64 protein-coding genes and 2 tRNA genes (1 of these 66 running past the window's edge) are annotated in these 54,957 nt (G+C 69.4%); 62 read left to right on the top strand and 4 right to left on the bottom strand.

The window, feature by feature from the left end; all coding sequences use genetic code 11:
• The 6 genes from ACTIGN_RS12210 to ACTIGN_RS12185 all read left to right on the top strand — a co-directional run.
• Positions 1-1,565 carry the 3' portion of a hypothetical protein gene (locus ACTIGN_RS12210; RefSeq protein WP_439624164.1) on the top strand. It extends 520 nt beyond the left edge of the window, so the window shows 1,565 of its 2,085 coding nt (coding positions 521-2,085); its start codon lies beyond the left edge, outside the window; it ends in the stop codon at positions 1,563-1,565.
• Positions 1,566-1,622: 57 nt separating this feature from the next.
• Positions 1,623-2,939, top strand: coding sequence for a leucine-rich repeat domain-containing protein (locus ACTIGN_RS12205; protein WP_439624162.1), 1,317 nt, complete (start codon positions 1,623-1,625; stop codon positions 2,937-2,939).
• 41 nt (positions 2,940-2,980) lie between these two features.
• Positions 2,981-4,474: a hypothetical protein gene (locus ACTIGN_RS12200; RefSeq protein WP_439624160.1), complete on the top strand. Its 1,494-nt coding sequence runs from the start codon at positions 2,981-2,983 to the stop codon at positions 4,472-4,474.
• Between the two features lie 134 nt (positions 4,475-4,608).
• Positions 4,609-4,681, top strand: a tRNA-Ala gene (locus ACTIGN_RS12195).
• A 147-nt stretch (positions 4,682-4,828) separates the two neighbouring features.
• Complete coding sequence (locus tag ACTIGN_RS12190) at positions 4,829-6,145, top strand: tyrosine-type recombinase/integrase (RefSeq protein WP_439624158.1); 1,317 nt, start codon at positions 4,829-4,831, stop codon at positions 6,143-6,145.
• Between the two features lie 148 nt (positions 6,146-6,293).
• On the top strand, positions 6,294-6,734 hold the full coding sequence (locus tag ACTIGN_RS12185; protein ID WP_439624156.1) for a hypothetical protein: 441 nt from the start codon (positions 6,294-6,296) through the stop codon (positions 6,732-6,734).
• 3 nt (positions 6,735-6,737) lie between these two features.
• Here ACTIGN_RS12185 and ACTIGN_RS12180 read toward each other — a convergent pair whose 3' ends face one another.
• Positions 6,738-7,022, bottom strand: coding sequence for a hypothetical protein (locus ACTIGN_RS12180; protein WP_439624154.1), 285 nt, complete (start codon positions 7,020-7,022; stop codon positions 6,738-6,740).
• Between the two features lie 116 nt (positions 7,023-7,138).
• A complete protein-coding gene (locus ACTIGN_RS12175; protein ID WP_439624152.1) occupies positions 7,139-7,336 on the bottom strand; it encodes a hypothetical protein in 198 nt (65 codons plus the stop codon).
• Between the two features lie 282 nt (positions 7,337-7,618).
• Between ACTIGN_RS12175 and ACTIGN_RS12170 the strand changes: the two genes are divergently transcribed.
• The 41 genes from ACTIGN_RS12170 (at position 7,619) to ACTIGN_RS11970 (ending at position 41,416) form a co-directional block, all read left to right on the top strand.
• Positions 7,619-7,978, top strand: a complete 360-nt coding sequence (locus tag ACTIGN_RS12170; RefSeq protein ID WP_439624150.1) for a helix-turn-helix domain-containing protein — start codon at positions 7,619-7,621, stop codon at positions 7,976-7,978.
• A 49-nt stretch (positions 7,979-8,027) separates the two neighbouring features.
• The gene (locus ACTIGN_RS12165; RefSeq protein WP_439624148.1) at positions 8,028-8,300 is read left to right on the top strand and encodes a hypothetical protein; all 273 of its coding nucleotides are present in this window, start codon (positions 8,028-8,030) and stop codon (positions 8,298-8,300) included.
• A gap of 64 nt (positions 8,301-8,364) precedes the next feature.
• Positions 8,365-9,291: a hypothetical protein gene (locus tag ACTIGN_RS12160; protein ID WP_439624146.1), complete on the top strand. Its 927-nt coding sequence runs from the start codon at positions 8,365-8,367 to the stop codon at positions 9,289-9,291.
• A 184-nt stretch (positions 9,292-9,475) separates the two neighbouring features.
• Entirely contained in the window at positions 9,476-10,051 is a 576-nt protein-coding gene (locus ACTIGN_RS12155) for a hypothetical protein (protein WP_439624144.1), read from the top strand.
• A gap of 216 nt (positions 10,052-10,267) precedes the next feature.
• Positions 10,268-11,332: a hypothetical protein gene (locus ACTIGN_RS12150; RefSeq protein ID WP_439624142.1), complete on the top strand. Its 1,065-nt coding sequence runs from the start codon at positions 10,268-10,270 to the stop codon at positions 11,330-11,332.
• 250 nt (positions 11,333-11,582) lie between these two features.
• Positions 11,583-11,855, top strand: a complete 273-nt coding sequence (locus ACTIGN_RS12145; protein ID WP_439624140.1) for a hypothetical protein — start codon at positions 11,583-11,585, stop codon at positions 11,853-11,855.
• Positions 11,856-12,523: 668 nt separating this feature from the next.
• Entirely contained in the window at positions 12,524-13,177 is a 654-nt protein-coding gene (locus tag ACTIGN_RS12140; RefSeq protein ID WP_439624138.1) for a hypothetical protein, read from the top strand.
• A 69-nt stretch (positions 13,178-13,246) separates the two neighbouring features.
• Positions 13,247-16,783: an AAA family ATPase gene (locus ACTIGN_RS12135; protein ID WP_439624136.1), complete on the top strand. Its 3,537-nt coding sequence runs from the start codon at positions 13,247-13,249 to the stop codon at positions 16,781-16,783.
• Complete coding sequence (locus ACTIGN_RS12130; protein WP_439624134.1) at positions 16,783-17,019, top strand: hypothetical protein; 237 nt, start codon at positions 16,783-16,785, stop codon at positions 17,017-17,019. The genes ACTIGN_RS12135 and ACTIGN_RS12130 overlap by 1 nt, the downstream gene beginning before the upstream one ends.
• Before the next feature lie 21 nt (positions 17,020-17,040).
• Positions 17,041-17,403 carry a hypothetical protein gene (locus ACTIGN_RS12125; protein WP_439624132.1) on the top strand — a complete coding sequence of 121 codons (363 nt, stop codon included), beginning with the start codon at positions 17,041-17,043 and terminating at the stop codon, positions 17,401-17,403.
• Between the two features lie 62 nt (positions 17,404-17,465).
• Positions 17,466-17,888, top strand: a complete 423-nt coding sequence (locus ACTIGN_RS12120) for a hypothetical protein (protein ID WP_439624130.1) — start codon at positions 17,466-17,468, stop codon at positions 17,886-17,888.
• Entirely contained in the window at positions 17,882-18,646 is a 765-nt protein-coding gene (locus ACTIGN_RS12115) for a hypothetical protein (protein ID WP_439624128.1), read from the top strand. The genes ACTIGN_RS12120 and ACTIGN_RS12115 overlap by 7 nt, the downstream gene beginning before the upstream one ends.
• Positions 18,647-18,761: 115 nt before the next feature.
• A complete protein-coding gene (locus tag ACTIGN_RS12110) occupies positions 18,762-19,076 on the top strand; it encodes a hypothetical protein (RefSeq protein WP_439624127.1) in 315 nt (104 codons plus the stop codon).
• A gap of 50 nt (positions 19,077-19,126) precedes the next feature.
• Positions 19,127-19,711, top strand: coding sequence for an ERCC4 domain-containing protein (locus tag ACTIGN_RS12105; RefSeq protein WP_439624125.1), 585 nt, complete (start codon positions 19,127-19,129; stop codon positions 19,709-19,711).
• On the top strand, positions 19,711-19,959 hold the full coding sequence (locus ACTIGN_RS12100) for a hypothetical protein (RefSeq protein ID WP_439624123.1): 249 nt from the start codon (positions 19,711-19,713) through the stop codon (positions 19,957-19,959). Before ACTIGN_RS12105 ends, ACTIGN_RS12100 begins: the two co-directional genes overlap by 1 nt.
• On the top strand, positions 19,959-20,795 hold the full coding sequence (locus ACTIGN_RS12095; RefSeq protein ID WP_439624121.1) for a hypothetical protein: 837 nt from the start codon (positions 19,959-19,961) through the stop codon (positions 20,793-20,795). The genes ACTIGN_RS12100 and ACTIGN_RS12095 overlap by 1 nt, the downstream gene beginning before the upstream one ends.
• Entirely contained in the window at positions 20,795-20,980 is a 186-nt protein-coding gene (locus tag ACTIGN_RS12090; protein WP_439624120.1) for a hypothetical protein, read from the top strand. The genes ACTIGN_RS12095 and ACTIGN_RS12090 overlap by 1 nt, the downstream gene beginning before the upstream one ends.
• 7 nt (positions 20,981-20,987) lie before the next feature.
• Positions 20,988-22,694, top strand: coding sequence for a DNA cytosine methyltransferase (locus ACTIGN_RS12085; protein ID WP_439624118.1), 1,707 nt, complete (start codon positions 20,988-20,990; stop codon positions 22,692-22,694).
• A complete protein-coding gene (locus tag ACTIGN_RS12080) occupies positions 22,691-23,203 on the top strand; it encodes an ASCH domain-containing protein (protein WP_439624116.1) in 513 nt (170 codons plus the stop codon). Before ACTIGN_RS12085 ends, ACTIGN_RS12080 begins: the two co-directional genes overlap by 4 nt.
• A complete protein-coding gene (locus ACTIGN_RS12075) occupies positions 23,200-24,036 on the top strand; it encodes a hypothetical protein (RefSeq protein WP_439624114.1) in 837 nt (278 codons plus the stop codon). Before ACTIGN_RS12080 ends, ACTIGN_RS12075 begins: the two co-directional genes overlap by 4 nt.
• Before the next feature lie 59 nt (positions 24,037-24,095).
• A complete protein-coding gene (locus tag ACTIGN_RS12070) occupies positions 24,096-24,632 on the top strand; it encodes an HNH endonuclease (protein WP_439624113.1) in 537 nt (178 codons plus the stop codon).
• Positions 24,632-24,817 carry a hypothetical protein gene (locus ACTIGN_RS12065; protein ID WP_439624111.1) on the top strand — a complete coding sequence of 62 codons (186 nt, stop codon included), beginning with the start codon at positions 24,632-24,634 and terminating at the stop codon, positions 24,815-24,817. Before ACTIGN_RS12070 ends, ACTIGN_RS12065 begins: the two co-directional genes overlap by 1 nt.
• Before the next feature lie 32 nt (positions 24,818-24,849).
• On the top strand, positions 24,850-25,092 hold the full coding sequence (locus tag ACTIGN_RS12060) for a hypothetical protein (RefSeq protein ID WP_439624110.1): 243 nt from the start codon (positions 24,850-24,852) through the stop codon (positions 25,090-25,092).
• Entirely contained in the window at positions 25,089-25,442 is a 354-nt protein-coding gene (locus ACTIGN_RS12055; protein ID WP_439624108.1) for a DUF4326 domain-containing protein, read from the top strand. Before ACTIGN_RS12060 ends, ACTIGN_RS12055 begins: the two co-directional genes overlap by 4 nt.
• Complete coding sequence (locus tag ACTIGN_RS12050; RefSeq protein WP_439624106.1) at positions 25,439-25,756, top strand: hypothetical protein; 318 nt, start codon at positions 25,439-25,441, stop codon at positions 25,754-25,756. Before ACTIGN_RS12055 ends, ACTIGN_RS12050 begins: the two co-directional genes overlap by 4 nt.
• Positions 25,753-26,127, top strand: coding sequence for a TIGR02996 domain-containing protein (locus ACTIGN_RS12045; RefSeq protein ID WP_439624104.1), 375 nt, complete (start codon positions 25,753-25,755; stop codon positions 26,125-26,127). The genes ACTIGN_RS12050 and ACTIGN_RS12045 overlap by 4 nt, the downstream gene beginning before the upstream one ends.
• Complete coding sequence (locus tag ACTIGN_RS12040; RefSeq protein WP_439624102.1) at positions 26,124-26,414, top strand: hypothetical protein; 291 nt, start codon at positions 26,124-26,126, stop codon at positions 26,412-26,414. Before ACTIGN_RS12045 ends, ACTIGN_RS12040 begins: the two co-directional genes overlap by 4 nt.
• Positions 26,402-27,115: a TIGR02996 domain-containing protein gene (locus ACTIGN_RS12035; RefSeq protein ID WP_439624100.1), complete on the top strand. Its 714-nt coding sequence runs from the start codon at positions 26,402-26,404 to the stop codon at positions 27,113-27,115. Before ACTIGN_RS12040 ends, ACTIGN_RS12035 begins: the two co-directional genes overlap by 13 nt.
• Positions 27,112-28,005 (top strand): hypothetical protein, encoded by an 894-nt coding sequence (locus tag ACTIGN_RS12030; RefSeq protein ID WP_439624098.1) that lies wholly within the window; start codon positions 27,112-27,114, stop codon positions 28,003-28,005. Before ACTIGN_RS12035 ends, ACTIGN_RS12030 begins: the two co-directional genes overlap by 4 nt.
• Positions 28,006-28,060: 55 nt before the next feature.
• Positions 28,061-29,923: a DNA primase family protein gene (locus tag ACTIGN_RS12025; protein WP_439624223.1), complete on the top strand. Its 1,863-nt coding sequence runs from the start codon at positions 28,061-28,063 to the stop codon at positions 29,921-29,923.
• A gap of 745 nt (positions 29,924-30,668) precedes the next feature.
• The gene (locus ACTIGN_RS12020; protein ID WP_439624097.1) at positions 30,669-30,962 is read left to right on the top strand and encodes an HNH endonuclease; all 294 of its coding nucleotides are present in this window, start codon (positions 30,669-30,671) and stop codon (positions 30,960-30,962) included.
• 159 nt (positions 30,963-31,121) lie between these two features.
• A complete protein-coding gene (locus tag ACTIGN_RS12015) occupies positions 31,122-33,269 on the top strand; it encodes a hypothetical protein (RefSeq protein WP_439624095.1) in 2,148 nt (715 codons plus the stop codon).
• A gap of 286 nt (positions 33,270-33,555) precedes the next feature.
• Positions 33,556-33,774 (top strand): hypothetical protein, encoded by a 219-nt coding sequence (locus ACTIGN_RS12010; protein ID WP_439624093.1) that lies wholly within the window; start codon positions 33,556-33,558, stop codon positions 33,772-33,774.
• A 1-nt stretch (position 33,775) separates the two neighbouring features.
• Complete coding sequence (locus ACTIGN_RS12005) at positions 33,776-35,359, top strand: phage portal protein (protein ID WP_439624091.1); 1,584 nt, start codon at positions 33,776-33,778, stop codon at positions 35,357-35,359.
• Positions 35,352-36,191, top strand: a complete 840-nt coding sequence (locus ACTIGN_RS12000; RefSeq protein WP_439624089.1) for a S49 family peptidase — start codon at positions 35,352-35,354, stop codon at positions 36,189-36,191. Before ACTIGN_RS12005 ends, ACTIGN_RS12000 begins: the two co-directional genes overlap by 8 nt.
• A gap of 11 nt (positions 36,192-36,202) precedes the next feature.
• Complete coding sequence (locus ACTIGN_RS11995) at positions 36,203-37,744, top strand: phage major capsid protein (RefSeq protein WP_439624087.1); 1,542 nt, start codon at positions 36,203-36,205, stop codon at positions 37,742-37,744.
• Between the two features lie 77 nt (positions 37,745-37,821).
• Positions 37,822-38,112, top strand: coding sequence for a hypothetical protein (locus tag ACTIGN_RS11990; RefSeq protein WP_439624085.1), 291 nt, complete (start codon positions 37,822-37,824; stop codon positions 38,110-38,112).
• Positions 38,113-38,159: 47 nt separating this feature from the next.
• A tRNA-Met gene (locus tag ACTIGN_RS11985) sits at positions 38,160-38,233 on the top strand.
• Between the two features lie 51 nt (positions 38,234-38,284).
• A complete protein-coding gene (locus tag ACTIGN_RS11980) occupies positions 38,285-39,220 on the top strand; it encodes a capsid cement protein (RefSeq protein ID WP_439624083.1) in 936 nt (311 codons plus the stop codon).
• Between the two features lie 74 nt (positions 39,221-39,294).
• On the top strand, positions 39,295-39,579 hold the full coding sequence (locus tag ACTIGN_RS11975) for a spike base protein, RCAP_Rcc01079 family (protein ID WP_439624081.1): 285 nt from the start codon (positions 39,295-39,297) through the stop codon (positions 39,577-39,579).
• Between the two features lie 154 nt (positions 39,580-39,733).
• A complete protein-coding gene (locus tag ACTIGN_RS11970) occupies positions 39,734-41,416 on the top strand; it encodes a hypothetical protein (RefSeq protein ID WP_439624079.1) in 1,683 nt (560 codons plus the stop codon).
• Here ACTIGN_RS11970 and ACTIGN_RS11965 read toward each other — a convergent pair.
• Positions 41,404-42,138 (bottom strand): acyltransferase family protein, encoded by a 735-nt coding sequence (locus ACTIGN_RS11965; protein WP_439624077.1) that lies wholly within the window; start codon positions 42,136-42,138, stop codon positions 41,404-41,406. The genes ACTIGN_RS11970 and ACTIGN_RS11965 overlap by 13 nt on opposite strands.
• 58 nt (positions 42,139-42,196) lie before the next feature.
• Here ACTIGN_RS11965 and ACTIGN_RS11960 point away from each other — a divergent pair, with 58 nt between their 5' ends.
• From ACTIGN_RS11960 to ACTIGN_RS11910, 11 genes are all read left to right on the top strand, one after another.
• The gene (locus ACTIGN_RS11960; RefSeq protein WP_439624076.1) at positions 42,197-42,391 is read left to right on the top strand and encodes a hypothetical protein; all 195 of its coding nucleotides are present in this window, start codon (positions 42,197-42,199) and stop codon (positions 42,389-42,391) included.
• Between the two features lie 78 nt (positions 42,392-42,469).
• Complete coding sequence (locus tag ACTIGN_RS11955) at positions 42,470-43,087, top strand: hypothetical protein (protein WP_439624074.1); 618 nt, start codon at positions 42,470-42,472, stop codon at positions 43,085-43,087.
• On the top strand, positions 43,084-43,491 hold the full coding sequence (locus tag ACTIGN_RS11950) for a hypothetical protein (protein ID WP_439624072.1): 408 nt from the start codon (positions 43,084-43,086) through the stop codon (positions 43,489-43,491). The genes ACTIGN_RS11955 and ACTIGN_RS11950 overlap by 4 nt, the downstream gene beginning before the upstream one ends.
• A complete protein-coding gene (locus ACTIGN_RS11945; RefSeq protein WP_439624070.1) occupies positions 43,481-43,942 on the top strand; it encodes a hypothetical protein in 462 nt (153 codons plus the stop codon). The genes ACTIGN_RS11950 and ACTIGN_RS11945 overlap by 11 nt, the downstream gene beginning before the upstream one ends.
• A 37-nt stretch (positions 43,943-43,979) precedes the next feature.
• Positions 43,980-44,498: a hypothetical protein gene (locus ACTIGN_RS11940; RefSeq protein ID WP_439624068.1), complete on the top strand. Its 519-nt coding sequence runs from the start codon at positions 43,980-43,982 to the stop codon at positions 44,496-44,498.
• 3 nt (positions 44,499-44,501) lie between these two features.
• Positions 44,502-44,948, top strand: a complete 447-nt coding sequence (locus tag ACTIGN_RS11935) for a hypothetical protein (protein ID WP_439624067.1) — start codon at positions 44,502-44,504, stop codon at positions 44,946-44,948.
• A 40-nt stretch (positions 44,949-44,988) separates the two neighbouring features.
• Positions 44,989-45,450: a hypothetical protein gene (locus ACTIGN_RS11930; RefSeq protein WP_439624065.1), complete on the top strand. Its 462-nt coding sequence runs from the start codon at positions 44,989-44,991 to the stop codon at positions 45,448-45,450.
• A 2-nt stretch (positions 45,451-45,452) separates the two neighbouring features.
• Entirely contained in the window at positions 45,453-45,818 is a 366-nt protein-coding gene (locus tag ACTIGN_RS11925) for a hypothetical protein (protein WP_439624063.1), read from the top strand.
• Between the two features lie 24 nt (positions 45,819-45,842).
• The gene (locus tag ACTIGN_RS11920; protein ID WP_439624062.1) at positions 45,843-48,032 is read left to right on the top strand and encodes a phage tail tape measure protein; all 2,190 of its coding nucleotides are present in this window, start codon (positions 45,843-45,845) and stop codon (positions 48,030-48,032) included.
• Between the two features lie 9 nt (positions 48,033-48,041).
• Entirely contained in the window at positions 48,042-48,920 is an 879-nt protein-coding gene (locus ACTIGN_RS11915; RefSeq protein ID WP_439624060.1) for a hypothetical protein, read from the top strand.
• A gap of 3 nt (positions 48,921-48,923) precedes the next feature.
• Positions 48,924-51,737, top strand: coding sequence for a PKD domain-containing protein (locus tag ACTIGN_RS11910; protein ID WP_439624058.1), 2,814 nt, complete (start codon positions 48,924-48,926; stop codon positions 51,735-51,737).
• Between the two features lie 9 nt (positions 51,738-51,746).
• On the opposite strand, the gene ACTIGN_RS11905 is transcribed toward ACTIGN_RS11910, so the two are convergent.
• Complete coding sequence (locus ACTIGN_RS11905) at positions 51,747-52,061, bottom strand: hypothetical protein (RefSeq protein ID WP_439624056.1); 315 nt, start codon at positions 52,059-52,061, stop codon at positions 51,747-51,749.
• Positions 52,062-52,121: 60 nt separating this feature from the next.
• Here ACTIGN_RS11905 and ACTIGN_RS11900 point away from each other — a divergent pair, with 60 nt between their 5' ends.
• Genes ACTIGN_RS11900 through ACTIGN_RS11885 form a run of 4 tightly spaced genes read left to right on the top strand, consistent with a single transcriptional unit; the run spans position 52,122 to position 54,901 of the window.
• Positions 52,122-52,499, top strand: coding sequence for a hypothetical protein (locus ACTIGN_RS11900; RefSeq protein ID WP_439624054.1), 378 nt, complete (start codon positions 52,122-52,124; stop codon positions 52,497-52,499).
• A gap of 29 nt (positions 52,500-52,528) precedes the next feature.
• Positions 52,529-52,795: a hypothetical protein gene (locus ACTIGN_RS11895; protein WP_439624052.1), complete on the top strand. Its 267-nt coding sequence runs from the start codon at positions 52,529-52,531 to the stop codon at positions 52,793-52,795.
• 2 nt (positions 52,796-52,797) lie between these two features.
• On the top strand, positions 52,798-54,525 hold the full coding sequence (locus ACTIGN_RS11890; RefSeq protein WP_439624051.1) for a hypothetical protein: 1,728 nt from the start codon (positions 52,798-52,800) through the stop codon (positions 54,523-54,525).
• A 40-nt stretch (positions 54,526-54,565) separates the two neighbouring features.
• Positions 54,566-54,901, top strand: coding sequence for a hypothetical protein (locus tag ACTIGN_RS11885; RefSeq protein ID WP_439624049.1), 336 nt, complete (start codon positions 54,566-54,568; stop codon positions 54,899-54,901).
• The last annotated feature ends 56 nt before the right edge of the window (positions 54,902-54,957 follow it).

Genomic DNA, 54,957 nt, shown 5'->3' with positions numbered 1-54,957 from the left:
CCGGCCTGCGGGCCCTCGCCGCCTCGAAGAGCCTCGTCTCCCTCTCGGTGGCGGGCACGGGGGTGACGGACGCAGGGCTCAAGGAGCTGGCCGCGGTCCCGAACCTGACGGCCCTCGTCGTCGACAGGGTCACCGACGCGGGGCTCAAGGAGCTGGCCGCGGTCAAAGGCCTGACCGCGCTCTCGGTCGGCGGCGCCTTCTCGAACGCGGGCGTGAAGGAGCTCGCGGGGCTGAAGAACCTTACGTCACTCACGGTCGCCACCTCGCTCGCCCCCGGCGTGATGAACGACGCGGGCGTGAAAGAGCTGGCCGCTCTGAAGAACCTCACGCACCTGGGGCTGCGCGTGGCCCCGGTCACGACCGCGAGCCTCCAGGACCTCGCGCCGCTCCAGAAGCTGGAGGTCCTGGAGCTGAACATGGCCACCGTCGCCGGCGCGGGCCTCACCGCGCTGGAGCCGCTGAAGCGCCTCAAGACCCTGTACCTGGTTCCCGGCAGCGTGACGGACGACGCCGTCGGCGCGCTGCGGCGCGCGGGGGTACTCCACACGCTCCCGATCGCCCGCGGCGCGGGCGGGCCGGCGGACGCGGACGCGGACATCGTCGCGCTCGACCTGAGCGCCACCGCCGTGACCGGTGCCGGGCTCCGGCACCTGCGGGGCCTCGACAACCTCGACACGCTCAGCCTCGCGAACCTGAAGAACGTCACGCCGGCGGATTTGCGGGAGCTGGCCCCGCTGGCCAGGCTCGCCGAACTGGACCTGTCCAACACCTGCACGCTGGGCGACGAGGGCGTGCGGGCACTGGCCGCGCTGGACTCGCTCGAGGTCCTGAATCTGTCGCGGGTGGGGGTCAACGCCAACGGCCTCGACGACCTCGCCGGCCTCAACAACCTCCGGTCCGTCAGCCTGGCGTCCGGGGCCGCCGACGTCAAGGTTCTCCGGGCGCTGGCGACCCACGTCCCGAAGTTGCGGCACCTGAACCTGCGAGGGAACACGATCCACGACGACGGCGCCTGGGACGTCGCCGCCTTCAAGCACCTTGAGCACCTCGACCTGTCGAGCAATCGGATCACGGACGCGGCGATGAAGGACATCGCGACGATGACCGGCCTCCGCTCGCTGGACGTCGCCGACAACGACGGGATCACCGACGCCGGGGTGAAGCACCTGGTCACCCTCCAGCGCCTCACGTCGGCGCGGTTCGCCAACAACCGCAAGATTTCGGCCGAGGGTCTGAAGGCTCTGGCCCGTCTGAAGAATCTTGAGACCCTGGACCTCGCCTCGACCCTCGCGGTGGACGACGGGGTGAGGGAACTCGCCGCGCTCACCAAGCTGAGGTCCCTCAACCTGGCGAACTGTCCGGTGTCCTCGAAGGGGTGGGGAGCGCTCGCCACGCTGGAGCACCTGGCCACACTCAAGCTCACAAACGTGTCGAACGCGGACCTGACGCCGCTGCGGGCGTTCAAGGCCCTGAGGCGACTCGACCTGCTCGGACAGAACATCGCCGACCCGGCCAGCTACGACGCGATCCGCAGTACCCTGCCGGACTGCGAGGTCCGCAGGTAGCCGGGGCGGCCGGCGGCCGCGTGACCCGATCCCAACCCTTGCAACCGGAGACCACCCATGTCCCGCCGATGGCCGCTGCTGCTCCTGACCCTGGTGTGCGTCGCGTGCTCCAGGCGGCCCGACGCGCTCCCCGCCGACCCGGCGGCCGTGTCGAAGCCGATCGACCCGGACGTCGTCAAGGTCTGGACAAACCAGGGCTGGATGTCGCACGGGTGGGTTGAGGCCGAGGCGACCCCCACGACGCGGTACAACTTCAACCACAACCCGAAGCAACTCGCGAACCCGATCCCTGGGTTCCAATCCGGGGCCGCGCCGAAGATGGAGAACCTCCCCGTCGTCCCCGTTCCGTTCGGCCTGGACCTGTCGGAGCACCCGGTCGCCGAGGGGCAACTGGCCCCGCTGCGCACCCAGACGAACCTCGTCAGCCTGCACCTGCTCGGGGTCGGGTTGACCGACGCCGGGGTGGGGCACCTCACGCCGCTCGAGAACCTCACCGCCGTCAGCGTGGGCGGGGCGGTGACCGACGCGGGGCTGAAGGAACTCGTCACCCTCAGGAAACTCACCTCGCTGGCGCTGTACGCCAGCGGCACGACCGACGCCGGGGTCAAGACCCTCGCCTCGTTGCAGAACCTCAAGTCACTCGCGCTCGGCGGCACGAACCTCACCGATGCCTGCGTCAAGGAGTTGGCCGCGCTCCCCGCCCTCACCAAGCTGAACCTGGCGGTCGCCCTGCGGCCGGGCGGCGAGGGGCTGAAGGATCTGGGGGCCATCAAGGGGCTCACGGCCCTCGACCTGTCCAGCACCAAAGTGACGGACGCCGCGCTGAAGCACGTCGCGGCCGTGAAGACTCTGACCAGCCTGAAGCTGCGCCAGGGGGACCTGACCGACGCGGGGGTCAAGGAGCTTCGCAACCTGCCTAACCTCACGACCCTGGACCTGACGGAGACCAAGGTGACCGACGCGGGGGTCAAGGAACTCGCCGCCATCAAGACGCTGACCGCCCTTCGACTCGGCTCCACCCGCGTGACGAACGCCGGCCTGCGGGACCTGGCCACGCTCCCCAAACTCGCCACGCTCGACCTGAGGGGCACGCGGGTGACGAGCGCCGGGCTGAAGGACCTGGCCCCGCTCGGCACGCTCACCAACCTCGACCTGGAATCAACTGCGGTCACCGACGCCGGGATGGCGGACCTGGCGAAGCTGACTGGCCTGACCTCGCTCAACCTGCGTGTGACGAAGGTGACGGGCGACGGCCTGAAGCAGTTGGCCCCGTTGACGAACCTCACCCACCTGATCGTCAGCCAGGAGTCCGTCCTGATCGGCACGGACGCGATCAACGCGGTCTTGCCGAAGTGCGAGATCTCGATCTGGTAGCCGGCCCGCCGCGGCCGCACGCACCCACCCGAGGGCTTCCCATGTCCACGCCCACGCCGCTCGCTGGTTACACGTCGTACAAGGGGCTCCCGCAACTCGCCGGGCTGTGTACGGTCGAGGAGGCCGCACGGCCCGGCCTCGGCGTCGAGGAGTGCGTGCGGCGGCTGAAGCGGTTCCATTACTGCTTCAAGCGGCTCCACCAGATCCTGACGGCCCGCATCACGTCCGAGCCGATCTACGAACTGAAGACCGCCTTCGCGCACCACGCCTACCTGTGTGCGGAGCACGTCGCCGCACTGCGCTCGCGCATCGGCGAGATGCGCGAGCCGCCGCTGGGGCTGGAAGACGTGCCGCACCCGGCGCTGGAAGCGTTCTTCGACGAGATTCTGACCGCGCCGACGACGGAACTGTTGGTCTCTGGGCTCTACCAGTTCGCGCTGCCGGCACTGGAAGACGCCTGCCACCGTTACGCGAAAGATACCAACCCGCTGACCGATGCACCCAGTCGCCGTGTGTTACGGTTCGCTCGGCTCGAACTCACCGACATGATCACCTGGGGCCGGCAAGCCGACGCCTGCTTGCTTCCTGAAGGTCCGCTGGCACTCGTGGACTGGATAGACACGCTGCACGCTCTTTTGAACCTGGCCGGTTGGCTCGATGGCACCGCAACTACCCCGGCGAACCCTGAGCGCCAGCGAGGGGGTGAGCGTCACTCCCTCGCTGGCGCTCAGGGTTCGCCAGAGCCCCTGCCGCGCCGCTATTCCGCGAAGCCCTACGTCTACGACCCGGTTCCGAAGCGCGACGCCAGGTTCACCGACCCGTGGAACCAGGGGGTCAACGCCGAGAGCTTCCTGTACAACCCGGCGTTCCCGGCGCGGCCCAAGGCGCTCATGATGCTCTACAAGCGGCTCCGCGAGATCGACGTGCCCGAGATGATGGCCAGCATCATCACCCAGACCCCCGGCAAGCCGTGGGGCTACTACCGCGACATGAGCCGCCAGCTCTGGGACGAGGCCCGGCACGCGATGATGGGCGAGGTCGGGTTCGTCGCGCTCGGCGTCGACTGGACCAAGGCCAAGATCACGTTCAACTGGTCGCACCGGCTCAACACCGAGTGCACCCCGATGGAGCGGCACGGCGTGCTGTACTTCATCGAGCAGGGGCTGATGCCGAAGACCGGCAAGCGCTACGAGTTCGAGACCGGCCAGGCGACCGGCCTGCCGCTCATCGCCAACATCCAGGACTTCGACTGGGCCGACGAGGTATTGCACTCGCAGATCGGCCGCTTGTGGTATGTCCCCGAGTTCGGCAGCCTGAAAGAGGCACTCGCGTACGGCGACGCGGCCTGGTCGAAGGTGCTGAGCAACTGGGTCACGGTGAAGGAGCAGGGGCTAACCAACCACGCGAACTGGTGGCCGGACGTGTACGCGATGGCGTGCAAGGCCGAGGGCGTCGCGCCCGACCCCGCGGTGCTGGCGTTCGACGAGACCTACGAGGGGAAGCGCGCCGACCTTCAGCGCATCGCCGCGGAGTGACGAGAAGCCGAACTGCGCCGCACGATTCCCGGCCGATCGGACGCGATCCCGCTCGCGACCCGGCGCGAAAATGTGCCCCGCCGAACACGACGGGTTGACACCCCGCCGGGCGGTCGATAGGTTACTTTTGCCGAGGGGGTGTAGCTCAGTTGGTAGAGCGCTTGAATGGCATTCAAGAGGTCAGGAGTTCAACTCTCCTCACCTCCACCTCGCGAGCCCCAGGGATTCCCTGGGGCTCTTTCATTTTCAGCCCGTCACCTCCCGAACGCCTCAACCGGGTACGATACCCGGTCATGAGATGAGCCCGGACAACGCCCCTTCGCGCCGGCGCGAACCTGTGGCACACTGTGTGCCATGCCGAACCCGCCCAAGCTCTACACCCACGCCGGTGAGTCGCTGACCCTCAAGCAGTGGTCGCAGCGGACCGGGCTGCACGTCGAGACGATCCGCAGCCGGATCGAGCACCAGGGGTACACGCTCGCCGAGGCGCTGACCGCGCCCCTCGCGAAGAAGTTCCGCCCGAAGCGGAAGGGGGCCACCGGTCCCAAGCCGTGCCCGGCGTACAAGCAGCACGCGGGCGGCCAGGCGTTCGCGCGGTGGTGGGCCAACGGGAGGGAGCACGCCCGGTACTTCGGCCCGTGGCAGAGCCCGGAGTCCCGGGATGCGTACAAGCGGTTCGCGATCGAGTGGGCCAGCGGGGCGGATCTGGCCCCGGCGCCGGCCGGCGGGCTCAACGTCGGCGAGTTGGTGGTCCGGTACATGCGGCACGCCGAGCGGTACTACGTCAAGGAGGGGAAGCAGACGTCGGAGGTGGCCGGCCAGCGAGCCGCGCTCAACTTGCTCAACGAGCACTACGGCGACGTGCCCGTGGGCGAGGTGAAGGGGCGGCACCTGAAGGCGCTGCAGCAGGCGATGATCGACGCCCCTCTCGCGCGCGACACGATCAACAAGTACACGTGGCGGGTGTGCCGCTGCTTCCGGTGGGGGGTCGGCGAGGACCTCGTTCCCCCCGACGTCGCCGCGGTCCTGGAGTCGGTGCCGAACCTGCAACCGGGCCGGACCGCCGCCGAGGACGCGGACCCGGTCATGTCCGTCCCCCTGGCCGACATCGAGGCCACGCTCCCGCACCTCCACGAACTCCCCGAGCGGCGCGCGGTCCTGGCCCAGATGGTGCGGGCCATGCTCCTGATCGGGTGCCGCCCCGGCGAGCTCTGCGCGATGACGTGGGAGAAGGTCGACCGCACGAACCCGAAGGTGTGGTGCTACCGCATCGGGTCGGACAAGAACCTGCACCGCAAGGCCCGGCGGAAGCCGAAGCTCGTGTGGATCGGGCCGCGCGGCCAGGAGGTGCTGCGGCCGTTCCTGCCGGCCGGCCCTGACCCCCGCGGTCGCGTGTGGGTGTTCCCGCCGCGGGGCGAGAAGGGGACCAAGCGGACCGCCGTCAGCCGCGAGTCGTTCGGCGAGTACGTGCGGCTCGCCTGCGAGCGGGCCGGGGTGGAGCCCTGGACGCCCCACCAGTTGCGCCACAACCGCGCCACCGAGGTGCAGCGGCTGTACGAGGACAACGCGGCCGCAGCGGCGATCATCGGCGACACGCCCCAGGTCGCGGCCGAGGTGTACGCGGACCCGAACGAGGCCGTCGCGCGGCGAATCGCAATCGCGACCGGCTGAGTGTCAGACACGCCGGTACAACCCGCACTCCACCTCACCCGCCAAATCCGAATTCTTGGAACCGACATCGCGCCCGGCGCGTCAGGAAAGGTAGCGTATACTTGTAATGTCAATTTGTACACTATCTCCCAGCCGACGGACCCCTGTCATGTCCACGCCCGCCCACGTTCTGATTGACGCCGCACGCCACTACGCCCGCCGGACCGCGGGGCAGGGGGTGCGGTCGGTGAACCTGCAACTCATGGACGGGACGAAGCTGAAGATCGAGGTGCCGCCCGCGCCGAGCGAGGACTGGCCGCCGGCGGCCGGGTGGCACGCCCGCGGCGAGCACGGCGCGTACAACGGGACCACGTTCAAGCTGCCGGGGAAGCTCGCGGCGCTGTTCCGCGAGCTCGTCGAGGCGGGCGAGGCCGGGCTCACCGCGGGCGACATGAAGGTGAAGGTGTGGGACCGGCACACCGAGGACCGCACCGTGCAGAACGCGGTGTCGCGGCTGCGGGCCGTGGTGCGGGACGCCCTCGGCCTGGCCGACGAGACCGACCCGGTGGAGTCGAGTGAGGACCGGTACCGGCTCGTGGCGGTGGGGTGAGCGCTACTGCGGGATGAACGGCTTCGCGGCGATCTTGTACTGCGACTTTGAGACGAGGGCGTTGTTGATGAACGTGGCCCCGACTGAGGAGCCGTCGGGGTTGCTCCAGGTGAAACTCGCTTTCGATCGTCCCGCCGCCTCGTACCGCTCCTTCTCCTCACCTTCTCGGCCGATGATGTCGGCCACCTCGTCGTAACTCATCCCTTCGCGGATGGCGTCAAAGGTCTTGAGGGTGACCGGGGCGGTCCCGTTCCGCTTCGGCCCCTCGGCCCGTGGGTGCGGTGTCACCTCGTGAGCGTCGCGAGCGGTCGACTGTCTCGTGCGGTCGCAACCCGCCAGCAGCGAAAGTGAGACCGCGACGAGCAGAGGGGCTCGGAACGGGGCCGCGTGTCGCGTGTGAAGAGTCACCGTAATGTTTCCTCGGGTTGGGGCGGCGGCCACAGCCCCTCGCGCTGGAGCAGTTCCCGGCACGCCCGGTTGACCAGTTCCGCGACCTCCGACTCGTCCCGCTCGGCCAGCTTCTGCATCTGCGCGTGCGTGATCGGGCGCAGCAAGACGCGGCGGTTGTTCTTCTCGGCCCCTGCCTCGTCACTCTTCGCCATACCCGAGCATTGTGGTGGCGGCTGGGCAAGATGCAACACATTTGCCCGGCGTAGCGGCACCGCCCCTTCAACAAACGGGAACCAAGTGGACTCAAGGTTCCACTGAGTGGAACCGATCATGTATTCTAGTTCTTGTCCGGCTCGCCTGCCTTGTCCGACGCCCTCCGACGCACCGGCTCCGCGTGCGTGAGACGTGCGTGCGTGATTACGGTAAGGGTGTACAGTATCGACACGGGAACGACGACGAACGCGGGCCGCGGACAGGACCGAGAAGGAGTTGAAATGGACGCCACCAAGACCCCGCCACCGGCCGCGCCGCAGCAGAAGACGCTGACCCCGGAGTGCGTCGCTGCGGAACTCGATGTGACGCCGGAAGCGGTCCGCGACTGGCTCACCTACGGGGTGCTCGTGACGACGCCGAAGGGGGAGCGGAAGCGGGTCGCGCTGAAGGGCCGGAAGGTCGGCGGCCGGTGGCGGATCGAGCGGGCCGACCTCGACACGTTCACCAAGGTCACGACCGAGGCGTCGGTGTCGCCGGACGCGGTCGGGGCCGAGGACCGGGCCGAGACCGCCGCGCAGGCCCGGCGGCGGGCGAAGGGCGACCAGGAGTACGCGAGGGCGTACCTGCGCGGCGAGAAGTAGTGACCCCCGGCCAGCAAACACACGCGACCAACACCACGGAACCGGCACCATGTCAGCGGACCGACTCTTGACCCGGAAGCGGCAGCGGCCGTCCCCCGAAGTGGACGCCGAGCGGAAGCGGATCACGGCGTGCCTCGACTGGCTGGTGGACGAGTGGATGGACCGCCACGACGAGGCGCAGACGGCGGACGTGAAGCGCGCGTGCGGCGCGACCGCCTCGCACCTGGCCTACCTCGCGGAGGCCGTGCGCGAGGGCCACGACGTCGAGCAGTTGAAGGAGCGGGTCGCGACCGGCGCGACGACGCGAACGGCATCGAACTGATCGGGTGCGGCACCGGGCCGCGGCCGCGAACACGAACCACACACAGCGCATCGAGACACCGACCATGTCCGTCATCGAAATGACCGCCCTGGCACCCGCCCGCCGGACGCACCGCGTTCCGCCGCCGGTGACCGCCGGGGAACTGGAACTGATCGTCCGCATGGCCGACGTGATGTTCAAGGGCGGGCTCACCCCGGTGAGCGTGAAGCGGTCCGAGGGGATCGCCGCGCTCATCCTCGTGGGCCGCGACGTGGGGCTGAGCCCGACGCAGTCCGTCGCGAACATCATGATCGTGAACGGCAAGTCCACCATCTGGGGCGACGCGGTCCCGGGGCTGGCGATCGCCAGCGGCCTGCTGGAGGAGCGGAAGGAGTGGTACGAGGGGACCGAGGGGGAGGACGACTACACGGCGTGCTGCTCGCTGAAGCGGTTCGGGGAGGAACCGCGGGTGACGCGGTTCAGCATCGCGGACGCCAAGGCCGCGAACCTGTGGGGCAAGAAGGGGCCGTGGCAGGAATACTACCCGCGCCAGATGATGTGGCGGGCACGGTCCTGGTGCTACCGCGACACGTTCCCGGACGTGCTGTGCGGGCTGATCTTCGCCGAGGAGGCGATGGACATCCCGGAGCCGAGCGGGCGGGTGACGGTGTCGCAGGTGCAGCCGGAGCCGGCCGCGATCGAGACGTCGGCCAAGGAGAAGGTGACGAGTATCGAGCGGCCGACTGAGTACCGCGACGACAAGGAACACGTCCTCGGCCCGACCGACGCGCAGCGCGAGCGGCTCATGGACCTCCGTGGGTCGCTGTTCGTCGAGAAGCACGCGACCACGGAGGAGGAGCAGGACGCGGCGTGGCTGGAGGCGCTCGCGCCGTACAAGGTGACCAGCGCCAAGCAGATGACCCGGACCCAGATCGACGAGTTGATCGAGACGCTCGGGAAGCGCAACGACCCTTTCACGCACCCGCCGGCCCCCACTACGCCGGCGACCTGACCGATCCCACACTCTGGCCGGCCGAACTGCGGCGGGCGGTCAGGGACCACGGCCCCGCAGTTGTGTACGCGGTCGGACTGGCCGCGCTGGGGTACCCACCGACGTGGGAGCCCCGGCCGAGTGAGTCCGCCCGGGTGAGAGCGGCACTGTCCCTGTTACCGACACCCCGCAGAGGAGCGACCCCATGAGCGACGAGTTCGAGCAGTTCGAGAAGTACGACCCCAAGGCGGCCGAGGAGCGGATGAAGCACGGCGGGCTGATCCCGCCCGGCAAGTACCGCGCGACGCTGCTCGGGGCGAAGCGGACCGAGAGCAAGGCGAAGCAGACGCCGGGCTGGGAGATGACGTTCAAGCTCACCGAGGGCGGGTTCGCGGGCTCGGAGGTGACGGACACGATCTACATCACGGACAACGTGAAGTCGAAGGACCGGCTCGTGATCTTCGGGCACCGGCTCGGACTGCTGCTCAAGAAGCCGGACGGGACCGGGTACGTGAAGGCCGAGGGCAAGACCGACTTCATGGACTGCCTGGACACGCCGTGCATCATCGAGGTGATCCACGAGCCGGACCAGAAGGACGAGAACAAGAAGTGGGTGCGGCTGGCATTCGGCGGGGTGTACCTGCCCAACGACCCGGACGCGGTGAAGACGCTGGGGAAGGCCAAGGAGCCCGAGAAGAAGGGGGCGACCGCGGCGGCCGACGCGAAGAAGGGCGATGAGGCGAAGCCCGAGAAGAAGAAGGTCGGGCGCGGGGAACTCTGACCCGCGAGCGCGACCGGGCAACACGCGACACCTGCGGCGGCCGGGGAGAGTCCCGGCGAAGTGGTGCGACAGCCGGAGAGGACGGCAACGGGTCGCGCAGCAGAAGGCGAGCAAGCCGGACGGTACACCCGGTTCCCGAAAGGGATATTGCTGGTTCGAGTCCAGCCGGCCCCACTGGTTCTGAGTTCCGATTCACGACACTCACGAGGCTACGCGATGACCTGCAAGACGGAGCGGGGCGCTACCGGTGCGCGCCCAAAGGTGCCGGCCCCGATCGCAGTGGGCGACGTCATCACCCTGGCCAACGACGCCCACGCCACCCCGCTCACGGTCCTGGCGATCGTTCCCGGGTCGGGCGGCGCGACCATCACCCGTTGGTTCGCCCGCGGGTACGACATCGCGGGCCAGGTGGTCGAGCGCATCGTTTCCAGCCTGGAGATCGCAACGGCGAAGCGTCTCATGCCCCTGGCGGTCACCGGACCGGACGGGAAACCGGTGGAGGTGGAGAAGCCGCTCGGCCTGAGCGAAATCCTGGCCGACCTGGTAGCCCACGCCTCGAAGAGCCACTTCCTGACGTTCCCGCAAGACCCGGCGTGCCCCAAGCGGGAGAAGACGGCCGAGCAGCCGAAGCCCGCGGGCAAGCTCGTGTGGCTCCCGCCCGACTCCCGCGGCGAGACGTCCACGCACTGCAAGCGGTTCGCGGTGGTGAAGACGGCCGAGGGGATGTTCCGGGGCGTCGATCAGCGGTCGGCCAGGCACCAGTTCAGTGTGCGGTTCACGTTCCCGGATTCCGCGCGGGCGTGGTGCGAGGACCAGTTCGACATCGCGGGGGACGGTCCCAGTGGCCCGCCGGTCGTCGCACCGGCTCCGGTGGCAAACGTCCCCGGGCTGGAGTGGATCACCAACGGCGCGGACAAGCAGGGGCGGCCGACCGCGTGGGCCAGCAAGTGCGGCCGGTTCTGCATCTGGCCCACGGTCGAGAAGGACGGCACCTACGAGGGCGTGTGGTACTGCGTCGATCTGGCCGTGAACACCTCGGGCTGCGGGTCTGGCGGGAGCGTCGGCCAGGCGTACGAATTGTGCCGGTTCTCGCCGAACGCCTGCCTCGACGACGTGAAGCGGTGGGCCACGGAGCGGAGCCTGTACACGCTGGGTAAGGACGCGCAGGGCAAGCCGTGCCTGCTGCTGACGAAGCCCTCTTGGCCCAACGGGGCGACGAAGGCGGACGAGCCGGTGCTGCCGGTCGAAGTTCAGGATTGGACCGACCACGGCGGCATGTAACGCGACCCGGCCGGCGGCGCGAGCTCCCGGCCACACGATCCCGGGGTGGGTACGGCGACCCGCAAGCTGCTCCAAGCAACCCGCGCGGTGGAGATCGGGGCGGCAGGCCACAACCAAACGAGTTCACAGACCGGGGCGACCCGGCGGGACTCAAGTTTTTAGGCCAGAAGTCCTCCCCGACGAACGCGGCAAGTGGGTTCGACTCCCACCGGGATCACTGGCGACATCCAACCACGAACGAGGACCGAACATGAACGCAGAGATGGCCCGCGAGCGAACCAACGCGGCGAAGACCGGCGGCACGGACAAGGTCGAGTTCGCGCTCGGGCTGTGGCGCACGGCGATCCACAAGGCGACCGACGCGGGCAAGAGCGAGGTGAGCGAGGCCGACCTTCCCGCGGCGGCGTGGGCCACGGTGCCGCTCGCCGCTCGGAACGAGGCGGTCCCGCACCTCCAGGACGACGGGTTCAAGGTCGTCTCCAAGAAGGTAGGGGGCTTGAAGACCACGATCGTGATGTGGTGACTATGGTGACGCAATCGTGCACTTGAGAGGCCGACCGATGGGAGCCAAAAAACCACCAAGGAATGAATTGCAGTGTGATGTGTGTGAGGAATTTTTCGTACCTCGCGACGGACGCCAAAAACGGTGTTCAAAAGCGTGCCAAATGAAGGGCTTTGCAATCTGGCTGAACACCAAAGGCGAGGATTACGTTTCGAAGAGGAAGCAGCAGTTGAAGACAATCTGTATGTCGAAAAGGAAAGTTCCATTCGTCTCAATATGCGACATGTGTGGAGGCAAGTTCGCGACCACAAACAGTCAGAAGAAACGCTGCGGAGAAGCATGTTTCAAGAAGGCTGCGAATTTAAAGAGTGCAGCAAAAAGAGCACGGCAATCTCTCGATGAAGAGTACATGGAGAAGCAGCGGAAGATTGCGAATTATCGCTACCGGTACGATTCGCGATATCGAGATCGGATTCGTCGATACTATAAAGAACGGTGGAAAAACGACCCGGAGTATCGGCGGTTACGGATTGAGCGGAACAACGAATATATTAAGGAGCGATCAGCAAACGATATAGAGTTTCGCAGACGAGTGTTAATGCATAACCGTGAATATATGAGGCGAAGACGTGTAAAGCAACAACTGTTCGAAGCCTTGATTTTCTTCTCTCAACTGATGGAGAAACGCGATGCAACTGGCTCCTGACAGAGCAACCGTCGATCCGGCCGCGATCGAAGCCTTGCTCCCGCAGCAGGGACAGATCGAGCAGATGACGACCGAGGACTTGCGCCAAGCCCTCGACGTGTCCCGCCGCCTTTCGGCCAAGATCCTGACCGTCGCGGCGATGGTGTGGCGGGAACTCGAACGGCGCGGCGAAGACATGACGCCGTACCTGGAGGACATCGCATACCGCCGGGTCCGAGACATCGCGGGCGGCAAACTAGCGCCGGAAGCCGTGATGAAGTTCGGCACCCGCACGCGGCTCCTGGACCGCATCGCGAACCTGCCCCCCGCCGAGCAGAAGAAATTAGCGGAAGGCGAGCGGGTAACGGTTGTTGAGCGAGACCCCGAAACGAAGAAGCTGGACGAACGCAAACTCCCGGTCGAGAGCCTGGAGAAGTCCCAACTGAACCTCTTGTTCGCACCGTCCGGCGAGATGCGAACGCCCGACCAGCAGCGGGCCGTGTTGACCGCGACGCCACTCAAGCACCCGGAAGCCGATAAGCCGCGGGGTCGTGTGTTCATCGCTCGCGGCAAGCTTCGCACGGACGGCGAGGTTGAGGTGCAGGCAGTCATTGCCGCGCTTCGCGAGAAGGGATTCTTGCCGCCGCTCGGGAAGTGACTGTTGGCCAGGGCGGGCTGCGAGCAACAGCAGGTACGTGTCGGCATGTCAGGACATCGGAGCGGCATCATGGCGAGCGTCTACATCCCGAAGGACCGCACCCGCCGCGAGCACGTCGGCATGCTCGACAAGGTGCTGTGGGCGGACGACGACGCGCCGAAGGTGATCCTGCGGCTGACGGACGGGGCGAGCGTGATCGGCCCGGCCCCGACCGACCAGTTCGTCCGCGGGCAACTGTACCGCTTCTACGGCACCTGGAAGGACGGCCGGCGTGGGTGCGACTTCCACTTTCTCACGGTGATCCGCGACACGCCGATGACGCGCGGGGCCGTGGTCCACTACCTCGCCTCGACGTGCCGCAACGTCGGCAAGGTGACCGCGGAGCGGCTGTTCGACAAGTTCGGGTCGGACGCCGTCGCGACGCTCCGCAGGGAGCCCCGGACCGTGGCAGACACCGGGCTGATGGCCCTCGACGCGGCCGAGGAGGCGGCCCGCGACCTCGAGGTGTACGCGGGCGCCGAGCGGACCCGGGTGGAACTCCACGGCATGTTCGCCGGCCGCGGGTTCCCGGGGCACCTGATCGACGCGTGCATCGGCTCGTGGGGCGTCCGCGCCCCGGAACTGATCCGCCGGAACCCGTTCGCGCTGCTCGTGCGGCGGATGCCGGGGTGCAGCTTCAAGCGGGTCGACAAGCTGTACCTCGAAACGGGCGGGCGGCCCGGCGCGCTGAAGCGGCAGGCGATGTGCGCGGTGAACATCATCAAGCGGGACCACTCGGGCTCGACGTGGCTCGACGCCGACGCCGTGGCGGCGGACGTGACGCGGGCGGTCCCCGGCGCGGACCCGTGGCGCGCACTCATCCTGCTGCGTCGGGGGCAGTGGGTCCGGGTCCGCCGGTTGGACGGGAAGCGGTTCGTCGCGCTCCGGGAGCGGGCCGACGCGGAGATGCGGATTGCGGACAACGTGCGGCGGCTGTCGCGGTTCCCGGCGGCCTGGCCCACCGAGATCCCGGCGAGTGCCGCCGAGGGGGACGGGCTGCCGACCGCGCACCAGGTCGCGGAACTGAAGAAGGCCACGGCCGGGGCGGTCGGGTGCTTCGTGGGCGGCCCCGGGACGGGGAAGACCTACGCCCTGTCGTTCCTGCTCAAGGCGTTCATCGCGGAGCACGGGCCGGACGCGGTCGCGGTGGCGGCCCCGACCGGGAAGGCGGCGGTGCGGGCCGGCGAGTCGCTGCGGGCCAGGGGGCTGGAGGTGGTCGCGCGGACCCAGCACCAGTTGTTGGAGATCGGGCGGAACGGCCACGACGGGGACGGGTGGGGGTTCGAGCGGAACCGGGACAACCCGCTCGACGTGACGGCGCTCGTGATCGACGAGAGCAGCATGGATGATGCGTCGCTCCTGGCCGACACGCTCGACGCGGTCCCGGACGGCGGGTGCGTGCTGTTTGTGGGCGATGAATGGCAACTCCCGCCGGTCGGCCACGGTGCGCCGCTCCGGGACCTGCTAGCCGGCGGGGTGCCGCAGGGGAAGTTGACGGAGATCCACCGGAACGCGGGCTCCATCGTCGAGGCGTGTGCGGCGATCAAGGCCGGCACGCCGGTGCGGTTCGACGAGCGGTTCGACCTGGCGGCCCCGTGCCCGCGGAACCTGCGGATCATCGACTGCCCGGCGGCCGAGGCCCTCGACGTGCTGGCCGACGTGGTGGGGCAGATGTCGCGGTTCGACCCGATCTGGGAGACGCAGATCATCACCCCGCTGAACGGGGGCGAGAAGAGCGCGTCGGCGGTGTCGCGGGCCAGGGTGAACGGGCGGTTCGGGCCGGTGTTCAACCCGGACGGCAAGGGCGCGCCGGGGAACCCGTTCCGGGTCGGGGACAAGGTGATCTGCACGACGAACACCCGGCTGAAGTGCGTGGTGCCGCTCGCGGACCGGTACGGGCACCCGGACATGGCGCTCGACGCGGCGAACTACCAGACCGTGGCCGGGGACCGCCGCGGGAACGAGGCCGAGTGGTACGTCGCGAACGGCGAGGTCGGGCGGGTGGTCGCGGTGTCGAGGGACGCGACGGTCGCGCGGTTCGGCGGGGTGAACGTGCCGCTCGTGCGGTTCTCGCACACCCGGGTGCGGGAGAGCGACGACGAGGACAAGAAGGCCGCGGCGGCGGGCGCGGGAGGGGACTTTGACCACGCCTGGGGGATCACCGCTCACCGGTGCGTTCACCCCGACACGCTCGTCGAGACCGAGGACGGGTTGCTCCCGATCAAGCTCGTGGCCGGTGACGGGTTCATTGCCACGCCCGACGGCGGGAAGGTGTACACGAACAAGGTCGTCAATCCCGTTGGGCCGGCGCTACGGGTCACGACGAAGCACGGGTACACGGTCACCGTCACCCCGGACCACCGCGTCGAACGCTGGACCGGCGACGACTACTCGATGTGCTTCGCGGGGCAACTTCGCCAGGGCGACTGGCTCCGGGTGCGGCTCGGGACGACGGTCGAACCGACGCGGCCGGCCATGCTGCCGGTCCTGCAAGAGTGCGACCCGCGGGCCACACGGTTCCGAACGCCACAGTCGGTGGACGCTGACGTTGCGGAGTTCTTCGGGCTGATGGTCGCGGACGGAACGGTGTTCGACCACGGGTTCCGGCTGCTGAAGCGGCACCGCGACGTTGCGGAACGGTTCGGGGAACTGTGCCGGACGCTGTTCGGGTGCAGCACCCACCCGGTGAAGCTCAACGGAGCGACGGGGTTCGAAGTGCGGTCCACCTACCTGGCCGACTGGCTCCGTTTGGTCGGCGGGATGAGCCCGAACGCCAAGGCGGTCCCTGAGAGTGTTCTGCGTTCTGATTCGGTGATGCACGCGGCGTTCCTGCGCGGGCTGTTCGAGGACGGCACGGTCAACATCGATTCGGACGGTCTCTGCGACCACATCGAGTGGGGGACGGTTCACCCGGCCCTTCTCGACACGGTGCAGGTGATGCTCCTCCGGCTCGGCGTCATCAGCACCGCGAATCGGACGGGCACCACCAAGCGGTACAAGCCGCTGTACATCTACGGCCGGTCCGCGGCCCAGTTCGGCCGGGCGGTCGGGTTCGTCAGCGAGTTCAAACGGCGGCGGCTGGTTGCGTGCCGAGAAACCGAAACGAAGTTCACGCTCCCGGTGTCGCGGGTGCAGGCCGACGGATTGAGGGCGGCGTGCTCGCAGCGAACGGTTCAGAACGCCCGGACACGTGGGACGGTGAGCCGTGAGACCGCACGGGCTGCCGGGTGGCACGAACGGCTCGACTGGTTCGAAGACCCGATCGTGTCCATCGAACCGGTCCAATGCGAGTCGATGTGCGTCGAGGTTCCGGACGGGCACCGGTTCCTTCAGAACGGGTTCCCGTGGTGGAACTCGCAGGGCAGTGAGTGGCCATGTGTCATTTGCATGGTGGACCCGGAGGCGAGTTCGATCTGCGACATGAACTACTGGTACACGGCGATCTCGCGGGCGCGGTCGGCGTGCCTGTTGATCGGGCCGAAGGGGGCGTTCGAGAAGCAGGTGAAGCGGGTCGCGTTGACCCGGCGGCGGACGTTCCTGGGTGAACTACTTCGTGAGGGACTGTGATGGACCGGCTCAAGGAGATGTTGCAGTCGTTCGCGACCCGCGGCCCGGAGCGACTGGCGATCTACAAGGACGACGACGAGGACGATGAGACGTCCTACTGGGTGGGTTCGCGGCAACTCTACCACGGGATGCGGAGCGAGGTGCGACTCGCGGCCGGCATGCGGAAGGACGTGGCGGAACTCGTGCTCGGTGCGTTGTTGAAGGAGCGGGACGGCGGGTGTGGATCGAACCATTAACCACTGTGAGGAACCGGACCCATGAGCGAGCGACGAACGAGACCGAAGGCCCACCAGCGCACACTCACGCTGGCGACCGTGGGCCAACTCGCCGGCGGCCAGGCCGAGGCGATCATCAACGCGGCGCTGCGGGCCGCGCTCCGCGACACCGAGGACCGGGGCGCGGACAAGAAGCCGCGGAAGGTGACCATCGAACTCGAGCTCCGCAAGCTCGGCGACTCGGTGAGCGCGACGGCCAAGGCGAAGACGAGCCTACCGCCGTACCTGACCGACCCGACCATCGGCGAGTTGACGATGAACGACCGGGGCCAGCCCGAGATGCAGTTCAGCCCGGTGGCACCGGAGAACCCGGACCAGCCGGCACTCAGCGGCATCGAGGAGTGACGCGGCGCGAGCAGTAACCCCGGGCCGGGGACACTCTCCCTGGCCCACGTTGAGGAATCGAGATGGACGCCCACGAGTACCGCCGCCAGATCGCGATCGCGAGACTCGACGTCGCAATCGACGTGATGATTGCGTGGCGCGGCCGGTACGAAGATGACGAGCGGCCGGTGACGAAGGCGTGGGTCATCCAACTGTGCCCGACCCTGCGGCCCGGCAAGTTGTGCGGCGTACTGATGGTGAACAACACGGTGGACGTACAGGGGATCGGCTACATGGTGTGCGGTCACACCTACAAGCTCGTTCTCCGGTCCCGCTGCGGCACCTTGCAGAAGTTGCAGGCGGCAGGGGCCACCGTGACGCGGGGGCAGTTCCGCGAGGCGGCCCAGAAGAGCGGCGTGTCGCTGCCGGCCGAACACGCGACGTTGTACCTGCGTGTGGACAAGGACCAACTAACCCCGAACGCAAAGGACCACAGCCCATGTTGAAGGAAGCCTTGCAGTACATGAACGAACTCGGCCGCTCGTCGGCGTCGAGCATCGTCGAGACCAGCCGCGAGCCGCACCACGTCTACTTCATCCGCCGCAACAACGGCGAACTGGAGAAGGTGACGGCCGACGAGAAGCCCGAGCAGCACACCGCGCTGTCGCTCCAGGCGGTCACCGACAAGGCGATTGAGTACGCGCCGGACGCCGAGGTGTGGTACTCCCCGACCGAGATCGTCGCCGTCGTCGGCAAGGACCACCCCGGGACGGTGAAGCTCGCGCTCGTCGCGTCGGACCAGTACAAGCGGCTGGCCGACCTGAAGGCGCAGAAGCCGGCCATGACCCAGATGGACTTGATCCGCGACCTGCGGACCACGTTCCGCGACTCCCTGGCGCTGTGCGGCGACCTCGTGGAGTCGCTCCGCAAGGTGAACTTCCGGGCGACCGCGACGACGCAGGGCGAGGTGGGCCACGGGAAGGCGAGCCTCGGGAAGGAGATCACCGGCGAGGTGACCGGGCTCAAGGCGATCCCCGAGTACGTGACGTTCGAGTTCCCGGCCTACGCGAACCCGTCGTTCCGCTCGGTGTGGTGCCGGGTCGAGTGCGCGCTGGAGCCGGACCCGACGAACGGGTGCTTCCGGCTGCTCCCGCTGCCGGGGCAACTCGAGGTCGCGGCCGAGAACGCGCTCTCCTTCCTGGCCGACGAGTTGAAGAAGGAGTTGGCGGACTCCAAGGTCCGCTTGTTCTTCGGCAAGCCCTGAGCGGCCGCGTCCGGCTGCGACTGACCGCGTGACGCGATTGAAGTGAGTGTACCCAAGGCCGGGTGACGTTCGCCCGGCCCCGTGTCCCCCTGCGCGCTCTGAGGAGTTTTTCGCAATGAGCACTGTCATCAAGCCCACCGTCGGCCGCGTCGTGCTGTTCTACCCGGCCGACCGACTCGTCCAGGACCAGCCCCTTGCCGCGGTCGTCGCGGCGGTGTGGGGCGACCGGTGCGTCAACCTCGGCGTCTTCCACCGCAACGGCGTGCCGATGTCGCACCCGCCCACCAGCGTGACGCTCGTCCAGCCGGGCGACGTGCCGCCCTCGGTCGGCGCGTACTGCACGTGGATGCCGTACCAGATCGACAAGGCGGCGAAGCAGCAGGCCGAGGCCCGCAACGACCTGCACACCGAGGCGATGGCGTCGATCTGACCACGCGTCGCGTCGCAGCCCCGATCGACACCCACGGTGCGGACCCGACCATGCCCCGCAAGCAGCCCAACCCCGAGTTCCCGGTCACGGTCCTGTGCGACACGCGCGAGCAACTGCCGTTCGTGTTCGACGGGATCACCGCCGACCTGGAGACGCTCGACGGGCAGTGGCGCACGCCCTACGCGTTCGCGGACGTGCCGGCGGACCAGGAGCACGGCGGCGGGGCGTGGCGGGTCCGCACCGAGCGGGTGGCCCTCGCGAGCGGGGACTACTCGCTCGACGGGTACGCGACGGCGGTGGCGGTGGAGCGGAAGTCCATCAACGACCTGTTCCACACGCTCGGCCAGGGGCGGGCGCGGTTCCTGCGCGAGCTCGAGCGGCTGAGCGAGTACACGTTCGCCGCGGTGGTGGTGGAGCGGGAGTGGTCGGACATCTTCCTGCGGCCGCCGGTGCACTCGCGGCTGAGCCCGAAGAGCGTGTACCGGAGCGTGCTGGCGTGGCAGCAGCGGTTCACTCGGGTGCATTGGTTTTTCGCACCGGGCCGCGACTTCGCCGAGGTGACGACGTTCCGGATCTTGGAGAGGTTCGTGAAGGAGCAGGCCGAGAAATCGTTCCGCAAACCCAAGGTGACGTGATGCCGGTGAGCACAGTCGGATACCCCGCGGAGATGAGGGAGAAGGCGAAGTCGCAGGGCTCGCACCTCGTGACCCTCGACATCAACGGGAAGTTCGCAAAGAAGGGCGGCGCGACGATCCAAACGCACGTCCTCGACGCGGACGAACTCCAGCGGGTGTGGGACTTCTTCGAGTGGTTGACGATGGGCCGGCACCTCGACCGGGCCGGCAAGACGGCGCAGGCACCAGCAACCCCGAAGGTGAAGTGATGACCGCCGCCGCCAGGTTCCAACCCGTGAACGAGGTGCTCGACGCGAAGGCCGCGCGCAAGCGTCGGCAGGCGTTCTACACGCCCCTGGCCCTCGTCGCGAAGCTCGTCGAGTGGGCCGACGTGTCGGAGTACACGACGTGCCTGGAGCCGAGTGCCGGCGACGGGCGAATCGTTCACGCTCTCCGTGCGGCCGGGGCGGTGAGCGTGGCGGCGTGCGAGGTCGAAGCGGCGATGCACCCGAGGATCGAATCCGCGGGCGGAACCGTCGTCGGGACCGACTTCCTGGCCCACAGCGGAGCCCGGTACGACCGCATCGTCATGAACCCGCCGTTCAAGGGCAAGCAGTGCCCGCGGCACATCGAACACGCGTGGACGCTGCTCGCGCCGGGCGGGGTGCTGCTGTCGGTCGCGCCGACGACGCTCGTGGACGACGTGCGGGAGCAGCGGCTGAACCTGCACGGGTGCGAGTGGGCCACGGTGGAGCGGCTCGACGGGGACCTGTTCAAGGAGTTCGGCACCGGGATCGAAGTGGCCGTTGTGGAACTGCGCGAGGGCCGGAACGACCGGCCCGGCGACACGGGCGGCTTCGCGAACCAGGCGACGTGGAACGCGGCCCTGGCCATCGAGACGGACGCCGAGTTGTCGGCCACGGTCCGGAAGGACGGGTGCGACCGGGCGGCTCTGAAGCAGCGGGTAGTGCGGGAGATCGTCGAGGGCGGCGGGTCGGGGTACGGGATTGCGTGGAGCGAGGTGTGGGAGCACGTCGCGCCCGGGGCCGTGACGCGGTCGCAGATGGAAATCGAGGAGTACCTGCGTTCGGCGAGGGCCAACTGATGGACCCGGTGAAGTGGCTCGCGGAGCGGCTGTGGGACGTGCAGAAGCAGCAGTTCATCCGCGACGGATTGCGGCGACATGGCCCGCCCGACCCGGTGGGCCAGAGGGTGCGAGCGGCGGGCGCGGCGGCAGTGGTGGTGGCATGTGTCGTTGTGGCGTACACCTGGCGGTCAATCTGGAAGTGAGTCAGAGATGGTTGCGAAGCGGATCAACGTGGCCGACCTGTTCTGCGGAGCGGGCGGCACCTCGACGGGTCTGGGGATGGCGGCGGCGCGGCTCGGCCGGGCCGTAAACCTCACCGCCGTGAACCACTGGGACCGGGCCGTCGAGACGCACGCGGCGAACCACCCGAAGGCGTTCCACTTCTGCCAGAGCCTGGCCGACCTGGACCCGAAGAAGGCGGTGCCGGGCGGGAAGCTCGATCTGCTGGTGGCGTCACCGGAGTGCACCCACCACTCGGTTGCCCGCGGCGGCAAGCCTGTCAACGACCAGTCGCGGGCGTCGGCGTACTGCGTCCACCGGTGGTGCGCGGCCCTCGACGTGAAGCGGGTGCTGATCGAGAACGTCCCCGAGTTCCAGACGTGGGGGCCGCTCGACGCCAAGGGGCGGCCGACCAAGGCGGGCCGGGGGAAGTTGTTCGGCGCGTTCATCGACACGTTCAAGGCGATGGGCTACCGCGTCGAGTGGCGGGTGCTGAACGCCGCGGACTACGGCGGGGCGACCACGCGGCGTCGGCTGTTCATCCAGGCGGCGAAGGGGCGGTTGCCGATCCGGTGGCCCGAGCGGAGCCACGAGCCGGACCCGACGGCCGGGTTGTTCGCGTCGCTGCCGCGGTGGCGGGCGGCCCGGGAGATCATCGACTGGTCGCTGCCCGGGGAGAGCATCTTCACCCGGAAGCGGCCGCTGAGCGACAACACGCTGAAGCGGATCGAGGCGGGGCTGAGGAAGTTCGGCGGCGCGAACGCGGAGCCGTTCCTGCTGTTGCTGAACCGGACGAGGAACGCCCCGGTCGGGGTCGGCGAACCGATCTCCACGGTCACGGCAACCTCGTCCGACTTCGCCCTGTGCGAGCCGTTCGTCCTCCCGCCCGAGGGCATCCACCGCGGCAACGCGCCGCGCGGGGTCGGCCAGCCGATGCAGACGATCACGGCCGGCCGCGGCGGCGGTCAGTTGGTTCAGCCGTTCATCGCCCGGATGTGCAACAGCGGCGACGACAACTGCCGGGTGAAGAGTGTCGAACAACCGATCGGGACCATCCACGCCGGCGGCGGGTCGTTCGGCATCGTCGAGCCGTTCGTGATGCACACCACGCACCACGGTAGCGATCGCGTGTACGACCCGGCCGAGCCGCTGCCGTGCGTCACGGGGGCGAACCGGGGCGAGCAGGCGCTGGTCTCGCCGTTCATCGTCCCGACCAACTACGGCGAGCGGGAGGGCCAGAGCCCGCGGTGCCACGACGTCGACAAGCCGTTCCCGACGGTCGTCGCCGGCGGCTCGACGCACGGGCTCGTGCAACCGTTCATCGTCCCGCAGATGTCGAGCAACGGGCCGCGGTCGGTGAGTTCGCCCATCCCGACCGTCACCACCACCTCGCGGGGCGTCGGGCTGTGCGAGCCGTTCCTCGTCCCGTTCTACGCCAACGGCCTGGCCGACGCCGTGGCCGACCCGCTCCGGACCGTCACCACCAAGGACCGGCACGCCCTCGTGGAGCCGGACCGGTGCCGCCTCGACATCCGGTTCCGCATGCTCCAGCCGCACGAACTCGCGGCCGCGATGGGGTTCCCGAAGGACTACAAGATCACCGGCAACCGCAGCGAGCAGGTGAAGCAGGTCGGGAACGCGGTCGAGGTGAACCAGGCGAAGGCGCTCATCCTGGCCATGCTGGAGGACGTCGCGTGAAGTGCCTCAGCCTGCACCAACCGTGGGCGTCCCTGATGGTGTCCGGCGCGAAGTGCGTCGAGACCCGCGGCTGGCCCCTGAGATACCGTGGCCCGCTCCTGATTCACGCAGCGAAGAAGTGGGACGGGGACCTCGCGTTCATTGCGGCCGGACAACCGTTCCGCGCCGCCTTGGAGCGATCCGGGATCGTGTTCGAGGCGACCGAGGCGGCGGCCAAGCGGGGGTGGGGGCTGCCGTTCGGCGCGATCGTCGGGCGGGTGGACGTGGTGAACGTGGTCCACACCGACGACGTGGCCGACGAGTTGGGGTACCACGACGGCCCGTACCACCTGACCCCGGACGGGGTCCTGTACGTGACCGAGACCGAGCGGGCGTTCGGGAACTTCGACCCGCGGCGGTGGGCGTTCCTGTGCGAGAACCCGGTGCGGTTCGCGAATCCGATCCCGTACCGCGGCGAGCGAGGGTTGTTCGAGGTGCCCGACGAACTGGTGAGGGAGAACATCGCATGAGAACCGTCAACGCACTGGCCCCGTGGTTCGGTTCCAACCGCAGCCTCGCGCACAAGGTCGGCGAGTTGCTCACCGACTGCACCTGGGTGGGCGTGCCGTTCGCCGGCGGGATGTCGGAGTTGCTCCACATCACCGCCCGCACGCTCCTCGTGAGCGACCTGCACGCGCACGTCCTGAACCTCGCCGCGGTCGTCGCGGACCCGGACCTGCGGCCGCGGCTCGTCGATCAACTCGACGGCCTGCCGGTCCACCCGGACGTTCTGGCCAGTGCCCAACTCCGGTGCCGGTGGTACGAGGAGCAAGGCGTCCACCCGCCCTGCCTCGAGTGGGCGGTGAACTACTTCGTCTGCGCGTGGATGGCCCGCAACGGGACCGCCGGCACCGCGACCGAGTTCAAGGCCGGCATGTCGACGCGGTGGACCGCGAACGGCGGCGACTCGGCGATCCGGTTCCGCAACGCGACCGAGTCTCTCGCCCAATGGTCGGAGGTGATGCGTCGCTGCACGTTCATCAAGCTCGACGTGTTCGCGTTCTTGGGGCGGGTGTGTGACCAGGCGGGCCACGGTGTGTACCTCGATCCGCCGTTCCCGGGACCGGGCGACGACTACAAGCACAAGTTCGACGAGGCGAGCCAGCGGAAGCTCAGCCGCGAACTCACCGCCTTCAAGAAGTGCCGGGTTGTGTGCCGCTTTTATAGGCACCCCTTGATTGAGGAGCTTTATCCAGCCGCCCGCTGGGAATGGATCGACTGTGCCGGAGGGAAGAAGCAGACGAACGAGACCGCACCTGAGGTCCTCATTGTTTCCAAGGACATCGAGGAGAAGGGGCAATGAAGGGGCGAACCAAAACGCTTCCGCTCCAAGACTGTGCATCCATCGAGTTACGAGACTCGATGCAGGTGGTTCTTTCCTGGGTGGAACGCGGGATCTTGGTGATCGAGTCGGACGGCACGGTCTGGCGCTGTGCGGTCATGACCAGATGGGGAGCAAGGCCAGTCGCTCGGCGGCGTGTTGACCCGATCGGCACTGGAGGCTACCGCCGCGTAAAGGTCACCGAGCAGTACCAGCAATACTGCGTTTCCGCGCACCGCCTCGTGTGGACGCACCACAACGGCATGATTCCCGACGGCATGGACATCAACCATCTCGATGCGGTCAGGGGCAACAACCATCCGAAGAACCTTGAGGCGGTCACCCGTTCTGGCAACGCCAAGCACGCGCACAAGGTTGGCAGTTACAAGGACCGCAAGCGGCGGTTCTCGCCGGAGGTCGAAGCGGAAATCAGAAGGCTTAGGGCGAGTGGACTCAGTTGGCGGAAAGTTGGTGCTCACACTGGTGTCTCGCCGACTTGGTGCCGTCAGTTCGTGGCACGTCACGGTCTAGTGGCCGCGCCGGAGGTGCTGTTGGTCAACCGAACAGGGGGTGCGTGATGGGGTTCCTGAGCAACAGCAGCGGGATCATGACCGCCGGGTTTCGCGTTCCCGAACCGAACCGGGCGTACTGCGCGAACTGCAAGGGCAAGGGGTTCGACCTGACGAAGAAGTCGCGGCACTCTACCAAGTGCCAGCGCTGCCGCGGGAAGGGGTTCACCACCGTCGGCAACACGAAGCGGTGACCGTGATTCGAACTGTGAACCGAGGACAACCGATGCCAGCCGAAGCCAAGACCGAACCGCGCGTGTGCCGGTGGTGCTGCCCGCGCCTCACCCGCACCTTCCACATCTTCCGCGGCGGCAAGTCGCTGTGCGGGGTGTGGAGCCTCGACGACCGCGGTGGCCAAGTGCTTGCGCCGGACCTGCTGGTCGCCCCGTCGTCGCTCAATGAATGCCACCGCTGCATTCACGTGTTCAACACCGAGATCGTGACCAACTCAACCGAGGCGAGCAAGTGATTCGCGTAGTCAACGTGAAGGGCATGAACAAGCCGGCCGACCGCGCCGGCGTCGTGTACTGCGGCCGCCCGTTCGCGGGCTGGAAGGGCCACGCGCTCGGCAACCCGTTCCGGCCCAAGCCCGGTGACCCGATCGGCACCTGCCTGGAGCGCTACCGCAAGTGGCTCCTGGCCCGCCCGACACTCGACGCCGACCTGGCCGCGCTGTGGGAGGAGACGGGCCGCGGGGCCAAGCCGCTCGGGTGCTGGTGCGTGAGCGCGGCCGCGGGCGACGGCTCCGAGGTGGTGTGCCACGCACAGATCCTCGCGGAGATGCTGCGCGAGCGGTTCGCACGGGGAGGGGCAGCATGAGCGACCAGTCATTTCGCGGGCTGTCGGTCAAGGTGCGGCAGTGGATGGCCGGGGCGAAGCACGCCATCGTCTACGGCGGGTGCCTGTACGTCAGCCCCGCCATGCACGCACTCTTCAAGGACACGACCCCGGGGGAACTGGAGTCCCTCCTGACCAACATCGGGGCGGTAACCGTGCCGTACCGGGAAGGCTGGGATGTCGCCGGGTTCGTCGGCCGGCCCGGCGAGGATGGGTACGGGGTGGCAATGGTAGACATCGGGATGTTCACCGGGCTACCGACGCTGGGCATGACGACGAAGGGAGGGCCGACATGAGCGACCGGGCATTCCTGGCGAAGATCGAAGAGGAGCCGGCGGAGGCGCTGCACAAACTCGCCTACGCCGACTGGCTCGATGAGCAGCGGCGGCACGGGCTGGCGTTCGCGTACCGGTGGGCGGCCCGCCGCGGTCACCACCCGAGGGTCACGCCGGGGATCAAGCGGGCGGTCTGGTCAACGTTCCGCAGGGGCCAGCACAAGCCGGCGTGGCCGAGTCAACTCCCGCCGCTCGTGTTCGCACAGTTGCGGCCGCTGAAGCAGGTGACGACGACATCGTACGCGCCGCCCAACTACCGCTGTCGCGACATGTCCATCGCGTTCGCGGCCCTAGCCGACGTGCTCCAGAAACTCCGAGAGGTGATCGAATGAGCGATGCCAACATCGCAGCGCGTGCGGCCCTCGCCCACCTGGACCGTGACCACCTGGCCCACGTTCACCTCGCGGCCGCCGACGCCCTCGGCGAACTCGCGAAGTTGTTCAAGCCCGGCATGCGGCTGACGTTCGTCGCGCGGCACCCGGACCACGCCGAGCGGCACGTGATTGTGAGCGACGACAGTACGCAGGGGCTGGCCGACCTGATGGCCAAGAAGGTAACCGAGGAGCGCGGCCCGTGGTGGAATCAGGCGACCGCCGTTGAGGGAGGGTGCCCACTGTGAACACCGACTCGCCCCTTGCATCCCCCGAGTGGGCCGGCTTCGTCGCCTCAATGCGGTTCGCGCCGCGCGACGACACGCCCCGGCTCGTCGCCGCGGACTGGCTCCAGGACGCCGGCCTGCCCGAGCTCGAGGCGTGGGCCGACTTCGTCCGGCTCCAGGTGGAAGCGGCGCGGCACGCCCCGGTCCGCACGCACCTCTACACCGACTCGTGCGACTGCGGGGCGTGCCGGCCCGAGCGGCGGGCGACGACCCTGTTCGACCGGTGGGGGACGCACTGGGGGTGGCACAGCTTCGGTCACGTCACCACGACGCAGCGGATCGGGAAGGCGAGCGACTTCGACCGCGGGTTCATCGGCAGTGTGACCGTGACCCTGAAGGACTGGAAGGTCGCGGACGTGCCGAAGGACGTGGCCCCGCTGTACGAGCGGACCCCGCTGCCGAACCTGCTCGTCGTCCTCGACAACCTGCGGAACGGCTGGGCACTGCGGGTCACGCTCGACGCCAGCAACCGCAGCGGGTTCCTCGCGGTCGCCGCCATGATCTTGCCGAACCCCGCACTCGCCCGGACCAAGCCGTACCGCGCGTCGCGAATCATCGGCCGCCGCAACGACTTCGCCCGCGCGGTCAAGGGGGCGGTCCGCCAGGCCGTGGCCAACCGGAACGACTGCTTCCCGCCTTCGTTCGCGGGGACCGCACCATGAACGCCGCAGCCGTCGCCGCGGACCTGGCCCGGTTCGTCCACCCCGAGCAGGTGACCGAGCTCCGCGCCCTCAGCGTGGGCGGGCCGGGCCGCACGTTCAGCGGCTGGTTCGACGGCGCGCACCTGCTCGACATGGCGCGCAACGCGCTCGCGCTCACCCGCCAGGCCGCCGGCGTGTACTTCGTCCCGAACCCGGTCCACCCCGCGGTCGCGGCGAAGCGGATGAACGTGGTGCTGAACGTGCCGAAGGGGTTCCGGCTCACCCACGACGAGGATGTGCTCGAACGCCGCTACCTCATGGTGGACATGGACCCGCGCCGCCTCCACCTCGACGACCCGGCCAGCGACGACCAGAAGTGTCCGACCACGGCGCGGGAACTGGCCTTCGCGAAGCGGACCGCCGACCGGTACGTCCGGCCGTTCCTCCGCGCGCTCGGGTTCGCCGAGCCGGTCGTGATGTGCAGCGGGAACGGCGTCCACCTCGTGTACCGCTACAGCGCCCCGCTCCCCACCGCCGCCTGGGGGACGCTGGCGGACCCGATCGCGGAGACGCTCCGCGCCCTCAGCGACCGCTTCACCTGCTACGGCGTGTCGATCGACGCCGACACCTACACCCCGTCCCGGATGCTCAAGGTGCCCGGGACCATTGTCCGCAAGGGCGAGGCGACGCGGTCCCGGCCGCACCGGCTCGCCAGAATCATAGAGGTGCCCGATGGATGGCGAGAACCCGACGCCCCACCCGCCGCTCCCCCAGGAGGTGCGGAACCTGCTGAACACCACCAGCCAGACGGGCGAGTGGAAACCGCGGGCCAGGGTCGAACCCCTCGCCGCGTGTCCCGAGACGACCCGCGCCTGTTCGACGGAGGAGAGCGTAGTCCAGCGGTGCATTGAGTACCTGGCGACGCTCCCGGAAGCGATCCAGGGTTCCCGGGGCTCGGCCGCCGCCATGCGCGCGGCCCGCGTCGTCTGCTGGGGGTTCGACCTCGGCGAGGACACGGGGTACTCAATCCTGGCCGAGCACTACAACCCGCGGTGCCAGCCGCCGTGGTCCGAGTCGGAACTGCGGAAGAAGTGCCGCGACGCCATGAGCCGGGCGGACGCCAACAATGCCCGCGGGTGGCTGCGCGACGCGGAGAACCCCCACGCCGCCGTCGCCGCGGCCGCCGCCCGCACCGGCCCGCACCCGGCCGACCTCATCATCCCCGGGCTGCTCGGCCCGCTCGCCCCGGCGTTCCCGGCCGCCGGCCCGCCCACGCCTCCCGGCTCGCCCCCCGCTCCCCCGCGCCCGCCGTCGGAGGGCCAAGGGACCGGTGCGGCGGGCGACGACCCCGGTGACGACGGCTCGCACCGGCCCGCGACCGCAACCACGACGATCGGCGTCGAGGATGACGACCCGTACAAGCTCGCCCGCCAGTTCCTCGAACGGTTCGACCACCCGGACGGGTGCCGGCTCCGTTACTGGGCCGGCGAGTTCTGCCTCTGGATCAGCGGCGCGTACTCCACCATCAGCGAGGACGAACTGCGCGGCCAACTGTCCTCGTGGACCGAGAACGAGTTCATGCGGACCCACCTGGCCCGCATCCAGGTGTACACGAACAACGCGGAGAAGTCGCCCGACGCCAGGGACAAGGAGAAGGTCCCGACCAAGCGCCGCGTCAGCCGCAACCTCGTGTCCGACGTGCTCCAGGCCGTCCGCGGGCTCGTGGCCATCCCCTCCACCAAGAGCCCGCCGTGCTGGCTCGGGGACGGGCCGCCGGCCGCCGAACTGGTCGCGGCGAAGAACGGGCTCGTCCACCTGCCGTCGCTGGTCGCTGGGCTCGACTCGGCGTTCACCCGGTCCACCCCGAAGTTCTTCAGCTTCAACCGGGTCGCGTTCGACTTCGAACCGGACGCCCCGTGCCCGCGGCAGTGGCTGAACTTCCTGTCGCAACTGTGGCCCGACGACCCGCAGAGCGTCGCGTGCCTGCAGGAGTGGTTCGGCTACCTCATCACCCCGGACACGTCGCGCCACAAGATGCTGCTCCTCCTCGGCCCGCCCCGCGCCGGCAAGGGGACCATCGGCCGCGTCCTCAAGGCGCTGGTCGGGGAACTGAACGTCGCGGCCCCGACCCTCGGCAAGCTCGCCGAGCAGTTCGGGCTCCAGGACCTGATCGGCAAGCCGGTGGCGATGATCGGCGACGCCCGCCTGTCGGGCCGCACCGACGCCGTGGCCATCACCGAGGAACTGCTCAGCATCAGCGGCGAGGACGACCGGACCATCGCCAGGAAGTACGCCACGTCGGTCACCATGAAGCTGCCGACCCGGTTCGTGTTCCTCTCCAACGAGATGCCGCAACTCGGCGACACGTCCGGCGCGCTCCTCGGCCGCATGGTGATCCTGCGCCTCACCCGGTCGTTCCTCGGCGTCGAGGACCACGAGTTGTTGGAGAAGCTGCTCGTCGAGTTGCCCGGCATCCTCCTGTGGGCCGCGGACGGGTGGACCCGGTTGCGCGAGAACGGCCAGTTTACCATGCCCGAGTCCGCGACCGAGATCCGCGACGAGGCCGAGGCCGTCACCTCGCCGATGCGGTGCTTCATCCGGGACCGCCTGGAGGTGACCGAAGACGAGTCGGACTTCGTATCGAAGACCGAGTTGTACTCCGCGTGGGTCGAGTGGTGCAGGAAGTCCGGCCGGGAGAACATTGACCACCTCGAACGGTTCGTGGTGAGGCTCCGGGCAGCTATGCCGAATATTCAGGCAAAGCGGTCCCGCGACGGGTCAACACGGACCCGCGGGTACACCGGTCTGCGACTCGTATCCGAGTTCTAAGTTGGGGAGTTGTTTACGTGAGTGGTCCGGGGTGGTCCGGGTGCGGTCCAGGTGCGTGGTCCACGTCCCGGAGCCTAGAAATCCCTGTGTGGTCCAGGGTGGTCCAGGTGGTCTTACTAAAAGGTAAATACACACACACCGCACCTATATAGGAACAGTACAGTTCTTTAGTTGAAAACGGTTTCCGCCGAACACCTGGACCACCCTGGACCACCCTTGTTTTCCAGCGAATAAGTGGCCCAAAAGTCGGATTCGACCTGGACCACTTGACCTGGACCACCTGGACCACGACGAGAAGGACGAACGATGCTTGCTCACGGACCGAAACCAGGGTTTCTGATTCGCGTGCCCGACAACTGCGCCGGCTCCGACATCGCGCGACGTTACGACCGACTCGCTGACGATGCCCTCGGGGAGATCGAGAATCGCCTGGTGATGGGGTCATGGGACGGATTCACGATCCGAGCAGCTCATGTTTGCTCTTCTCGCCTGAGGCGCAAAGCTGGGCCAACATGGCAGAACAAGTGCGAGGTGTGGACGAAGAGCCTGAGATTGCGTGGTCTTGACTCTGCAGCGAAGCAGGCCCGCAGGAGCCGATGGCGATACTCAACAGCCACGTGGAAAGATACCGTGGTGCGTCTAGCTCAAAACTGCCAACAATCAAACTGGAGATCTGTTCGATCACCTTGGGTCATCTGGACAGTTGGTCACTCAAAGAACTTAAACCGTAGAGGAGAAGGTAGATATGCCCTCCGCGTTGCAAAGCACGATTAAGGCAAGCGAGTTGATGAAGCTGCTCGAACGCCAAGACTTCCGGTGTGCCTATACTGGGCGATCGCTATCACCAGAAACTGCCAGCGTGGACCACATCACGCCTATCAGCCGAGGCGGGTTGAACGAACTCAGCAACCTTGCTATCGTTCACATGGACGTCAACACCGCCAAGTCATCTATGACCCTCGAAGAGTTCGTGGCCGTGTGCCGTGAAGTTGTCGACAACTTTGAGCGACATATGTCATCGAATCGAATTAAAGAATGACAAACGACTGATAGACATGAATCAGTCTAACGTTTGTCAATCCGGGTCCTTCCCAGGCTCGCGCCGTTCCTGACCACACCGGGAACTACCAGCTTTGGGGACTGACTTTCTTTCTGGCGGTTGACCGTGCCCACAAAACCTCCCAAATCGCCGACGCCCGTGAAGAAGGCTCGCAAGCCCGCGGCCGGCTCTGCGGACCCGTACTCGGCGCACCGCGAGCGCGCGGCCGAGCGGCAGCGCGACCTTTCGACCAAGGGCCGCGAGATCGGTCCGCCGCCGAAGGTCAAGAACCCGAAGCGGCGCAAGCGGTGCGGGGTGTCGCTGAAGGAGTTCTGCGAGACGTACCTCGCCGAGCGGTTCGCGATGGCCTGGAGCGACGACCACCTCACCGTCCTGGCCCGCCTCGAAGGGGCGATCCTGCGCGGCGGGCTGTTCGCGCTGGCGATGCCGCGCGGGAGTGGGAAGACGTCGATCTGCGAGGCGGCGGCACTGTGGGCGGTCCTGTACGGGCACCGGCGGTTCGTCGCGATCGTCGGCGCGGAGAGCGACGCGGCGGTCGAGGTCATCGACTCGATCAAGATGCTGATTGAGACCAACGACCTGCTCCTGGCCGACTTCCCGGAGGTGTGCTACCCGGTGCGGAAGCTGGAGGGCCAGACGAACCGGGCGAACGGGCAGACGTGCCGGGGGGTGCGGACCCGGATCGGGTGGGCGCAGAAGGAGGCGGTGTTCCCGACGGTGAAGGGGTCGAAGGCGTCGGGGTCGGTGATCCGGGTGACGGGGATCACGGGCCGGGTCCGCGGGATGAAGGCGGCGACGGCGAGCGGGGAGAGCCTGCGGCCGGACTTCGCGATCGTGGACGACCCGCAGACGGACGAGTCGGCGGACTCGCTGGGGCAGAGCGAGAAGCGGGAGAAGGTGATCAAGGGGGCGGTGAAGGGGCTGGCCGGGCCGGGCAAGACGATCTCGATGGCGATCCCGTGTACGGTGATCTCCCCGGGCGACCTGGCCGAGCGGCTGCTGGACCGGGACCGGAACCCGCAGTTCCGCGGCGAGCGGATGCGGATGGTGTACCAGTTCCCCGAGCGGCAGGACCTGTGGGACCGGTACGCGGACATGCGGCGGGCGTCGTTCCGGGCCGGGGGCGAGGGGGAGGACGCGACCGAGTTCTACCGGGCGAACCGCGAGGCGATGGACCGGGGCGCGGTCGTCGCGTGGCCGGCCCGGTTCGACCCGGAGAGCGAGATCAGCGGGCTCCAGGCCGCGATGAACCTGCGGCTCGACAACCCGATCGCGTTCGCCGCGGAGTACCAGAACGAGCCGCTCACGCAGGCGCTGCCCGGGATGCGGTCGCTGGAGCCGGTCGCGACGGCGGCGCGGCTGTCGGGGGTGCCGCGGGCCGAGGTGCCGCGGGAGTGCGCGACCCTCACCGCGTTCATCGACGTGGGCAAGGCGGTCCTGTGGTACGCGGTGTGCGCGTTCGACGGGCGGTTCGCGGGGAGCGTGATCGACTACGGCCCGTACCCCGCGCAGAACCGGGCGTACTTCCGGGCCGACGACGCGCGGCCCACCCTGGCCGACGTGTACCGCGCGGCCGGGAGCGACGACGAGCGGCTGTACCTGGGGCTGCGCGACCTGACCCGGATGGTCCTGGGGACCGAGTACCGCCGGCACGAGACGGGCGAGCCGCACAAGGTGCAACTGTGCCTCGTGGACCGCGGGTGGAAGCCCGAGATCGTCCACCGGGCGGTGCGCGAGGCGGGGACGCACTCCGCGCTGCTCCGGCCGTCGGTGGGCCACTCGGTCGGCAGCACCGGGCGGCTCGTGCGGCAGTGGAACGAGATGCCGGGCGAGGTGCTGAGCGGGCCGGGCCAGCCCGCGTGGCGGTGGGGGTACGCGAAGGGCGAGCACACGACCGGGCGGCGGGTGATCTTCGACGCGGACCAGTGGAAGGGGTTCGTGGCCGACCGGTTCCTGACCCCCCTCGGCGGGTACGCGCCGCTGACGCTGTGCGGGGTGCGGGGCGAGGCGGACCCGGACGACCACCGGATGCTCTGCGACCACCTGGGGGCCGAGTTCGGCGGCCCGGCTCGGACGTCCGACCTCGAGTACGAGAAGTGGCAGGCCCGGCCGAACCGCGACAACCACTTGTGGGACTGTGTTGTGGGGTGCGCGGTCGCGGCCGGCGTGCTGGGAGCGCGGTGGGAGGTGGCGACGGCGGTCGGGATGCCGTCGGTGCCGAAGCCTCCGCGCCCGAAGGTGAAGCTGAGCGACCTGTACCGCGAGAAGCACGGGGGCACGCGATGACGAAGACCAGCAAGGGTTTCACCTGTCCCACCTGCGGCACGCCGATGGGCGTTGTGAAGACCGTGGCCACGGCGAACGGCGTCATCAAGCGCCGCCGTGCCTGTGCCACGTGCGCCTACCGTTGCACCACCGAGGAGCGGCGCAAGGGCGCACTAATACCCCCCGGTCATTACTGCCCCCCGGCGTCAACGAACTGAGCGCCCGGACCCGCGACAACTCCCCCGGCCCGCGCAATGGTGAAGGTGTCAGCCCAAACTGCCGCCGCTTTCACCGTTGCCGGTGCCCAGTGCCCGACCTCACCGAGAGCATCGAGTCCCTCACCGAGACGATCGTGACCGAGGCGGCCCTGCCGCTGAAGTCCGAGGCGGACGGCCAGTCCGCGCAGGGTCGATCGCTCGACGAGCTCATGCGGGTCCGTGACAAGTTCAAGGCCGAGAGTGCCGGCAGGACGTCGGCGTGGGGCCGGATCAAGATGGCGCGTGCAGTCCCCCCGGGGAGCACCTGACATGCGCCGCCGCTCACCTCAACCCGACGCGGGCCAGTCGGCCGCGTTCACGTCCGGACCGCCGGCGAACAAGCCGGCCCGCGCCACTCCCCGTGGTTCGGGCCGCGCTTCCCGCTACGACGCGGCGCAGACCACGGGCGAGAACAAGAACCACTGGTCCGCCGCCGACTCCCTGAGCCCCAACGCGGCCAACAGCCCGCTCGTGCGGCACCGGCTCCGGACCCGGGCGCGGTACGAGTGCGAGAACAACGGGTACGCGGGCGGGCTCGTCCGCGGCCGGGCCGAGGCGACCGTGGGCGTTTGCCCGCGCCTCCAACTCACGCTGCCCGAGACGTACAGCGCGAACGACGCCGACTTCCAGCGGACCGTGGACGTGCGGCTCGACGCCGACGAGGCGCGGAGGCTCGCGCGGGCCGTCGAGGCGAAGTGGAACGAGTGGGCCGACGCGACCGGCCTGGCCGACAAGTTGCGGCTCATGGACAAGTCGGAGACCCGCGAGGGGGAAGTGTTCGCTGCGGCGTTCACGAACCCGCGGCTCGATCCGGCCGGGGTGCAACTCGATCTGAAGCCGATCGAGGCCGACCAGTGCGCGACGCCGGACCTGGACCCGACCGACCGCGACGCCGTGGACGGCATCCGATTCGACCAGCACGGGAACCCCGTCGAGTACCACTTCCTCAAGCGGCACCCGGGCGACTCGCTCTCCTGGGCGGCGCACTGGGAGTACGACCGGTACCCGGCGGCGCGGGTGTTCCACCTCTACGACCCGGACCGGTGCGGCCAGGCCCGGGGGGTGTCGGCGCTCACCGCCGGCCTGCCCCTGTACGCGATCCTTCGGCGGTACACGCTGGCCAGCCTCGGCGCGGCCGAGCTCGCGGCGATGATCGCCGGGGTGATCGAGAACCCGAACGCCCCGATCGGCGACGGGGACGACGACGCGCCCGAGTTCGAGGCGATGGACGCGGTCCCGTTCGCCCGTAACGCGCTGCTCACGCTGGCCGGCGGGCAGACGGCGAAGGCGTTCAAGAGCGAGCAGCCGTCCCCGTCGTACCGCGAGTTCAAGGGCGAGGTGCTCACCGAGGCCGGCCGCGGGGTCGGGGCCGCGCGGAACACCGCGACCGGCTCGAGCGCCGAGTACAACTTCTCGTCCGGCCGCCTGGACAAGTTGCCCGAACAGCAGGGGTACCGCATCCGCCGGGACCGGTGGCGGCGGCTGCTCCTGGACCGGCTGTTCCGCATGTGGCTCGCCGAGGCGGTGCTGATCCCCGGCTACCTGCCGGCGAACCTCCCGGCCCCGGCCGCGTTCAAGTGGAAGTGGCGGTGGGACGGGTTCGGCAGCATCGACCCGGTGAAGGACGCGACCGCCCACGAGATCATGATGCGGTCGGGCGAGACGACCCTCGAGCACGTCGCGGGCGAGCGGGGCGAGGACTGGGAAGAGGTGATCGAGCAGCAGGCCCGCGAGATGCGGATGCGGCTCAAGCACGGCCTGCCGGCGAACCCCGCGCAGCCCACCGCGGCCCCCGCGACCCCGAAGCCCGCCCCGGACGCCGAACCCGCCGAGGAGGGCCCCGCCCGTGATTGAGCCCATCCTCGCGGCCCCGGCGTTCCGCCGCTTCGACGAGTACCTCGGCTGCTGGGCGTACGAGCCCGAGCGGTTCCTCGCGCAGTGGCAGATGATCCGCGGCGTCGACATGACGCGGCACATGGCCGCGCCGCAGCCGGACCGCCCGGCCGGGTACGCCACGCTGCCCGCGCGGGGCGGGAAGAGCATCGCCGTGCTGAAGGCGACCGGCACCCTCATGAAGCAGGCGTCGTCGTTCGGCGGCACCTCGACGATCCAACTGCGCCGCGACGTGCGGCAGGCGGCCGCGGACCCGAACGTGTCGGCCATCCTCCTGGCCATCGACTCGCCGGGCGGGACGACCGCCGGCACCGCGGACCTGGCCGCCGACGTGCGGGCCGCGCGGAAGGCCAAGCCGGTGTGGGCCCACATCGACGACCTTGGCGCGTCGGCCGCGTACTGGGTGGCGTCGCAGGCCGACATGATCTTCGCGAACACCTCGACGGCGCTCGTCGGGTCGATCGGCACGCTGCTGACCGTGTACGACATGTCGGCCAGCGCCGAGCGCGAGGGGATCAAGACCCTCGTGTTCAAGACCGGCCCGCTCAAGGGGGCGGGCGTCCCCGGGAGCGTCATCACCGACGAGCAGCGGGCGCACTTCCAGAAGATCGTCGACGACGGCCAGGGCGCGTTCGACGCCGCGGTCCGCGCCGGCCGCGGGCTGACCGCCGCGGAACTCGCCGCGGTCCGCACCGGGGGCGTGTTCGGCGCGGCCGAGGCGCTCTCCCTCAAACTCATCGACGGCATCCGCAGCCTGGACAAGACCATCGAAGCCCTGGCCAACGCCAAATAAAGGGGACCGCCATGAACGAGTTCAACGATTGGCTGAAGGCCAACAGTTTCGACCCGGAGACCGTGACCGAGGCGCAGAAGCCGGCGCTCCAGGCCGCGTGGCGGGCCAGCCTGAACAAGCCCGCGCCGGACCCGACGCCCAAGCCGGCCCCGGCCCCGGGCGGCGGCACCGCCAGCGGCGACACCCTCGACGACATCCTCGAGGCCCGCCGCCGCGAGGACGGGCGCAAGCAGGCGATCACCGAACTGGCCGCGAAGTACCTGGCCGAGAGCCCGGTGAGCGTGGACACGATCGAGCGGATCGGCCGCCTGGCCATCGACGGCAAGTGGGACCTGCAGAAGGCCGAGCTCGAGATGATGCGGTGCAGCCGCGGGTCCGGGCCGATCGTGTACGCCCCGTCGCAGCCGGAGGCGACCGCCGAGGTGGTCGAGGCCGCGGTGTGCCGCGCCGCCGGGCTCCAGTCGATCGAGAAGGAGTTCAGCGAGCGGACCCTCACCGCGCTGGACCGGACCCACAAGCGGGGCATGGGGTTGCACCAACTCATCGGCACCGCGGCCCGCCAGCGCGGGTGGCGCGGGGACAGCGTCAAGCACGACCTCGGCCGCGCGATGAAGCTCGCGTTCCGCGAGGCCGACGACTTCGGGGACCGCCGCCTGGCCGTCGGGCCGTCCACGCTGAGCGTGAGCGGCATCCTGTCGAACGTCGCGAACAAGATGCTGAAGGAGGCGTTCCTGTTCGTCGAGCGGGCGTGGCGCGAGATCTGCGCGGTCCGCCCCGTGTCGGACTTCAAGGAGGTGACGTCGTACTCGCTGACCGGGGACATGACGTACGACAAGGTCGCGCCGGGCGGGCTCCTCAAGCACGCGACGCTCGGGAACGAGACGTACGGGAACAAGGCCGACACCTACGGCAAGATCCTCGGCATCGACCGCCGGGACATGATCAACGACGACCTGGGGGCGTTCGCCGGGGCGACCAAGCGGCTCGGCCGGGGCGGCGCGCTCAAGATCAACGACGTGTTCTGGACCGCGTTCCTGGCCAACCACACGACTTTCTGGACCGCCGGCCGCGGGAACTACGACGACGGCGTCGACACCGCGTTCGGCCACGCCGGGCTCACGGCCGCGATGATCATCTGGGCCGCGAAGACCGACCCGGACGGGAAGAAGCTGGGGTCCAAGCCGGCCATCCTGCTGGTGCCCCCGGCCCACGACATCCCGGCGTGGCGGCTGATGAACTCCGAGTTCTTCGGCACCACCGGGACCGACGGCGAGAAGAACCCGTGGGCGCGGAAGTTCAAGCAGGTCACGTCGGAGTACCTGAACGACTCGAACATGGGCGGCGGGTACTCGGCGCTCGCGTGGTACCTGCTGGCCAACCCGCAGGACCTGCCGGTGATCGAGATGTGCTTCCTGGACGGCCAGGAGATGCCGACCGTCGAGAGCGTCGAGATGGACGCCGACCGGCTCGGCATGGCGCTCCGTGCCTGGCACGACTTCGGCGCGCGTCAGCAGGAGTACCGCGGCGGGCTCAAGCTCAAGGGCGAGGCGTAAGGGCCGCACCCGGGCGGCCCGCACATCGCGCGGGCCGCGTCACCCGACCGCTCACCACACACCGTTAAGGGCCAGCCATGAGCACGCTGCGACTGCTGAAGGACCACGCCAAGTACGGCAAGAAGGGCACCGTCGCCACGGTCCCGTTCGTCGAGGCGAACGCGCTCGTGTCGGCCGGCCACGCCGAGCGGCCGGGCCAGGGCGCTGGCCACGCGCACCCCGCGCCGGCCCCGGCCCCCGCGGTGCCGACCGTCCCGAAGGCCGACCACGACGCGGCCCTGAAGAAGATCGCGGACCTCGAGGCGGAGGTGGCCGACCTGAAGGAACTGCTCGCCGCGGCCGACCCGAAGAAGCCGCCGGCGAAGTGACGACCCGGGGCCGGCCCGCGCGACCCGCGGGTTCCGGCCCTACCGCTTGCAGGGTAGAGAAGCGGTCAATCTCGCCTGGTTCATTCCCAGGAGACCGCCGGTTCGAATCCGGCCCCTGCGACTCAGACCGCGACCGCGATCGCGACCACAGGCCCCTTACCGGAGCGCTCCCATGCCGAAGGCACAACTCGTTCAGTGCGGCGAAGTGATCGACTGGACCGCCGACGCGGCGTACTCCGCGGGCGACGTGATCCAACTCCGCGACGGGCGGGCCGCGGTCCTCACCACGGACGTGGTCGCCGGGGGCGTGGTCGGCGTGTACGTCGCCGGCATCTTCAAGGTCGCGAAGACCGCGTCGATGGTGGCCCTGATCGGCTCCGGCCTGTTCTGGGACTACTCGGCGTCGGCCGCGCACCTCCTGCACCGCAACGACCGCGACTTCTACCTCGGCGCGGGCCAGGAGGACGCCGCGAGCGCCGCCACCACGGTCCTCGTGGCCCTCAACGTAAAGCCCGAGTACGCCGTGAGCCTGGAGCACGGGTTCCAGTCGCTGGTCGTGCAGACCGCCGGGTTCCCCTACACACAGGGCAACGGCCGCGGGGCCGGGGTCGCGTTCAGCGCGACGGCCGAGGCGCAGAAGGCGGACGCGCTGTCGCTGCGGGGCATGGCCCCGGCCGGGATCGCCATCGTGGACGCGCTGGTCTGCGTGAACCTCAACGGCGACGCGGCCGCGGTGGACATCAACGTCGGCCTGGCCAACGGCACGCACGCGACCGACGCCGACTCCATCACGGAGCACCTGTTCTGCCACGTCGACGGCGCGAGCACGAACATCAACTTCCAGTCGAAGGACGGGACCACCACGGTCGCGAGCGCGGACTCGACGGTGGACTTCACCGCCGGGACGCCGTTCCTCGTGCAGTTCGACCTGCGCGACCTGAGCGACATCCAGGTGTACGTGGACGGCGTGAACGTGCTGCCGGCGAGCGTGTTCAAGCTGAACGCGGCGACCGGGCCGCTGAAGGCGCTGCTGCACATGGAGAAGACCAGCGACGACAGCCCGGGGAACGTGTGCGCGTTCGTCGGGGCGCGCACCGCGAAGGTGTGATCGGTGCGCGGCTGGGTGCGGGTGGTGGCGGCGGCGTGGGGTCGAATCGCGAAACCCGTTGAGTGGGGTCGGCCATGAAGACGGGACTGTTTCACGAATCGACCGAGACGACCGCCCCGGGGTACGGGTCCAAGACCGTCGTGCCGTCGGACACTGACCCGATCTACGTCGGGGAGTACGCGCGAGAACTCGTGGTGTTCTCGGCCGGTGCGGTGTGCTTCGTGGGCGCGGACGGGGCGACCGACACGTGGACGTTCACGAGCGGGATGGGTTACCCGCAACGGATCAACATCGCGGTGACCAAGGTGAAGGCGACGGGGACCACGGTGATCGCGGGAGACATTAAGGCCATCCGGTGAGGCTCGTCATGGGGATTGGGGTCGGGATTGGGCTTGGCATTCGCGTTCCGCCGAGCGGTGGCGTTCCGGCGGACGCGATGCGGTGGCCGGACGGATCGGTGATGTACTGGCCCGACGGATCGCCTATGCGGTGGCCATCGTGAGGGGTTGACTCGTGAGCTTCAATAACACCGTCACCGCGCTGACCAACCTCACCGTCACGTCGAACACCCTGTTCCCGTGCAGCGAGGCGTCGGCTCGCAACGAGATCACCGCGGCCAACCTGCTGGCGGGGCTTTCGGTCGTCACCGGCGGCACGGTCCCGGCGAGCTACGCCCCGTCGTCCACGGCGTGGCTCGCGTTCATAGACGCGGACTCCGTGTCCGGCAGCGACGGCGACGCCGTGTCGTCGCTCGCCCTGAGTTACGGGTCCACCTCCGCGTTCACCCAGGCCACCGGGGCGAACCGGCCGCTGCTCAAGACGGGGGCCAACGGGCTCAACGGTCACAACGGCGTCCTGTTCGACAAGTCGAACGACAGCCTCAACACGACCACGGGCGGGGCGGGCCTGACCGGCTCGTGGTACGTCGCGGCGGTGTGCAAGTTCACGGGGGCGGCCTCGACCTACGAGAACGTCCTCTCCTGGGGCGACGCCGGGGTCACGGGCAAGCGGCGGTCCCTTGCCCGGACCCCCGCCGGCAACCTCGTGTTCCTGGGCGAGAACGCCGACGTCAACACCACGACCGCGCTCGCGGGCGGGACCGCGTACCTGCTGGAGGCGGCCTACGACGGGTCCAGCCTGACGCTCCGCGTGAACGGCACGGTGGTGAAGTACGCGGCCGCCTCTTTCGTTGCCTACTCTTCGGCCGTGCTGCGGCTCGGGACCAACAACGGCGGCACCGAGCCGTTCGGCGGGAGCCTGTACCTCGCGGCCTTCCTGGGGAGCGTGCCCAGCGTCCCGGACCAGATCGGGCTCCGGTCCTACGTGGCCGCCCGGTACGGACTCACAATTGCCAACTCGACCCGCGCGGGCCACCTCCCGGTCTTCACCGCCGACCGCGCCGTGGACATCGGGGCCGTCTTTCAGACCGGCCAGAACATTGTGTTTGGCGGGCTCGTGCCCCTGAGCGTGGGGTCCAGTTACGCGGAAGCCGCCGCCTCCTGGACCGGGACGGCGGCGGTGACGGTGAACGGGTCGCTGGCGTGCCTCGGGGCCGGCAGCGAGCACCTGCTCGCGCGGGACGGGGGGGACAACGTCGGGGCCGTGTGGTCCAAGCAGGCGTTCTCCGCGCTCCGGTACCTGAGTTGGAACGGCAGCGAGCGCGGGGCGCTGGGCGTCGCGTGGGACAGCGCCTACCCGTTCGGCGGCCCCAACGGGTCCATGTACTGCGAGTTCTCGAACTTCGAGGACGCCGGGCTGTACGGCGACTACCGCGAGGTGCAGACGAACTCGGGCGGGACCGCGAAGGTCCGGCGGCGGGTCCGCGACGACACCTACGCCATTGAGGAGTACGACTTCACGGCCGCCGCGACGGTGGCCAACGCGCCCACGACCGGCCTCGTCAAGCTCAACGGCCGCCCGGTCACGTCCACCGCCAACGACGGCACCCTCGACACCAACATCACCACCGGGGCCACGCAGTGCGGCCTCGTGGTCGTGAAGGACGCCACCAACAGCAAGTGCGCGGTGTACCGGCTGGAGAACGCCACCCTGACGCTCGTCTCGGCCGACGCCGAGTTTAGCACCACCCAGGGCACGGCATCAAAGGTCAACGTGTACGCCAACTCCGGCCAGATCAGGTTGGAGAACAAGACCGGCGGGGCACTGAGTCTCACCGCCGCCTACTACGGTGCGTGACGCGGCCGGAGCAGCGGCCGCTCAGCGACCTGGAAGAACACCCAGGCCGCTGCCACGGAGATCGGGACGGCGACCAGGGCCGGCGGCGTGCCGGGGGGAAGGCGGGCGAGCGCGACCGGGGCGACGATCACCCACAGCGTGAACCCGTACCCCTGGTCGAACGGCTGGTCCGACCCGACGCACCACGCGGTCCACAGGAGGGAGCAGCCGAGAGCGGCCGCCGCGACCCACCACACCCCGGCGACGCGGACCGCGGGCACGATGGCAAGGGCGAACGCGGCGTAGAGCTGGCACTCCAGGGCGAGCGTCCAGAACACCACGCCCCCGGTCGTCGCGTACTCGGGGACCAGGTTGTGCGTCATGGTGAGGTGCGCGAGCAGATCGCCCCACCCGCGGAGCGGCGAGAGGAACGCCCGGTCGGGACCGAACCGGAGCGCGACGAGGTAGCAGACCGCGAGGGCCGCAACGTAGGGCGGGTAGATCCGCCACCACCGCCGCACGGCGAACTCGCGGAGGCCCAGACGCCACTCGCGTTTCGTGACCGGGTACGCGAGGCAGAACCCGGACAGGACCAGGAACAGGTTCACGCCGAGGTAACCGGTGAGCGCGAAGCTCGCCCAGACCCGCGGGCCAATCGCCTCGGGAACGGTGGCGAGGCCGAACGTGTGTTGCGTGTGGACGAGCACGACCCACAAGCACGCGACGCCGCGGAGGGCGTCCACCGCGGGCAGACGATCCGGCTGACGACTTGGTGATTCACTCATTCAGGAGACGATACCCGTGACCGAAGCGAACGTCGACCCCCTCGCCCCGACCGCCGACCTCCGCCGCCAGGCGTACCAGCAGGAGGCCGCGAGCCTGGAGCAGACCGCCCAGCGGCTCGCGCTCCAGATCGAGGCGCTGCACCGCGACCTCGCCGCGGTCACCGGGCGGCACCAGTGGGTGAGCGGGGAGTTGGCCAAACTCAACGACTGACGGGAGCGACTCAGCCGCTCCGAACCTCCGGCGCACCCGGACCGACCATTCACCGCCGACCCTCAAGGGGGACCGACCATGCCCGAGACGATGACGCTCAACAGCACCGCGGTGACCGGCAACAACGACCAGTTCACCGAACTCATCTCGGTCACCGGCGCGTCCATCGAGCGGACCACGCCGAGCGTCCCGGCCGCGAAGTCCGGCACCCTCACGGCCCGCACCGACGCGAACACCGGCGTCCTGACGATGGCCGGCGGGCACGGGTTCATCTCCACGGACGTGATCGACGTGTTCTGGTCCGGCGGGTCGCGCCGCGGCATGACCGCGACCGTCGCCACGAACGCGGTCACCGTGGACGGCGGCAGCGGCGACGACCTGCCCGTCGTGTCCACCGTGGTCACGGCGATGAAGCCGGTCTCGGTCGAGTTCGTCGTGGACGGCGACACGGTCCGCGGGTTCGGCGTGTCTTCCGAAGTCGCGGACGCCTACGTCGTGTTCCTCGACGACGCCGACGCCGAGGTGACCCCGGCGACGTTCCGCATCACCACGGCCGGGCGGGGCAAGGTGTGGGCCACGGGCGCGGCCGGCGACAACCCCCTGGCCGGCGTCGTCACCAGTGCCGTGAAGTTCTCCCACGGGTCGACCTCGGCCGCCGTCATGAAGGCGTGCGCCGTCTTCGGGACGCACCCATGAGCCAACTGAGCCGCGGGCAGGCGGCACTCGTCGCGCGGCTCCGGGCCGCGGGCAAGACGGCCGGCGCGCTCACCTACGTCCGGGCGAGCGCCGCCGGGGAGACGGTCGACCTGACGGGCAAGGCGTGGGTCGGCCGGACGATGTACCGCGTCTCGGACGCGACCCAGCAGTCCCGGGTCATCTGGTCCGACCGCGACTACCTGATCCCGGCCGCGGACCTGGCCCTCGCCGGCGTCCCGTTCGAGCCGGCCCGCGGGGACTACTTCGTCGAGGTACTCCCGGCCCCGGGCGGGACGCAGCGGTTCGAAGTGCTCCCGTTCAACGACGAGCCCGAGTTCCGGTACTCGGACCCGCAGCGGACGACGCTCCGGGTCCACACGAAGCGGGTGACCCATGCCGGTTGACGTCCTGGCCTTCGCCGACTGGGTGGTGGAGACCCTCGCCGGCGGGTTCGCCGCGGCGGGGCGGGCCGCGACGGTCACCCGCGAGTACGAGGTGTCGTTCGACACCGCGAGCATGACCGGGCTGCACGTCAACGTGTTCCCCGTGGACTACGTCCGCGAGGGGCCGGCGACCCGGGCCGAGGACAACTTCGACGCGGAGGTGGTGATCGTCGTGGCCGAGCGGTACGCGGTGCCGGGCGGGAAGGTGCCGAAGGCGTGGCTCGACGAGCGGGTGGGCGTGGTGGACCAACTGATCTACCAACCGCTCAGCCAGATCACCCAGCCGCTCCCGCTCAGCGAGTTCTGGCTCCAGGACATCGACGTGACGACCGTGTACGACCTGAAGTCGCTCCGCGAGAAGAAGATGTTCTGGTCCGAGATCGAGACGACGTTCCGCAAGCTGCGGCGGTGAGCCCGGCCCGCACTGCACACCACACGGGGGACATCACATGGGACTCGGGATCACGTCCGAACTGCTCCTCAACGACACGACGGTCCTCGGCCTCGGCGGGGGCGGCACGACCGCCACGCCGGTTTGGGCACTCGCCGACCTGATCAGCGACAACAAGGTCAACTCGATCTGGAACAAGGGCGAGTCCTCGGTCCGCCGGGGCCGGCTCCAGACCAACGAGCCGACCAACCTGGCCCTCAACCTCGAGGGCAAGGTCCGCAAGCTCGTCACCGACCGCGCGTACCAGTTGCTCCAACTGGCCCACCGGACCAACGCGGTCCTCGACATCCTCGTCCTCGACGGGCCGCTCCTCACCATCGGCTCGAACGGCTACCGGTTCTTCGGCAAGGTGTTCGACTTCGGCGAGGACCAGGGCCTCCAGGCCGTGATCTTCAAGGAGTTCAGCATCGAGCCGTCGATGGAGGTGCCCGCGGACTACAGCGGCACGCCGACGATCCCGGCGATGGCGCAGGTGACCGGGTCGCTCGGGGCGCTCACCTACTACGCCTTCGGGTGACCCGTGCCGCACGCGAACTACGCCAAGATGCGGTCGATGTTCTTCGACGCGAGCCCCGCGGTCCGCCGGCTGGACCGGAAGACGCGGCGGGTGCTGTCGAAGTTCGGGGCGTACACCCGCCGCTCGGCCCAGACGAGCATGAAGGACGACCCCAAGCGCGGCGACGTGCGGGTCGAGACCTACGCGAAGCCCGGCGCGCCGCCGCGGGCGCGCGGGAAGAAGCTGCTCAAGCGGATGCTGTTCTTCGGGTACGACGCGGACACGAAGAGCGTCGTCACCGGCCCGGTCCGGTTGCAGCGCACGCAGGACCGGCACGTCCCGCTCGTGCTCGAACAGGGCGGGACGATCACGCGGCGGGGGAAGGCGCGGCGGTACCGGCGGCACCCGTACATGAAGCCGGCGTTCGACAAGAACACGGGGTGGGTCGCGGCCGAGTACGCGAAGCCGTGACCCCCGGCCCTGGCCCACACGAACCACGAGGAGAGACCCGGTGGCGAAGTTCAAAGACAGCGCGGGCCAGGAGTGGGAGATCCGGTTCACCGTCGGCGACCTCGAGCGGGTCAAGGAGGACGCCGACTTCGACATCGAGAGCCTCGTGGCCCGCCCGGACGGGGCCGCCGCGGCGCTGTTCCAGACCCCGCGGAAGATCGCGCAGGTGCTGTGGGTGCTGTGCGAGGACCAGGCGCAGGCCCGGGGGATCGACCCCCGCGCGTTCGGCCGCCGGCTGGACCGGGAGACGCTCGACGCGGCGACCAACGCGCTGCTCGAAGCGATCCTGCTTTTCTTCCCCCGGTCGTCGGCGGGCAGGGCGATCCAGGGGCGGCTGCCCGAACTGCTGCGGAAGATGGACGCGGAGATCGAGGCGGCGGTGGGCCGGGAGATGGAACGCAGCATCTCCTCGACACCTGCTACGACCTCGCCGGCGTCGTCGGGGTCGACCCCCACGGGCTGACCATGCGGAAGCTGCTCCGGATGGCCAACGCCCGGCGGGAGAGCGACCACGACGTCGCCATCGCCACCGTCTGCCACCTGGGGGCGTCGTTCGCGGGGAAGCTGCGGCCGTACAGCGCCAACCCGTACCGCAACGCGAACTACCCGAAGACCGAGGAGCAGCGCCGGGAGGAGTCGAAGGAGGGGTTCGCGGCGATCGGCGCGGCGCTGCGGCAGATCGCGATCCAGAAGGGCCAGGTGGCCGGGGCCGCGGTCGAGGTGACCGAGAAGCGGCTGCCCGACGGCGGCCGGGTGGTGGCGACGCGGTTCCCGGACGGGACGGTCCGCGTCGAGACGCACGGGCCGGAGGCGGCCGGCGGGTCGGGGTAGCACAGCACCCAGGGGGCACGGACCGTGGCGAGCGTAAACGCCATCAAGGCCGGTGAGGCGTACGTGCAACTCACCGCCGACGACGCGCCGGCGCTCGCCGCCCTCAAGCGCTTCGAGGGGCGGTTCCGCGCCACGTTCCGCGCCGTGAACCAGATCAACGACGGGCTGAGGCAGATCGGCGGCGCGGCGGTGCTCGCAGGGGCCGCGCTGACGCCGGTGGTCGCCACGTACCTGAACTTCGACGACGCCATCCGCGCGGTCGGCGCGCGCACCGAGGCGACCGCGGACCAGTTCGACCGGCTCCGGGCGTCGGCCATGGCGCTCGGTCGCACGAGCGGGTACACGGCCACCGAGGTCGCGAAGCTCATGAACGTGCTCGGCACAGCGGGCTTCAACCCGGACCAGGTCATCGCGATGGCCCCGGCCGTCCTCAACCTGGCCCGCGCCGGCGACGCCGACCCGGCCATCGCCGCCCAGGGGATGGCCGACGCGCTCAACACGTTCAAGCTGCCCGCCGAGGCCGCGACGGCGATCGCCGACAAGTTCGCGGTCGCGGCCAACAAGAGCGCGATCAACCTCGCGGGGCTGGCCGAGACGTTCCAGTACGTCGCGCCGGTCGCGAACCAGTTCGGCATGTCGCTCGACAAGGCGCTGGCCCTGTCCGCCGCGCTCGGCAACCTCGGCATCCGCGGGAGCGAGGCCGGGACCGCGCTCCGCCGCATGCAGGTGCTGCTCGGGGCGAACGAGGCCGACCTGAACCGCCTGTTCGGGGTGACCGGCCGCGACGCCGCGGGGGAACTGCGGCCGGTCATCGACGTCATCGGCGACATCCAGGCGAGCATGGCCGGGCTGTCGGGCGGCCAGAAGATCGAGAAGCTCAACGAGTTCTTCGGGCTGCTCGGGATCACGTCCGCGGCGGGGCTCGGGAGCGCCACGGTGAACGTGAAGGACCTCGAGGCGGCGCTCGCCGACGCGGGCGGGACGGCCGAGCGGACCGCGGCCCAGATGGACGCCGGCATCGGCGGGGCGTGGCGGCGGATGCGCGGTGCCGCCGAGAGTGCGGCGATCTCGGTCGGCGAGGTGCTTGCCCCCGCGCTGTCCGCGGCCGCCGCGGGCGTCCAGTGGGTGGCCAACCGGGCGACGGAGTGGATCGGCGAGAACCGCGGGCTCGCGGCGACCATTGGGGCCGTTGTGGTGGGGCTCATCGCGCTGGGCGCGGCCGGGCTGGTGATCGTCGGCGTGGTGAAGTTGTTCTTCCTCGCCGCCGTCGCCGTGAAGGCCCTCGTCGCCGCGGTCGGCCTCCTGCTCAACCCGCTCACGTGGGTGGCGATCCTGGCCGGCGTCCTGATCGAGAAGTGGCTCCGCACGTCCGAGGTGGGGCGGGCGGTCGCGGCCGAGATCGGTGCGGCGTTCAGCCGCATGATGGAGACGGTCGGGGCCGCGGTCGACGGCATCCTGGCCGCGTTCAAGGTCGGGTCGCTCCGGGGCGCCTGGGAGATCGCGCTCTTGGCGATGGAGGCCCTGTGGCACGACTTCGTGTCCGGGCTCCTCGCGCCCTGGCACCACTTCACGAACCTGTTCCGGGACGCCTGGCGGGCGCTCATGGAGTGGGTGCTCGTGGCGTGGCAGAAGACGCAGGCGTTCCTCGAAACCAAGCTACTCGTGTTCATCGAAGCGATGATCGTCCCGGCCCTCAAGGCGTCGGACCTGCTCCGCATCACGTCCGGCAAGGCCGACGAGATGCAGCGGGACATCAACGCCCGCAAGGAGCAGATCGAGCAGAACAAGAACGAGGCGGTCGCCGGGATCGTCCGCGAGCTCGAGGCCGCGAAGAACCGCACGATGACGGAGCAGGCCGCGACCCGCAAGGCCGAGGCGGACAAGGCGGTCCCGCTCCGCGAGCGGATCCGCGAGATCACGGAGCGACTGTCCATCGACGCCGCGGCCATCGACGCCCTGAGCGGCGGCGTGGGCGGGGCCGCGAAACTGGCCGCGAGCCCGGAACTCGGCGGGCGGGTCGCCGCGAGCATCGCCGGGCGATCGGAGCAACTCGGGGACGCGGTCAAGGGGGCGTACCAGGCGGCGGACTTCTCGCAGGCGTTCGGCGGCATGGCCCCCGGCAACAACTACGGGAAGCAGCAGGTGGACCGGCTCGACAAGGCGGTCGGGCTGCTCGAAGAGATCCGGGACACGAACGGCCTGTTCGCAACGTGAGGGTAGACCGTGGCCATCACCATCCAGGAAATGTTCGACTCGCGGCACTGGACTTACTCCAAGGACCGCGAACAGGGCGTGCTGGAGTTCGTCGGGTACGGGACCGACGACGACGCGGAGTCGCGGACCGCGTTCGACGCGGCGATCCCGGCGGCGTTCACGTTCAAGACCAACCCGCTCACCCGGCTCGACTTCACGCACTGGACCCTCGGGGGCAAGTTCTGGCGGGCCACGGCGAACTACGGGCCGGACGCCGCCCCGCTGTACCCGGCGGTCGGGATCGTCGGCCCGCCCACGCCCGTGGCCGCCGCCCCGGGGCCGAACGACCCGCTCGGCCCCGAGTACAGTTTCGACTTCACCGGCGTCACCGAGAAGATCACGCAGAGCAAGGAGACGACCGGGCGGTACCTCCGCGACGGCGACGGGACCGGCACCGACGCGCCGGACTACAAGGGGGCGATCGGCGTCACCCGGGACGGCGTCGAGGGGTGCGAGCGGATCAGCCCGAACCTGGAGTGGTCGCGGACCGTGACGTTCCAGTCGGTCACCCTGGCCTACATCGACGTCGTCAAGGCGATGGTGGGGAGCACGAACCACGCGGCGTTCTACGGCAAGCCCGCGCGGTCGCAGGTCTTCATGGGGGGCAACTGCCAGATCGACGACACCCGGCGGGCCAAGGTGACGTTCAAGTTCCTGGACCGCCCCAACCTGACCAACGTGGTCATTTGCCCGGGGCTCACGGTCTCGATCAAGAACGGGTCCGAGTACCTGTGGTGCTCGTACAGCCCCGCGGTGGACCGCAACAAGTTCGTGCGGCAACCGGACGCGGCCTACGTCGAGCGGGTGTGCGACGCGGTGGACTTCGGACTCCTCGGGATCGGAGCCTGAGCCATGAGTTCCGGGAACGAGTACAAACTGAGCCGCCGCGACCCGGTTCGGGTCCGCGCTCAGACGTGGAACGACGTCATCGACACGGTGAAGGCGGCCAAGCGGTCGCGGGGGGCCGCCGGGTCGCTGGGCATGCCGGAACCGGTCGGGGTCGCGACGACGGTGTGGGTGGAGAACACCGTCAGCACGTTCGGCGAGGCGTACCACGTCGTCGAGATCGGCGAGCCGCTCGTCCCAGCCCACGCGGACCCGGTCAACCTCGTTGACAACACCGCGTTCCAGGGGGTCATTCCGACCGGAGCGAAGGCGGTCGCGGTCGCGTCCGGGCCGTGCGAAACGGGCGGCATCGTGACCGCGGTCATCGCGGGGGTCACCCCGTGCTACGTCAAGATGATGGCCCCTGGCGACGGCTGGGCCAACCCCGAAAACCTCGAGCACCGGTTCCTCGTCTCGTCCGCGACCCCCGGGGCCGCGCGGATCCTCTGGACCGGTGCCGGGGGGACGCCACCGAGCGGCACCACCCTGGCCCTCGTCCTGCTGACCGGCGGGGGCGCAGCGGCCGACCAGACCCCGGACCCGCCGTGCGGGCTGGAGTGGTACACCGAGTACCACCACCTCGGGACCGTGGACGTCGCGGCGGGGGACGTGCTCGCCCCGCGGGCCACCATCGGCACGCTCGGGGCGATCCCGTCCGGTGCCCACGCCCACTTCGTGCTCGGCGACGGGAGCGACTTCTTCAACATCACCGACTACCTCGTTGTCGGCCAGTCGCTCGACACCGACGAGTGGTGGCCGTGGCCGAAGGAAGGGGTGCGATTCCCTTCGGCCGACCCGCCCATTTACGACCCGCCAGTGTTCGCCGGCGTCACCGACCAGGCGGCCGCGCGGGCGTACATCCGCAGCGTGACCGTGCCGTTCCTCCCCGCGGCCGGGTACAAGCAGGTCTACGGCTCGGCCGAGCACCGCGGCGGCGAGTACTACGCGGTCGACGTGACCGGCTCCGACGTGGACGTGACCGCGGACCCACCCGACCAGACGATGGCCGGCACCGCGATCACGCTCGCCATCGGCTCGGCGGCCGTCGAGAGCACGGTCATCTTCGCCGGCTCGCTCGGCGAGGACGTCATGAACATGGTGATCGTGCGGCACCGGCCGTGCGGGTGCGACGGGCCGTGGAAGGCGGTCGTGCGGTGCGCCACGACGCAGAACGCGGACTTCGAGGCCGGGTTCCTGGTGGGCACCACGCACGACGCCGTCGAACTGGCCCTCCGCGACCCGATCCTCGTCAAGAACCAGACCAGCCCCGGTAGCAACGGCATCTACACCGCGAACACGGAGGACGCCCCGACGCTCCGCTGGGACTTCGACACCACGGCCGAGCAGGTCGGGGCGGCGGTGTACGTCGCGGAGGGAACGGTCAACGGCAAGTCGGTGTGGCTGCACCTGGGCGGGGGCGAGTGGCAGCCGGCGTTCAACGTCGGGTTCTTCGCCCGGCTCACCAGCAGCAGCGGCGGCCGGTGGAAGTGGGTGCGGCTCGCGGCGACGGACGGCGTGTGGGCCGACGACGGGGCCGAGGCCGGTGGGTACTGGGCCACGCCCATCACCTACGACGGCACCAACTACTTCGCCGAGCCGTTCGAGGGCATGCGGGTGTGGATGCACTGGGGCAAGCGCGAGTGGGAGTTCATGCCGCTCGCGCCGCTCCCCGTGCCGTTCGAACTCGGGTGCGGGCTGGCCTACGACGAGGGGACCGACACGCTGTCCGTCGACCTCACCGATGTGGTGTTCGACGGGCTGTACTTCGACCCCGAGATTTGCGCGCTCGGGGTCAACTTCGGGTGCGGGATCACGATCAGTGCGGACCCGGAGGAGGGCGATCAACTCGTTGTGGACGTGCCCGCCCTGGCCGGGGACGGCACGCTGTCGTCGCTCGTGGTGGTGCCCGGCGGGTCCGGGTGTGACTACCTCGGTGTGGACCTGGATGTGGCCTACACGACGACGGAGACGGTCGTCACGAACACGGCCCTGTCGGTGGTCGCGGGGAAGCTGCGGCTGACGCAGACGAAGGTGACGTACACGAACTACTTCAACGCGGCGGGACTGCTGATCGACCGCACCGCGGGGAGCCCCGTGGAGAGCTACACCGAGGTCGAGTCGTGTCTGTTCGGCGAGTGCTGCGAGGCCGAGGAACTGACCGCCATGTGTTCCCGGACGCCCAGCAGCGGGGGCACCGACACCGTGTTCACGTTCAGCGTCACGCCGAGCGGGGGCGTCGCACCGTACGCGTACCTGTGGGACTTCGGGGACGACGAGACGAGCGACGAATCGGACCCGGTGCACACCTACGATGAGGCGGGCGGGTACTCGCCGTCGGTGACGGTGACGGACGCCTGCGGCAACGTCGTGGAGTGCAGCCCGGGATCGATCACGGTGACCGCTCCGCCGTCCGAACCCGCAACCTCGTGTTCGGACATCGAGGGCGACGTACCCGTTTACAGTTTCGGAACCGGTTACCCCGTCGCCCTCGACTACGGGACGTACTCGATCGACGGGGGCTGGGTCAAGTACCCCATCGTGAGCGGCAACACCTACAAGGTGACGGTGTCCGCAGGCGGCCCGGGGGCGAACGCGAACTACCACACCGACCTTTACCAAGGCACCGCGTGCGATGCGAAGACGCACAAGGGGAGCATCGATTTCGGGGACGGGTGTGCCAGCTTCACCGCAACGGTCACCGGCTGGATGTACGTGCGGCTGTCGGAGAACATTTCGGGCACCCCAACGTACACGATCACGGCCGCTGTAGGGGCGTGCTGACCGGAGGGGTTACTCGATCTGCTTCGCCCGCAGTCGGACCCGCCCGGTCGGGGCAACGAGGTCGACGTGGTAACCGGTGGCGGGCGGGCCCTGGTCGAACGAGGTGATGTTGTCGTTCTGGTCGTAGACGGTGTGCCCGGTGACCTCCAGGTTCACCACGACGGGAAGTTTCTCGAACGTGGGGATGTCGAGTTTGGTGATTGAGACCTTGACCGGGACGCCCGGCACCGAAGGCGAGTCGTGGGCGTGTGGCCTCGCGAGCACAAGGTAACCGATCGCGATGCCACATCCGGCCGCGATCAGGTGAGTGGTTAAGGTTCGCATGCGCACTCCTTTTTCGTGCGAATCGGACGGCTGTCTCAGTGTACGTCAGATGAGGAGCAAATGCCACGCAGCCCGCACGCCAGCCACCTGAACCCCCGCTGGGGCACCGACCCGCACTGGACCGAGCGGGCCGGCGGGCCGGCGGCGGCCGTTGCCCTGTCCGGCGGGCAGGTCGTCATTGAGGCGTCTGCCGCAACTGCGAGCGCGGCCGCGAGCTTGGGCCAGGAACAGGGCCGGGGGGATACGAAGCCCGACGCCCTGCGCCCGCTCCCGTGCGTCCACCTGGGTCGCGTGGTGAAGCGGGTGGGGTGCAAGACGTGCCGCCGCGACGACACCCGCGTGTGCGACGCAGGCCGGGGCAACGTCTGCCAGGCCGTCGAGTGCGAGGCGTGCTCGCAGTACGAGCCGGACGACGCGACCGCGGCCGCGACCGGGTGACCGCTTTCCGTGGCCCACGGAGGACTCGCATGGGGTGCCGGGGCAACTGCCGCAGGCGGAAGCGCGAGTCGCGAACCCGCCGCGTTCTGGTGCGTGTCGTCCTCTGGCTGGCCGACCGCCGCGCGCTCCGCATCGAGACGGACCGCCGGGGCCGCGTCTCCTGGCACTGGCTGTGCGACCCGGCAAAGTTGTTCACCGCGGACCGGGAGCGGGCCGCGTTCGCGCTGCGGGAGTTCCTCCCCCGGCTCACTCAGGACGAGAGTTTCGACCTGCTGTTCCCATTGAGGAGGAAGTGACCATGCGCGTGCGACTCCCGTTCTGGCCCCTGTTCCTGCTCGCGGCCGCGACCTGGCTCGGCAGCCCGGACCCGGCCGCGGGCCGCCACTATGACGCCGTCACCGACGCGTACCCCGTGGTCGCGACCGGCCAGTTCGTGGTGACCAAGGCCCCGGTCAAGGACGGGGTCCGGGCCACCGCGGACCTGCCCGAGTCGCAGCACAAGCGGAACACCGGCGGCAACGACCGGACGCCGCTCAACCCGCGGGGCGAGCCCGGGAAGGGGTCCGGCCTGTGCGTCTACACCTCGCTCTGGCACGCCGCGATCTGGCAGGCCGTCGCCGAGCTCTACGGGTTCCGCGACTGGATGAGGAACCACGAGGGCGGCTCGTACCCGGACAAGTTCGAGAAGACCCTCAACGCCTACTGCAAGGAGCGGGGCATCCCGATCCCGAACTACGTCCAGCACACCGGCGGCGACGAGGACGTGTTGCGCCTCGCGCTCAAGACCGGGCGCATGGTGTGCGTGACGTACTGCGGGGTGGACGGCCCGGGGCGGTACGGCTCGGAGGTGGTGGGCCACATGGTCAACCTCGTCCACCTCGACGACACCCTCGCCTGCGTCCTCGACAACAACTTCCCCGGCACGTTCCTGTGGATGAGCCGCGGCGACTTCCTCGCCCGGTGGCGCGGGGTGAAGCCGGACGGGTCGGCGTTCATGGCGAGCGACGGGAGGCGGCGGTTCCCGGTCGGGGGCGGGTGGGCCATCGTGCTGCTCGGCCCCCCACCGACGCCGTACCCGCAGCGGCCCGCGGTGCAGTCCTCGGCCGCGGGCGCCGGCGACTTCGAACCGCCGGTGGTGTACGGGCAGAACTGCAAGAACGGGAAGTGCCTCCTCGCTGCCCCGGACCAGGCCACCGCACCGTTCGCGGTCCCCGCGGCGACCGACGGCGGGGGGCAGTGGCGGGCGAACACGAACGGCCGCGAGTGGGGGTTCTGGGTCAACGGCCGGTGCGTCGCGGCGGCGTTCGCGGACGGGCGGGTCGAGGCGTGCAACGATCGCGGGGTCGCGACCGGCACCCCGATCGGCCCGCCGGCCCCGCTGCCGTTCCCCGTGGCCAACCCCGTGCCGGTCGTCGCGAACGTCGGGAGCGAGCCGCCCGCCGCGGAGTTCCCCCGGAACGGCGTGGACGCCGCGCGGATGAACGCCGAAACCTCGTACCGGCACAACGGGGAGCGGGTGACCAAGGAGGCGTTCGCGGCCGCGCTCACCCTGGCCGACGACTCGGACCGGTGGAACCTCGGCGTGGTCGGCGATCCGGCGTTCCTCGCCAAGGTCCGCGACGACGTGGCGAAGCTCCCCGGGGCGCTGCGGCTCAAGCTGCACGTCCAGAACTACGCCCCGGACCACTGGGCGGCTGCGCAGTTCGGGCTCTCCCAAGGGGTGACGCTCCGCAAGCCGGCCGCCGGGCGGGTGGGCCAGGACGTGGGGGCGGTCCCCCTGGCCGACTACACCCCGGCCGCACTGATGGACCTGCTCACCGCGAGCGACGGCCCCGCCCCCAAGCCGGCCCCCGCGCCGGCCCCGAAGCCGAAGACGCCGGACCCGGTGATCGAGCCCGCGCCCCCCGCCCCGAAGCAACCGAACGAGGAGCCGAAGCCGCCCGCGGCCCCGCAACCCGGCACGGTCGGCAACCTGCTCCTGCTCGTGATCGTCGCCGGCGTTGCCTACCTGATCTTCCGCAAGTGACCCCGCGGGTGACCAACCCCGAACCTGAAAGGACCGTCCCATGCCCGACCTGACCCCGCTACTCGTGTGGCTCCAGTCCCTCGGCCCGACCGGCTACGCCCTGTCCGCGATCCTGGGGGCCGCGGTGCTGTACTGGAGGCTGAAGAACAAGCTCCCCGCCGTCGAGGCACAGAAACTTGACCTGGACGCGCTCGTGCGGTCGCAGGGGATCAAGCCCGCCGGGCCGAAGGCCACGCTCGCGGACGTGCCCGCGTGGTTGCAGAAGGAACTCCAGTTCAACGTGTGCGACCCGGTCGCCGCCGCGGACCACAAGCGGGCCATCGAGCGAGCGAAGGAACTCGAAGACAACAAACTCGTGGACGTGCCCGCGAAGTGACAACAAGCACCGGTCGGTCCGGGGTCGCGCCCCGGCCGGCCGGTTTTTCATGCGCC

The organism is Gemmata sp. (assembly GCF_051859125.1).
Taxonomy (GTDB): domain Bacteria; phylum Planctomycetota; class Planctomycetia; order Gemmatales; family Gemmataceae; genus Gemmata.
This window is presented reverse-complemented; position numbering and strand designations above follow the sequence as displayed.

Excerpts from the sequence above, each read along its gene's own strand:
- ACTIGN_RS12205 (WP_439624162.1), top strand. The coding sequence starts at position 1,623 with ATGTCCCGCCGATGGCCGCTGCTGCTCCTGACCCTGGTGTGCGTCGCG.
- ACTIGN_RS12200 (WP_439624160.1), top strand. The coding sequence starts at position 2,981 with ATGTCCACGCCCACGCCGCTCGCTGGTTACACGTCGTACAAGGGGCTC.
- ACTIGN_RS12190 (WP_439624158.1), top strand. The coding sequence starts at position 4,829 with ATGCCGAACCCGCCCAAGCTCTACACCCACGCCGGTGAGTCGCTGACC.
- ACTIGN_RS12185 (WP_439624156.1), top strand. The coding sequence starts at position 6,294 with ATGTCCACGCCCGCCCACGTTCTGATTGACGCCGCACGCCACTACGCC.
- ACTIGN_RS12175 (WP_439624152.1), bottom strand. The coding sequence starts at position 7,336 with ATGGCGAAGAGTGACGAGGCAGGGGCCGAGAAGAACAACCGCCGCGTC.
- ACTIGN_RS12170 (WP_439624150.1), top strand. The coding sequence starts at position 7,619 with ATGGACGCCACCAAGACCCCGCCACCGGCCGCGCCGCAGCAGAAGACG.
- ACTIGN_RS12165 (WP_439624148.1), top strand. The coding sequence starts at position 8,028 with ATGTCAGCGGACCGACTCTTGACCCGGAAGCGGCAGCGGCCGTCCCCC.
- ACTIGN_RS12160 (WP_439624146.1), top strand. The coding sequence starts at position 8,365 with ATGTCCGTCATCGAAATGACCGCCCTGGCACCCGCCCGCCGGACGCAC.
- ACTIGN_RS12155 (WP_439624144.1), top strand. The coding sequence starts at position 9,476 with ATGAGCGACGAGTTCGAGCAGTTCGAGAAGTACGACCCCAAGGCGGCC.
- ACTIGN_RS12150 (WP_439624142.1), top strand. The coding sequence starts at position 10,268 with ATGACCTGCAAGACGGAGCGGGGCGCTACCGGTGCGCGCCCAAAGGTG.
- ACTIGN_RS12145 (WP_439624140.1), top strand. The coding sequence starts at position 11,583 with ATGAACGCAGAGATGGCCCGCGAGCGAACCAACGCGGCGAAGACCGGC.
- ACTIGN_RS12140 (WP_439624138.1), top strand. The coding sequence starts at position 12,524 with ATGCAACTGGCTCCTGACAGAGCAACCGTCGATCCGGCCGCGATCGAA.
- ACTIGN_RS12135 (WP_439624136.1), top strand. The coding sequence starts at position 13,247 with ATGGCGAGCGTCTACATCCCGAAGGACCGCACCCGCCGCGAGCACGTC.
- ACTIGN_RS12130 (WP_439624134.1), top strand. The coding sequence starts at position 16,783 with ATGGACCGGCTCAAGGAGATGTTGCAGTCGTTCGCGACCCGCGGCCCG.
- ACTIGN_RS12125 (WP_439624132.1), top strand. The coding sequence starts at position 17,041 with ATGAGCGAGCGACGAACGAGACCGAAGGCCCACCAGCGCACACTCACG.
- ACTIGN_RS12120 (WP_439624130.1), top strand. The coding sequence starts at position 17,466 with ATGGACGCCCACGAGTACCGCCGCCAGATCGCGATCGCGAGACTCGAC.
- ACTIGN_RS12115 (WP_439624128.1), top strand. The coding sequence starts at position 17,882 with ATGTTGAAGGAAGCCTTGCAGTACATGAACGAACTCGGCCGCTCGTCG.
- ACTIGN_RS12110 (WP_439624127.1), top strand. The coding sequence starts at position 18,762 with ATGAGCACTGTCATCAAGCCCACCGTCGGCCGCGTCGTGCTGTTCTAC.
- ACTIGN_RS12105 (WP_439624125.1), top strand. The coding sequence starts at position 19,127 with ATGCCCCGCAAGCAGCCCAACCCCGAGTTCCCGGTCACGGTCCTGTGC.
- ACTIGN_RS12100 (WP_439624123.1), top strand. The coding sequence starts at position 19,711 with ATGCCGGTGAGCACAGTCGGATACCCCGCGGAGATGAGGGAGAAGGCG.
- ACTIGN_RS12095 (WP_439624121.1), top strand. The coding sequence starts at position 19,959 with ATGACCGCCGCCGCCAGGTTCCAACCCGTGAACGAGGTGCTCGACGCG.
- ACTIGN_RS12090 (WP_439624120.1), top strand. The coding sequence starts at position 20,795 with ATGGACCCGGTGAAGTGGCTCGCGGAGCGGCTGTGGGACGTGCAGAAG.
- ACTIGN_RS12085 (WP_439624118.1), top strand. The coding sequence starts at position 20,988 with ATGGTTGCGAAGCGGATCAACGTGGCCGACCTGTTCTGCGGAGCGGGC.
- ACTIGN_RS12075 (WP_439624114.1), top strand. The coding sequence starts at position 23,200 with ATGAGAACCGTCAACGCACTGGCCCCGTGGTTCGGTTCCAACCGCAGC.
- ACTIGN_RS12070 (WP_439624113.1), top strand. The coding sequence starts at position 24,096 with ATGCAGGTGGTTCTTTCCTGGGTGGAACGCGGGATCTTGGTGATCGAG.
- ACTIGN_RS12065 (WP_439624111.1), top strand. The coding sequence starts at position 24,632 with ATGGGGTTCCTGAGCAACAGCAGCGGGATCATGACCGCCGGGTTTCGC.
- ACTIGN_RS12060 (WP_439624110.1), top strand. The coding sequence starts at position 24,850 with ATGCCAGCCGAAGCCAAGACCGAACCGCGCGTGTGCCGGTGGTGCTGC.
- ACTIGN_RS12050 (WP_439624106.1), top strand. The coding sequence starts at position 25,439 with ATGAGCGACCAGTCATTTCGCGGGCTGTCGGTCAAGGTGCGGCAGTGG.
- ACTIGN_RS12045 (WP_439624104.1), top strand. The coding sequence starts at position 25,753 with ATGAGCGACCGGGCATTCCTGGCGAAGATCGAAGAGGAGCCGGCGGAG.
- ACTIGN_RS12040 (WP_439624102.1), top strand. The coding sequence starts at position 26,124 with ATGAGCGATGCCAACATCGCAGCGCGTGCGGCCCTCGCCCACCTGGAC.
- ACTIGN_RS12030 (WP_439624098.1), top strand. The coding sequence starts at position 27,112 with ATGAACGCCGCAGCCGTCGCCGCGGACCTGGCCCGGTTCGTCCACCCC.
- ACTIGN_RS12025 (WP_439624223.1), top strand. The coding sequence starts at position 28,061 with ATGCGCGCGGCCCGCGTCGTCTGCTGGGGGTTCGACCTCGGCGAGGAC.
- ACTIGN_RS12020 (WP_439624097.1), top strand. The coding sequence starts at position 30,669 with ATGCCCTCCGCGTTGCAAAGCACGATTAAGGCAAGCGAGTTGATGAAG.
- ACTIGN_RS12005 (WP_439624091.1), top strand. The coding sequence starts at position 33,776 with ATGCGCCGCCGCTCACCTCAACCCGACGCGGGCCAGTCGGCCGCGTTC.
- ACTIGN_RS11995 (WP_439624087.1), top strand. The coding sequence starts at position 36,203 with ATGAACGAGTTCAACGATTGGCTGAAGGCCAACAGTTTCGACCCGGAG.
- ACTIGN_RS11990 (WP_439624085.1), top strand. The coding sequence starts at position 37,822 with ATGAGCACGCTGCGACTGCTGAAGGACCACGCCAAGTACGGCAAGAAG.
- ACTIGN_RS11980 (WP_439624083.1), top strand. The coding sequence starts at position 38,285 with ATGCCGAAGGCACAACTCGTTCAGTGCGGCGAAGTGATCGACTGGACC.
- ACTIGN_RS11975 (WP_439624081.1), top strand. The coding sequence starts at position 39,295 with ATGAAGACGGGACTGTTTCACGAATCGACCGAGACGACCGCCCCGGGG.
- ACTIGN_RS11955 (WP_439624074.1), top strand. The coding sequence starts at position 42,470 with ATGCCCGAGACGATGACGCTCAACAGCACCGCGGTGACCGGCAACAAC.
- ACTIGN_RS11950 (WP_439624072.1), top strand. The coding sequence starts at position 43,084 with ATGAGCCAACTGAGCCGCGGGCAGGCGGCACTCGTCGCGCGGCTCCGG.
- ACTIGN_RS11945 (WP_439624070.1), top strand. The coding sequence starts at position 43,481 with ATGCCGGTTGACGTCCTGGCCTTCGCCGACTGGGTGGTGGAGACCCTC.
- ACTIGN_RS11940 (WP_439624068.1), top strand. The coding sequence starts at position 43,980 with ATGGGACTCGGGATCACGTCCGAACTGCTCCTCAACGACACGACGGTC.
- ACTIGN_RS11925 (WP_439624063.1), top strand. The coding sequence starts at position 45,453 with ATGCGGAAGCTGCTCCGGATGGCCAACGCCCGGCGGGAGAGCGACCAC.
- ACTIGN_RS11910 (WP_439624058.1), top strand. The coding sequence starts at position 48,924 with ATGAGTTCCGGGAACGAGTACAAACTGAGCCGCCGCGACCCGGTTCGG.
- ACTIGN_RS11905 (WP_439624056.1), bottom strand. The coding sequence starts at position 52,061 with ATGCGAACCTTAACCACTCACCTGATCGCGGCCGGATGTGGCATCGCG.
- ACTIGN_RS11900 (WP_439624054.1), top strand. The coding sequence starts at position 52,122 with ATGCCACGCAGCCCGCACGCCAGCCACCTGAACCCCCGCTGGGGCACC.
- ACTIGN_RS11895 (WP_439624052.1), top strand. The coding sequence starts at position 52,529 with ATGGGGTGCCGGGGCAACTGCCGCAGGCGGAAGCGCGAGTCGCGAACC.
- ACTIGN_RS11890 (WP_439624051.1), top strand. The coding sequence starts at position 52,798 with ATGCGCGTGCGACTCCCGTTCTGGCCCCTGTTCCTGCTCGCGGCCGCG.
- ACTIGN_RS11885 (WP_439624049.1), top strand. The coding sequence starts at position 54,566 with ATGCCCGACCTGACCCCGCTACTCGTGTGGCTCCAGTCCCTCGGCCCG.